This window comes from Legionella maioricensis (genome assembly GCF_023618015.1).
GTDB lineage: Bacteria > Pseudomonadota > Gammaproteobacteria > Legionellales > Legionellaceae > Legionella > Legionella maioricensis.
In genome coordinates this window covers 114,258-160,362 of the sequence record NZ_JAJKBJ010000008.1, presented here as the reverse complement: position 1 = coordinate 160,362, position 46,105 = coordinate 114,258, and the positions used below count along the sequence as shown (strand labels likewise).

The window sequence follows — 46,105 nt, the reverse complement described above, 5'->3', positions numbered from 1 at the left end:
TTGATGCTTAAGTGGCACTGAAGTTTTAAAAAAATCAATAACGTAACCACTTGATTAATATATAAATAATCTGATTATCCTGATAATCAGACCTAAGGATATTTCCGTCCAACGTGTACAACGTCGAAATTATGTCTTATTTTTAGATAACGTTGGAACATATATATGAAAGTACAAAAAATTAAACTGAATTCTTATGATGTCACATGGATCGTTGATAATAATCATTTACCAATCAAAACAATTATGTGAGTTCTTGCTAATGTTAGACGTAATTACCGTATAATTAATATGGTGTCAGTTAAGGGGTAAAAATGAATGAAGAACAGCGAAACTGTGTATTAATGGATGAGCATTGGCTTATGTTTGATGCGTTACATAGTTATGAAGGCTACAAAGAACTGCGAATTGAAGCGGATAAATTAGGTGTTTCAATAAAAACAGCCATTATAGACAGGCTGGGAACAGAGAAAAACCAGACTGTATTACTTGTTGAGTAATAAATAATCTGCCCGATCCATAGCAATGATAATGAATCCGCTATATCTTAATGGGCTTGTGCTCCTGTCGGCTGTGGTTCCTTTTGAAAAGTCCAAATCAAGCCTAGTAGAATAATCCCCATCCAAGTTATTGATTTGATCCATGAGGCATAATAATAAAGCTGTATGAATTGTTGAGGCTGATTTAGATGGGGAATTACATTAGGGGCTGAAAATAAACTGATATTGTTACTTATAATAACTGGTGCTGTAAAAAGGAAAAACCCTTTTAAAATAAACTCATAATTCTTCATTTTAACAGAAGTAAAAATAATCAAAACAAGAGCAGGCGCTAGAAGCAAAGCAAACCTTGGCCAGTAAAAAATATGGGTTATTGGGGTAAATAAATCGCTATAAGAGGAAAATACCCCTGATTTTAAAGCGGTTTCAAAAGAAAGCGACAAATAAGACAAAACCAACAGTAAAAACGATAAGTAGTATATTGGTGTTTTTAGATTTATGCGCATTATAACAGTTCCCTTTTTTGATCATGGTGTGAGTGCTTTAGCTCATCGTTTATTCTTTAGGGTATAGTGTTCTTCCAGAAATGGTCGCTATTGCTTCTATAGGAATCGCATGTTCCTCATCATTAGAACAATTTAAGCTGATAATTTTAGCCATAGCAGTTGCTGTATCGTAATCAGGTCTAATATGTGTATCTGACGATGCGATACATGTTGTGTTTCCAATAAATAATTTAAAACGTCTTTGGCTTTGTTTTTCTGAAGCGTAAAACGGTTTTAGAGTAACTCCTGATAACACTGTCCCAGATAAAACTGTTTTTTCCTTATGAGCCGTATCAGATGGAAGCTTAAATTGTTTTGTTACTATAATATGCGCCGTTTTACCTGCTTCAACATAAATTCTATTGGGTTTTACTGATGAAATAGAATGGGTATTTTTTTCTTTGTTTTTTATTAAAAGGAGTTCAGGAGGCATTGGGCCGATAATTTTTAGTTCTGGTGAAGCCCAATAGATGGCTTTATTATTGTCCAAAAGTTTGTAAGGCAAAAACACCACATCATGTTCCCCCATATTCCAAAAAACACCACAAAATAGATGCTTATCACCTACTGTAGAGCGGTTTAATAAATTACCTTTGCTGTCTGTAAAGCGATCGCAATAATGGTTATTTTGGTTCTTTGGCACTTTTAATGGTGAATACGCTAATTGAATTTCACCATTGGCACCCATAAGAAACAATTGACGCGAAGCAGTCGCATAAAAATCATAACTTAATTTAGCGATGAATGGAGATAGGAACAATACCAAGATCCCTAGCTTTATACCCAAACGCTGCGATGATTTTTCATTGAAAATAGAAAATAGAATGCACCACGTAAGCACAAGGCCTAGCAAAATGATAAAGACGTTTGTAAATGTTAAGAACACTATCAATACCTCTCTTGTAAAAATTATCTATGCAAATGGTTACTATTTTATCATATTGATTTTTTATAGCATTTAATCTTATTAATTAACTCATTTTTATTGAGCGTATCTATTTTATGCATGATGCTCTCAGGACTATGCTCTTGATCGAGCAATTGTTTAGCCCATAGCATAAACACATCATCCTCGGTGAGAATCTTAAAAAGCATATCGTTTTTTTCATCGAGCAATACTTCAACAGCACAAGCTACTAGCCATTTTGATGGCGTTGTTTCTCCACCAGCCATGCCTTTAATAGCCATAGGAGAATAGCTTTTATCCTTATCAAATAAAGTCTTCGCTTTGTGGTGCAATTTTTCAGAACGATTAACAACGGCTTGTAATTCTGAAAAAATAGATTTTATTTGATTGCTAAAATCCTGCTTTTTATATTCGGCAAGATTTACCCGATTCAGTAACGTTAACGCTTGTTCTTTGCTGGAACCTGAAAGCTTCCCTACTACAACTTTAATTTGCTGTATCATACTACTAACCATGGGTTCAAAGATGTTTAACTCCACTTTTTGTTCGTCACAAATAATTTCAATCTGCTCCAAAACATCGATAAATTCATAAGGCAATCGAAAGCGCAAATCGAGCAACGTGCTTGTTGGTGAAGGATGCAAGTGCTGATGAATGGCCTTAAGATTCTGCATGAACTGTTTTAACTCAATCGTTTGATTAATTGAAAGATTATCCCAACCATCAAATAAATCCGGCTCATTCATATGAAAAGAACCATAAATGTTCTTCCCATCCGTTGATTTGACGTAAACCCTTGAGGGTCTACGCAAATTTTGTTTCACTTCGAATCGCAATAATTTTTTCATTAATAAGCCTCTAATAAAATAAGTGATGAACTGTTGCAGTATTGAAATGCACAATCTTTTGCATCATTTAGTCGCGTGTACGTTTTGTTTGTTGCCAAATCGATGTAATATTTTTTACCAGCTTGTTTGTAATCGTATTTAGAACGAAACGCAAACACGGATGTATTGATGAATCCTCCCAACAAATAAGTTCTCATTGTTGGGGTTATTGCTGTTGTATCCTGTTTTGTCGCATCAAAATAGTGACTTAATAAATGGTGTTCATTTAATTCATGAAGGTTTTTTAGTTTTTGTAATCGGTGGCCATGATAATGCATGAAATAAGGAACACCGGAAATATTTATTTTTCTGGCACGTGTAGTGTACTGGTTATAGTAATTTGTTCTTCGCAAATAATAATAAGGTTTAAAAGCACGCAATACAGGCACTGTTGTATTTTGTCCGTACAGGTAAACGAGCTTATTGAATTGAGCATCAAGAGTGGCTTTTTGAGTTCGTGCACCCAATAATTTATTTTTTATTGTCTCTAAAGAATAGATCATCGACTCAATACCCTGCTGATTCATCTCAGGAATATCCCCCAGAGAAAGTTCTACCTGATAATCTAAACGCTCCAACCGCCTTAGTGCATTGCACAGCTGGGGGTAATGAACAAGAGTATTTAATTCCAAATAAGTGCCGATGGCTTCTTTAATGGACAACCTATTCCAGTAAGAATAAGAAATATCCTGATTTCTGGTAGATGAAGATGTAAGCATTAACGCTCTCAATAAATCGTTTAAAGAAAAGGCCAGCTCAAGTGGTGCATTGGTTTGATTTAGATGAATCATAATTACCTCGTTTTCTTTTATTGTCCTAATGACACTACTTAGTTTATTTACAAGAACCAAATTTGTCAACAAATAAAATCCATAAAATAGATAAATTAAAAACATCTATTATATTGACTGTTTTGTTATGGTCTGCCATACTATAGATGTTCACTTAGGAACATAATAGATAAAATAAGGAATAAATCATGATTAAACACCCTCTTCAAATCGGTTCCATTCTCTATGCTTCTTGGGGTTACGAGCAAACTAACATTGACTTTTATCAGGTCATTGAGCTAATTGGAACTTCCACTGTGGTACTCAGAGAAATTGCTCAAGAAAAAGTCACTGACAGCAACGATGCTTTTTGCGGAAAAACAAAAGCCAAACCTAATTGTTTTATTGATGAACCATTTCGAAAAAGAGCAAACGCGCAAGGCATAGTACGCATGAACTCCTTCTCGCATGCAAGTCTTTGGGATGGCGCCCCTCTTTATTATTCTTCTTATCATTAGACTTCGAAAATGCTCCCTGCATAAGCAGGGAGTTACCACTAATTAACTGTTTAATAAAAAATTGGAGATTTTGATGAGCAATATATCAACAGCCGGAACAAATAGTTTAATACAAGAAATCAGCATCGTTTGGTCTATAGATGATGTGTTGGATGTGAGGCCACTACTCAGCAAAGAGCAAGCAAGTATCGTATTACAACACCTTAAAAAAAATCATGATGCCACAATAGGCATTAATTGGGATGTCATAGAAATCGTTTCAGACGATTTATTCTTAAAGCCGATTAGAGTGATTAAAACACTTCGTTATAAAGAACACGAAATAGAAATTAGTTATCAAGAATCCGATGAACGCTATATAGCGGATATTCGCATCGATGATTGTGATGGCCATACCGTCCAAGGATTTTGTGGTTTAAAAACTGAATCAGAGGCCGTTTCTGTAGCTCAAGCCTTTATTGATGGGTTGCACTATACCGAAGAAGAGGAATTCAATTAAGTAGGCTAGATTTTTTCTAGCCTACTCGCTATTAGGAGGGAACACAATGGATTATTTAAATTTATGGCACCAATTAGTGGATGTACCAATAAACGATGATGATGAAATTTAAGAAGATTTCCTTCATTTTGAAAAAGGAACGAATAAATTCGAACTCTGGAAATGGTTTGATAAAAAATTACCTAAAGGAATCGCACATGAGTTATTTAAGAAGTTATAACTATTTAATTGCTATAAATAGGCTTTTTGCCCTCACCCTATTCATGGGGGCTTCTTTATCCTTTCCTGCTCATTCAGGGCCTTCTAAATCATTTAGAGTAGCTCATACCCATGGGAAGACGAAACCGCAGCGAATATCGCCCACGGTAAAACATTCTAAATTTTTAACTGGGTTAGCTGCAGGCTCTATTTTATTTTCGCAGAAGGGACATCCGTTCTCTTACAATAAGCCGGATTTTGAGTCACCTGATGGCGAGCTGTATAGTGAATACGAGCGCAATAATCAATTATTGACTCAAGGTGGCTTGCCTCAGGATAAGCGATTAACACTAGAGCGCAGAAATCAACAGATAAAAAACAGATTAATTGCGTTAGCTGAAAAAAGATACATGAGCGCATTCACTCTTCAATTGGTTCCACTCAAAGAAAAGGTAATTGAATCAAAAATTGAAAAATCGTATAACCCTAACGAAAAACCGGATATTCAAGTAAAACGCAAACAGCTCCTTTATGAGCTCAGGTTTTCAGATGAAAGCCCAAAACCAATAAGTGATTTTGATGTGGTGAATATTAATGAAATGAAACCCAATAACACACATCCCTATCAATTTACCTATTCAGAAACGTGGGGAGATAACGCCATTAAAGTAAATTTGAGAGATAAAAAGGATAAAAAGCTCGTATTAGAATTATCCCACGCCTACTACGTTCCAAATGCAGCAAGAAAAGACATTTTTGAATCCATGCGAGAAAAATTTGTCAGTTATTTCTTATATGTATGGCCGTTTCTATTCCTGCCGTTACTGCTGAATTTTTTTTTTAAAACTAAATAATAAATTATAACTATAAGGAGTTATATAAATGATGATCGAACTATTAATTGGTATCGCTGTTATCTTGTTAATTTTTATTTTGACAGGTCTGTTTATTGTCAAACAGCAAGAAGTTGCACTTATTGAACGCTTAGGGAAATATCACTCTATTGCACATGCGGGGCTTAATTTTAAAATACCCTTTATTGACTGGATTGCCGGTAAGTTATCGTTACGAATTCAACAATTAGATGTCAAAGTCGAAACCAAGACAAAAGATAACGTGATTGTCCAAATTCAAGTTTCCGTGCAATATCGCATCAAAGATGGCGGAGTTTATGATGCTTACTATAAATTGGAAGATCCTACGCAACAAATTACAGCCTATGTCCTTGATCTAGTTCGTTCTGAAACGCCAACAATGATCTTGGATGATATTTTTGAAAAAAAAGACAGCATTGCTAATGCCGTTAAAAGCCACTTAACCGACACAATGCAAGACTTTGGATTTGAAATTATCAAAGCATTAGTAACGAACATAGAGTTAGAAGCCAAAGTAAAAAATGCAATGAATGAAATTAACGAACAACAACGATTGCAAGTTGCCGCTCAAGCCAAGGGAGAAGCAGAAAAAATATTGATGGTCAAAAAGGCAGAGGCAGAAGCAGAAAGCAAGCGATTACAAGGTGAAGGAACAGCCAATCAACGAAAAGCAATTATCAATGGGCTAAGCCATTCTGTAGAAGATTTCCAAAAGTCCGTACCGGGGGTATCGTCTGCAGAGATAATGAACTTGGTATTGATTACTCAATATTTTGATACATTAAAAGAAATAGGGTCACATAACAAATCCAGTACGATCTTATTGCCGCAGTTACCGAATGATATCGCATCGCAATTGCAGCAAAGTATTATAACTGGCAATGTAGCTAGCGCAGACATAAAAAATTAATAACGGAGTTATTGGGGTTGTGCTCTATAACCCCAATAACAAAAGGTATTAGGTGTTCCCATCAAGTGTTATCGAATTGGTTTATTGAGATTATCTATTCCAACAACCATAAACCATCTTGTTCCCAATACTCAGAAAATCCCATTTTTGAAAAGGGTATAGAAGGATGATTTTGCATAAGATGAAACAATTGTTTGCGCCAATGATTGCCTGGCGAGCTGTTTTTTAATAATGCATGAATAATATAAGCTTGAAGATAGAAAGGGCTTTCGTTATGTTCAAAAGATATTGTTATTTCTGAAACCTTGGGTTTATTGACGAAAAACCGATTCCATAAGCGAGAATGGTGAGCACATAAATTTCTGGTATAAGTCAGTGAGCGCATCCATGATTTGATGATCTCACTATATTGTCCAAGAGTATCACCAATTTCTTTTCTTACAGTACGATCTTTAATATTGGCATAGAGCTTGGACACTGTACCAAAAGAAATGCATTCCATGACCATCCAGTTTGGTGGGTGTTCTGGATGATTATATTTAGCATAATACGTTTTAATAAAGTCTTCGTGTGAACGTTTCAGATGTGATTTAACCTCCTCCAAAAACATTTGATGTTGCTCAGCCGAAGAAAATAAATCCATGCTTAGATACCAATGTGCGCCATATTTCAAACTCATGGCATTTGATATAGCGGTACGAAAAGAAACCTCTATTCGCTCTAGGGCATCGATAACTAATAAGCGCAGCTCCCTATCAAATGCATACAAATTTAAAAGATCCGAAAATCGCGTGTTGGGTTTAAATTGGTGAGAGCTTGTCGCAGAGCTAATGAGAAAAGGTTTAAAATAAATCATCAAACGATAGTAACCAATGGTCGTCAAATACTGACTAGCTTCTTGTTCATTATCCAGCAACAGCCCTTTTTGCCGTAAGTGATGTATTTGTTCTGGTATGGAAAGAGGTGGTTTATTAAAAACCATTTTTGAATGCATAAAATAAATAACCCGCCCTGGTCCGCATTGTTAAGAGGCGTGGCGGGTATGGTTAATTATATTATAACCCGATTGCACTCAAAATCAAATAAGATTGATTGTCATTAATGTAATTTTAACAGAATGTGCAACGTAACTGAATCACCGTACACGCCAATTACCCATAAGAATGTTATAATTAACCGATCGTTAAAAGTCCTCATTTAAAGATTTTTGATTTAGGAATTATGGAGTAAGCAATGGATGTGAGTGTAAAAGAGTTTTTGATAACGCTATATATAGTAGGTGGATTAATTACCCTAAGTTATTCTATCCACAGCTTTCTCAATTTTCAACGCTTAAAATTATATTACAATAATAATTTGCTGCTAAAAAGGCCTGATATTAAACGCTATTTGATTCTTAAACCCCTCCTTTGACCATATTTTTTTGTTATCGAAAAAAGCCCCTTAGAGCGATTTTCCGAACTATTTTTTAAACATTATGGTGACGAGAGGCATACTTATTTTAGAAGCCAGGGGCTTAAAAATTTTTTAAATGACCTATTCAAAGGAAAAAATCATTATAAAAACGATCAAATACACACACCTTGCTGGCCAATTGACAAAAACTCTCAAGATTGGATTGAGCATGAGCGATTTTTTAAAGGCAATAATTTTCTATGCGCATATTATCTATATAAAAATACAGGATGAATACCTTGTGCGAGTCACTTGGGAACAAGAAAGCCCCCTCACCCTGTTGCATCTATAAGCAGGTTTGAGCTAGATCAAGGTCAAAGGCTTAGCGCGTCTGAATTTATAACAAGAACGCAACAAATCAATTCCGATGAAGCTAATAAATTACATCGTGGAATGAAATAGCATCGTCATATAATAACAAAAAGCGTCAATTTAAAAGATGTATTTTGTTGACAAAATTACTGGTTTTTGCCATAATGTATTTGTTCACTTAGGAACATAATAGAAAACATTAAGGATCAAAAATGACAACAATCATTACTTCAAAACTAGTTAGCGATCAGCAACGCCTTTCTTTTTTGCCTAAACATTTTGGCACCATGATGATAAGGGCAGAACAAGCAATCTACAACACATTAAAAGTGATATGCTCTTCTTACGAAGGCGGCTATTGGCATTTTTACGAATTGAGCAATCGTGGTTTTTATTTAGCTCCCGACATGGACGAGCCACTTCCCATATATGTGGAAGGCAACGGCTATGATGGTGAAGTGAGTGCAGATGCTGCTGGAATTATTACAACCCTATGTGTTCTTAATCAACTGTGTTGGAAAACTAAATCGGATAAAACAATCCATCAATATTATTTGTTGCGGGATTACATCGAATACCACAAAGAAGCTACTGACATTTATGCCGCGATTGATTAAGCAGATAAAACAGGCCGTAAACTTAAATTACGGCCTTTACATAAGGGGCGGTTCTATGAATATTATAGAAAAAATTACTCAGGCCATTTTTGAAGATGACGAAGATCCGAACAAACAATCTGAATACTTAATTGAAACCTATTTAAACAGCACCAATCAAATAGAAATTGATGCTATTTTTGTATGTTTATGCTAAAAACCCTAATCGGTAATTGTTCAGCATAATTTGCAGTATTCGCGTTAAGCTTCACCACAAAAACTAAGCTTGGGCTGTTTGTACTTACATTACGTGATATTTAAAGTCCGTACACATTGATTGACACTCTCACCAGCTTGATTGGATTCAAGAGCATGCCTTTTCTGATCTAATAGCTCCAAGCTGGCTTTTCATGTTAACTATCTATTCCAATAATCAAATGAATTAAATTGGTTACTCGTATGTATATTGCTAAAGCTGGTATGATGATTAATATGATGATGCATGGAGTGATTGTAATTAAAACCAAATGGATTCCCTCCCGCATCATAGGAACCAATCATAGGCAGGCCAGTGACAGGATTTACTCTAAAAGTATCTTGTGAATGGTTATTAAATAATTGCTGCTGATTAATGGAAGAATGGTCGCCCTGATTTACACTATGACCTTTAATCATGTAAGGTAAAATATGCCGTTTAAAATATTCATTTTCCATGTAATTAAAATGTTCATTTTTTGATGCAATGGCTTTTTGATATTCAAGATAACCTGGTGGTGGTTCTAATACAAAATCTTTAATTCGGATGAGTAATTGTATTAATTTTTTTATACGATCAATTATCGCATCCTTTTGAAAAAATAGTTTCATTTTTTTATCCTATTTAGATAACTAATTTATTCCTTCACAAACGCGCAAAGGCTCGCGCTCTTTATTTATTCCATAATCCATCATTCTAACTATACTAATAGTAGTACTTCACAAGGATTGTGCCTAGTTGTATTTTCTGATTCTACACACACCACGCAATGTGATTGCTTAAAAAACGTGCACATAACCATATGATTTATATTGAAATAATTCAATACCATTAAAAAACGAGTAATTTAAAGTAAAACACTCATGTATACAATTGTATACATGAAACCCTTGTAAATCAATGGATATCAACTTAAAAATACAGTTGTATACATAAATGATACTATTGTATACTTGTTTTGATTCAATAAATGAGCCTCTCTATGAAAGAAAATGATGTCATTACCTTACGTATTTCAGAATATGAGCGCGAGTACTTAAATAAAATTGCACATCAATTTGAGTTACAAAAACGAGGCTCATCAGACGCATCACCTGCAAAAGCATTAAAATTTCTTTTAGAATTTTGTTTACATAATGAGATTTCACCGCAGAGAAAAAATGAAAATCCATTACAAGATATAAGAAAAATGATTGAACAAATTCATGCATCCATACCCCATTTGATGTATCACAATCATTATCAAAGTTTAGTTATTTCATCCAATATTAATGACGACTCTTTGAAAGAAATAAAACAAAAAACCATCGAATATTTAAACGATAATTTCTCAGGATTTCAGAATAATACTTATAAAGAAGTTCGGTTTAAAATGAACGGAATTGGACTTAAAACAGTCCCTATAGAAGAAGGTGAATCGTTATGGAAATAACTATTGATATTGGCGCAGATACCCTTCATTCGTTGAATAAAATAGCAAAAATGAATAACAACGAATTAAATGTGACTGCAGCAGAAATGCTGTCATTTGGCGCACGTATTTATCTACAATCTTTAGAAAAAAAGACAGATGAATCAACCCAATTATTACTCGAAAATAGTGTTCGCTCCATACAAATTATTACTGAAATTTTATACAGTGTATATAACAAAGATTTGTCTAAAATCGGTGCTTATGATGCAGAAACTGCATTAGCCATGATTGAACGGATGATTCCAAATTTGTTAAAAGGTATTTCTTAAATCTCTCGCTCCATTTCTCGATTAGACTGTGATTTATTAAAAGTACGAGTATTTTCTACAAACTCTTTGTTGTACACACGGTCTTTAATTCCATTAATTAATCCTTGATTGAGTGTTATAAACTCATTATCACTTTGTGCATTAAGTTTGCGTTCTTGCTTTATCAAAGACTGAATTTGTGTATCCCGATTTATTTTTTTTAGCTCCGATTCCTTGTTTTCTAAAGCGCATTGTTTTTTAAATTCCTCGAAACTCAGACATCGGTTTAATTGTTTTTTTAGCTCATCCTTTCCTTCCTTAACAAGAACATCATTTAAATCGGTATTTTCTTTCTTAGGAATCATAATGGATACATGGATACCAGAATCATGTAATCTCTGAGCTGCTTTTATAATCGTATTGGTTTGTTCATTTTTTGCGTATTTATAAGTGTCTTTTCCATCATTATCCAAGCAAATAACCACCTGTTTGGGTGTATTTTTTGGATCAATATTTGAAAAATTTGCTTTACCCAATACAGCATATACACGCGCATGTTCATTGGCTTGAAGTATACTTAATCCTGTCTCAACCCCTTCAGTAAAATAGGCCATATCGCCTTTACCATGGTGATTTAAGTTGACAAAATAATTACTGATTGAACCAAACGTTTGTTTCACAGGCTCACACGACTTATCTTTATGTGCAGAATGAAGATCTAATTTTGTTATCTGAGCATGATGTATATTACCCTGTTCATCTTTACTAAAAGCCAATAACGCGGGAACATGCTTTTGCCCATCATGGGTCTTGGTGTATACCGAATTACAAAACCTTAGATCAGCATGCTCATAATGAGCCAATCCGCGATGGATGATTAAATATTTTTCAGCGATTGTGCCTTTAATAGGTTGTGATTGTTGAAATAGCTTTTGGGCTAATTGACGTTTCCCTTCTTTTACTGACATCTCTTTTTTCTCATTCAATTTTTGTGGTGCTTTACGCTCATATTCAGGGATGTAATGGATGTATTGCGCCGCATGCTCCAAAGTTTCTTTAAAGCCGGATAAACCCTTTTCACGTTCAATGAGATGAAATAAGTTACCGGACTCCCCTGTCTCAAAATGGTGCCAAAGACCTGAATCAAGATCAATTTTCAAACTGCCTTTGGCTCCATATCGATATTCAGACTGCGTTGATAATCGATGATTAGGCTCGCCAAAAAGGCTTTTAACTAAAGAATCAGATACGTTCAATAATCCTTTATACAGTTCATCCGCATTAATAGACGGCTTTTGAGCAGACTCATATTTTTTTGCGGGTCGAGAATCGTTTCTCTGCTCCTTAGCTTCGTCCAGAATGTGTTCTTGAGCACGATCCATTAACTGAGTACTGATTCTTTGCTGTTTCTGTTGCTTCAATCGATAATCCTCTTCGGTCAATACAGCAGAGGTTTTATCCGCATCGCGTTGTTTCAGGGGATCTTCAAGTCTTTTAACCAATCCATCAAAATTATCGGTATAAAAAGTTGCTTGATGGCTGGCACGAGTTGCATCAATTTCATGAGATCGATGGGTGGTTACAACAAGACGGTCCTCCAATTCCAAGGCAATCATGAACTTGGATGTAGCACCCTGACTTGAATAAGCCGTATTCGTATAGGAATAATCCCAATGAAGATCTGATTGTTTTTTTAAATTAAGCGTGACCTGATTTTTACTGTTGCTTAAGCCTACTGTTTCACCAAAAACCTGTGTGACCGTATATTCTTCATTGGCAATAATGCCGCGAACGTCATCATTTCGTTTTAACCGAATCCGATCCCCTGAGGCTAAAGGCCGTTCGTGCAATTTATAAAAGGAAGGCATTGTTTTGGGTAAAATAGAAGCACTGATTGTAAACGCAACCTGCGACTCATCAACACAGAACAATTTATTTGCTTCACTATCAATGGCTTTGACGGTGAAATACTCGTCCTTTTTAGCCACTGAATAGTTTTTACCAAACCGAATGACATCGCCTGGTTCAAAAGAATGTGCTTGTATCTGGTCGGCCTGATCCAGGCTGATTGGAAATAAGCGCTTACACAATATATCTTGACTGTGTAGTTGATGTTGCTTGCGCAAACCATCGCGTAGTAACACTTCAATGGGTGTTCTATCCTCATGCGCATGAGCAACTATTAGCGTATTTTTTTGACACTCATGGGTTCGGCTGAGAAAATCATCAGCGATAGCACGATAAATGGATTTATAGTCCTTCTTTCCTTCCTCATCAGTACAATTAATTTCAACCAGTGATGAATGATTCAATCCCTGTATCGATGTTTTTCGCTGCACATACTCTTCAGGATCGATGTTTTTTATGAGTTCAAAAGCCTTGCTAATTTCTCTACGTGATGCAAACTCCGCTGCTTTTTTTAATTCAGGGTTCGGATTTTGACGCACAATCTCCGTCATAAACGCTGTTTTTTGCGATTGGCTTTTGATAGTGAGCTCGTGAGGAATTCCTGAAGCTAGAGATTGCAACTGCGTAATATCCCCTGTAAACACCATTCGAGATTGAGCGTCAATGCACTTTTGCTGTAAGGCATGGTACTTCTCATTATCAATCATGGAACTCTCATCCACAATGACTAAGTGACTGGCACCCAACCCACCGTCATTGCGTAAAAAACTATCCACGGTTTGTGCCTGGATACCATTTGCATTGAGCTCTTCTACGGCTTTATGCGTCGGTGCAAGTCCAAGGACTTGAAATTGATTGTTTTCAGCAATGTCCTTCACATGCCGCATCATTGTGGTCTTACCAACACCTGCAAGCCCTTGAATGGATACAAACCGGTCGGAAGTGCTCACCACCAACGTGATGGCATCTTTTTGCCCTTGTGTTAAGGTTTCAGGTAAAGACAAAAGCCTTTGCGATGACAACTCAATGGGCTGTACCGTATTCTGCTCTTGGTAATTAGCGCGAAGAATCGCCTCTTCAATATGTAACGCCTCTTTGGTCGTCCAATAGGTATCCATATACACCAGCGACTCGGCCATTCGCGATTTAAGTAATGGGGCAATGTCTTCAAAATCGGCCTCTCCTAATGCATGCATCAACGCATGAGTCATTAAATCACTGTGTTTAAAGGCTGCATTGCGTTCTGTGCATTTCGCAAGCGCATACGTGAGCGCTGTAGCCGCAATGCCCTCTTTGTCTTCCGATTTAAGCTCAAGATGATGAATTAACGAGTTGATTTCTCGCGCCAAAGCCTTATTGGCATAGGCTATATCACGGTAGACTAAATCGGGCTTTTTTTGTTGCACATCATAAGCAGTCCATTTCAATTGCACACTCTCTAAAAAGCGCTGTGCTTTTTGTTCATCATCCGTAAATAAAAGCACCTGTTGTGCGTTTTCACCAATTTCTCCGATGAGATTACGATTGAGCTGGTACGGTCTTGCCGCTATAAACACTTGTGTGGTGTCTGGTTTTATCTCATGCGGTTTTTTACAATAATCATAATCAAAATGATGTTCGGACAACGCTTTATTAGTCAAAAATAAGGTGTTGGACTCATGGCGAACATAAATTCCCTCTTCAGTAATTTTTGACACAACAAACGAACTCTTAGGCGCATATTTAACGCGCTGATGAACTAGGGATTGTTCATTAATTAACCGCTCACCAACAGCGACTTCCAGTATTTTTTCTCGTGATACACGAAAGTCTTCTTTGGTGTTATAAGAAAACAGACTTGTCTTGCCTTGGGCATTTTCTAAATGCAGCCCATTGGTATCAACTTCACACACCTTATAGTGCTTCGGTATTCGCCCTTCATTATAAAACGTAATTTTATCACCCACTTTATAAGAGTGAGCGTATCCTTTTTCCGTTTGTGTCAAGGAAACTGTCGTCAAAACAGAGACCTTTTTCATAAATCTTGATAACTGACCCTGTTGCACCAGCCCTTCTCGTATCTGGCACGTTATGGCCTCTTTTTGTTTGTTATTCAAGGCAACCAGCGCACTTTTTTGCTGTTGTTCTGGAGTCAATTGAAGCCAAGCGGTACTCATGGATTCATTAACTTGTTTTCCAATCGAGAGCTTGAGCTCCCCTTTGATAGGCGCTGTTAACGATTTATACGAATGAATGCCCTGCTCTTTTAAAATCTTAATAGGATTTCCTGCACTAAAGCCTAAGGTTCCTGCCGAGTTATTCAATAAAATGAGTTTGCTTCTGTGTGCTTGAGTAATATCGCTTAACGCAGATAAATCATCAAAAGAAAGTTTTTGTGCATCATGGACAATCACCAAATCTTGCTTTTTTCTCAAAAACGGTGACGATTTGATGTGTTTCCCATAATGATATTGAAACCCAGACACCGTATGTACAATATCGTCTTTAAACAAATTTTTAATCCTGGAAATAAATCCTGTATCCAAATGCTTGATATCTGCTCGAAGTTGCTGCGTTTTTAGGCTACCAGGGTGAAGTACATAAGAATTGAGAAAATGCGCTTCTGCAAGATGCACCATGTCTTGAATCAGCTCTTTCTCGCACCGAAAACCGGCTACATCAATGATTTGAATGCGTTCGTTATTTTTAAATACTGAAGATGTGAGCCCGTGATTTGGTACGGACAACGAAAAACTTACTTTTAACTCGTTGGTAGTTTTTGCAATAAACTCCTTCTCGCGGGCAAGAAGAGGCGCCGTTGTATAATATTCCAAGGGTTTCCCCTGGAGTGTCCTTGCCGCCAAAAGCGATTCAATTTCCCGCTCAATGTCCTCATGCCCCACAAGACCTGCTGAAAAAGTCATGGCCTGGCGTACCAAAGCCCCATGCTGGATTTGCGTAGAATATTCGGACAAATGAGCTAGCGCATCATTCACGGCTTTTTGCGCATCAGGGCTTAAAGGTGTAGTGTGAGTGCTTTTAACCGCTCCTCGTCCGTTATTTAATTTGGAATCCTGGATTATCGCCCTCAAATCAATACCAAGCTCTTTAATTTCGTCTACCCACTGCTGATGCAGCGTTTGACTGTTTATTTCAGTTTTGGGGTTGCGCGTTGATAAATTAGATTTTTCAGCAGCCTTCGCACTACTTGTGCCACGTTCCTTCATATCATCAAGAATCTGTACGCGCCTTTTGGACGTAGCAGTAATAGCCTCATCACTAATACCTACAACCTCAAAATTACCGTACCTGTCTTTAATGCGAATATCGTAGCCCAGCTCCTTAACTTTTTTCGCTAAAGAGGACATGTATACCAATCCCAAATAATGTTGATTAGAATAAATTAATTCACGAAAACCATGATCCAGATGTTCTTTATCATTTTTTGCTCGTGACGATAAAGAACGCCATAATCCATCCGAACGTTCGGTCATGTTGAGTATGGGTACATGCGTGTGCAAATCGGGATCTAATTCACGAGAGGTTGTATGGACAAACATGGCTGCTACTAAATTACGGGTTTTTTCAAAGGTGGTTTCGCCATTAAATGTAATGCGTGCTTCTGCTGCCAGCTGCTCAATCCGACCAAAGGTAATGTTCACGGCTTCTTGATGGGCTTGAAGCAAGCGCGCGTCCTGCCCCACCAGGGCTAAAATGGATACAGACTTAGGCGCTGATAAAGTCACATCGGTTCCAGGACGATGCAGACGTTCTCCTTTATCAATAATACCCAGCAATTGCCCACTGGGTAATTGTCCGTCTAGTAACTGCAAAAATTGCGAAGGCTCAATTTGACCGGACAGCTGTAACTTTTGTGCACCATTCCCTATCCATCGTGACAGACTATTAAGCGAATCTCGATCGCTTAAATAATAATTATCTTGATTGGTGTAATAATGCACCGCGTCTTTAGCTGCACTTATTTTATTTAAGGTCAACATAATACCTCCCTGGATGACTTAAAAAATTTCTTTTATAACAATGGACGCCTCACGCAACTCAATAGCATCGGTGTCGTTTTTGTTAGCTGCAGCTTGGTCTTTGGGTTCCGCATAAAGTGATTCAGGAGGTACTAAATCCTTATCCGATACCTCATGCGCCAATGTTTCAAATTGATGGATTTTTTTAACGTCGTCATTTCTTTGAGGGTTATTCTGCACCATTAACGCGCGGTGATTTACTTTTTCCAATGCATCAAAATTGATGGTTCGCTCAATAAGCGGTACGCAAATTTCTTTACGCTCAATGTATTTGTTTTTCAAGCGGGTAATGGGATGGTTTCCTACCAAACGAACATAGCATTCCATGTCATCAAGAGTCATAATATCGCCCTCTTCGACCGTATTTCGCTTGGTGCGTTGCGAACCCACCGTATTACCATCACGAACAGAATCAGGACCATAAGACTGACTTTCTTTCATTTCATTAATCACTTGTGGACCTAAGTCCTCGGAAACCCACTTAGCCACTTTCGATTTTGGACTCCTAAAATAAATGGATGTATTGAGTAGATCCGCAATGGCTCCGGCCTCATGGGTTCCATAGATAAAATCTAATTGCGCAATGGATTGAATGCCAATGGCAACACACCCTCCAAATTTACGAATGTCTGCCAGAGTGTCTGAAATGGTTTCTAAACGATGCAGGCTTGCTAATTCATCCATGACAAGCCATATACGCCCTTTATTATTAGCCACCAAGGATTGCACCCCTTGCATAGCTAGTCCTAACCACAGAGAAATTAAAGGCTTTATCTCTTTATGGTATTTGGAGCGTGAGGTAATAAATAACCACCCTTTATTGTATTTTTTAGAATCGGTTGTATTTTCAATCCATTCTTTAATCGAAAAGTCTTCTTTACCCGACTTCTCAAGTCCCTCAAGAAAGCGAAGCGCCTTGGTATAGGTTGCCAACACGGATTTAATGGAAATGGCCGTTTTTTCAATTTCCTTACTCACCAGATTTTCAGATTCAGTCCCTTTGAGAATGTTCCTGATTTCCTCCAATGAGGTGGTGAGTAATAACTGCAGAAGAAACACCGGATCTTTTTCTACATAATCCCTGATTTTCCACGCCATCGAGGTAAAAATGGTTCTTGCTGAGTCAACCCAAAACGGATCGCTACCTTGAACTGATTTAGGAATTAAATACGTGGCAAAGGAACCAAACTCCAACGGATTGGCGCATTCTCGCCACATTTTCCAATTGGCACATAATTCTGAAATGGGATTGAGTTCAACATCAATGCGCTCATCAAAGAAATAAGGTTTGATGGTACATTCTTTATCATAAATGATTGCCGGCTCGCCCAGCGCCCTAATTTGCTCCAACAGCATCATCATGGCTTGCGTTTTTCCAGCCCCCGTTGTGCCATGAAACAACATCCCTTGTTTTTCAGAATACTTAGGCATAGGTAGGCGATTCAAAAGTTTAATTTCTGAAGCACCACGTTGTGATTCATTGACCGATTTGATGGTTTCTTTAGGCGAAGACGCTAAGCGCGTACCAGAAACAAATTGATCTTTGGTGTATTTTTCACCTAACTTAATAAAGAAACGGGAAAACAACTGCGTAATCAACAAATACACCGCTCCACCAAAAAATAAAGAAACTTGCGCTTTTCTCCAAAGAGCGTCCTGTGCCTGCTGCACGGATGCTTGAATAAGGGGACTTTTTTGATAAAAAAGCGCTGTAATTTTACTCCCATTCAGATTGGTCCATAACACATACTCCCCATAATGGAATTTAACCAAGAACCTTGAAATGTGGTTAAGCACCACCAGCTTCAATTCAGACGATGCATAAAACGCCATAATCAGCGAAAAAAGCACGACAAAACCTAAGACAGCCCAGTGAAAAATACGTTGACTTACCTGAATCATCATTTTTGTTTTATAGTCAAAAATCTGACCGCCACTCATAAATTGCCACATATTTTGCAAGGAGCTTTGTTTCATGATTTTAAATCCATCGGTTTGACCACTCTTCTTGAAGAAGCCAATGCACTGGGCGCACACGTAAGCGCGAGTTTTTGCTTATTCATAACGCCCTTCCTTAAACCCGCGATCATTGTCTACATAATCTTTTTTTTGTTTTGCTTGGCGATTCGCTAAATCCGCTTCAGATGCCTTAATCTCCTGTTGGGTACTGCTCTCTTGGTGTTGATAGGCCTTCGATAAATCCTCTCGATTATCCATACGCAGATCGTGCGCTTGCTGGATGGTGTTGTCTTGCACCTGGCTTAAATGTCTCTCTTGCGATTTATTTAAAACGCCTCCAGCACCATCCTGATGAGCTTGGTTGATGAGTGCTTTTTGATGAGCAGTCATCGAAGCACGTTGCGCTTCAAATTGACTTCTCACTTGATCAGATGATGAGTGGATCATACGGCTTACTTGCGCTGTTACTGCCGATTGCCCTTGGGAAGATCTCATAAACTGATCAGCCAACTGTTGTTGCGTGTCTAAGCTCGAAGCGTCTGTCCCCATCAATGCTTTTTCAGCTTGCACCCCATGATGCTGCACCGCCCAATCGTGAAACGCTTGATCCAATACTCTATCCATCCCGTCGGAGTGCTCTTTCACACGATTAGCCATGTGCTGATAATGTTCTCCCTTACTGTATTCTGCTGAGGCCATATCGGATAAAGCATGTCCTTGAGATAGGTTGGCTGCGATTTGTTCCGATTTCGACAAGTTAAACGAATCATTGGCATCCATGTGGTGCGTCTTAGCTGTAGACTCCATGTGGTTCAATGCGCTAGAGAATGATTGACCTTCACTGGAGTTAAAAAAGGCTTGAACCGAGTTAGAAGCAGACAAACCTGTTTTCAAACTCGTGCTCGCCTCCCCAGAAATACCCGTTACTGCGTGGGCGAACGATCCAAATACCCCTTTGCGTGTATCAATCCTGGCCGAAACCGCCGCATCCCACGACACTTGTCCTGATTTGTCATGATGCTGATTGTATTGGTTAACCGCGTCTTGCATTTGACGAACATCTTGATTCAACGCATTACTGAGCGTTCTATTAATACCCGTTCCTTCCCGTACCTCACTGGCATCGCTTTCATTAAATTGAGAGAGTCCACTCAAGGCTTGTTGATAATGAGAGTCTGCACTGGTTCGATGCGATTGGGCATTCTGGAACGATTGGCTTGCACTGTCTTGCAATGAGGCACTGATTCGGTCGGATGCGTGTAATCGCGTTGCCATCTGACTCATTGCAGACTGTGCATTAATCACGCGCGACCCATCCAATCCTTGCGAAAGCAAGGCACCATTATCCGTTTGAACAGTAGCCCGCCCTTCCATATGCTGATAATTGGTATCCCATTTATTCGCATGCGTGTTGTTGTAGTTCATGTTCCAACCACTGTAAGACGCCATGGAGATATTTCCTTGCGTGGCCGATTGAGCCTCTCCTGTAGATAACGATTGCGCCATTCCTCCTAGATGTTGAGACGCAGCACTTAATAAATTAGGTAAGCCTTTGGCAATAAAAAGGGAAATCACTGGAACACTAATAGCCAAGCCCCCTGCCGTATACGCAAAGCTACTTTGAATACTGGCGATGGAATCAATGGTTGAAAAAGTAACCCCACCATTTTTAGAACCAAATAAAGTCAGTGTGGTAGAGGAAGCTAAGGACACAAAAAAATGAATAATGATAAACATCGGAGGCCAAGACCATAAAAACACTTGGGTTTGCATGTAGATCATGTATACCCCATGCATGGCGGGAACCAGCGCTAACAACATCACTAAAGGAAAAATACACAGAGTCAACATCCAAAAGACGGTCATATAATAAGGAAGCCGATACCCTGCAAGCCAAAAACTGTTCGCTTCAGCCACATGCATTTTTTGCAAACTGGAACTGTTGGTGTAATTCATCAGCTCCGCATCCGCACCAGCAAAAGCAAAGGCATCAAGGGCTGATTCTCGGGTGGCATTGATTAAAATATTTTGTGTGAGTACTTGGGCTGCATCTTTGGACACGTTCATAAAATAGGAATGAGCTGCCGCCAAACCATCACTAAACTTCTCCTTGTCGCCCTTGGTCATAATATTGGATAAATGAACGAGTTGTTTTTCTATTCCCTCATTAAGTTCTGGTTTTAAACGTGCTGCAGCCTCAATACAGCTCAAATTAGACCCATCATGAAATAAGACACGATAAATGGGAGATGGATGCTCAAAATATAGCCGAATTAAATCAGAACTGTTCTTCATCTCATTGGGTGCAATTTGCTGACTCCCCAAAAGTTTGGCTGAAAAAATGCATTGCCTAATGTAGGTGGATAAATCACGAGAGAGCTCAGGCGACAAAGACAAATTAGAACTGGTGGACGCTAAGAAGGTACGTGAACCAAACAACATGCCAGTTCGGGTGTAATCTAAATCCTGCGGCATATGAAACACGTCACTAAATACTTGAGTAATCCCATACCCAATGCCACTAATAAGTGCCGCAGGAAGACCAACGCCTAAAGGAACATGATCTACGGTTAGTGCAGGTCCCGCTGAATCCGCTGTTTGCATGTCAATGATAGCTACCGGCGTTTTGATTCCTAAAATACAGAACAAAAAGACAAACGTGCACAAAACATAACGACTAATGGCTTGAATCCTTTTACCACTCACGTATTGAAACCCGACAATGCCTACCGCAAGAATACTCACTATGTCCTGAGCCGATTTGTAGGTTGACGTGCCAAGCAGCGTGACCATGGCATCCAGTACTGTTTTTAGATACTCTCCATTTTGAGGCGTATAAATGGTTAAAAGACTCATTGCGCGTCTCCATAATAGGCTGTTCTTAAAGTGGGTGTTAATGCACTTAATGCTTGTTTGACGTTGTTGCGAATTAATTCATTCGTCTGTAACGCTGCATTAAACCGCTCACGGCTCTCCGTACTAAAACGTGCTACAAACTGTTGTGCTAGTTGCAGGTTTTTGTATAACCGCTCTTCATTGTGAGCACCCAGTTCTTTTCCTGAGAGAGAGGCACGAATAATATCGAGGGAATTGGAAAGGTATTGTGCTAAAAGGTCCGTTGCCACACTTTGAGCCAACTCATAACTGCCTTGAATACCCGTGTTTTGTTGCGCATTGGCAGAAATAAGATTAAAAACGGCAGGTTGTGTTAATTCAATCAGTCCCTTTTGCTTATCGGATAACTCTTTGCCCATTTTAATGTTGTCATAAATTCCCTGCAGTAATTCCTGGACTTGAGCCACCAAAGCTTTTTTGGCACTGATTTCTTGTGTGCTTGTGGCATCAATGGATAAGCAATGCGACTGTGGCCCTGTATCAGTACAGTGGTAACTAGGTAACTTTCCTCCATACAACAAGGCCTTAATAAAATCTTGATTGGTTGCAAGTGAGGGGTAAGTCATTAACGCCCCTTTCGCGTTAAAGACAATGGTTCCTGAAATGGACATGTACACTTCGGCTAATTTAGGATCTTGTGCAATAAACTGATTAATTTGTAAGGAGTCCCAAACAATATTGGTGTTAATTAACACACGGTCTTTGTATTCAGGATTATTTTTAGCCTCAGCTAATATGGAATCGGCTTCACCACCTGTGGAACATTTCTGACGTGCCATGGCCCAATCCGTAAAGGTTCCTTTGTGGCGACCTAAATCTTCGCAAAGACGCTGTTGTGCCGCCCTATTTCGCGGCCACACCGCAGCACTTAAATTTTCACCCATTTCACAGGAATTAAAATTGGTGCCATTAATTTCATTCGCCAGTTTTTGCATAAACTGCATCGCATGTGCAATTTCAGGCAATTCTGTTTCTAAGGCCAGGTTTAATGCGTAGCCTGCTCCTCCTGATAAAATATTTTGCATGAACTTCACAATCTGATCCGACTTGATGAAGGAAAAACCGCCTGCGAAGAGATCGATACCGCCACAACCAGAACGCATCCCAGGCACATCCACATGCGCAAGGCGGATGGTACGTACTTGATTACGGGCATATACAGAACCAAGAGCCGCGAAACCCGCCGCTTGTGTTTGATAGGCATGCGATCCCGTCACATTGGCATCAAACCCCAAATTATTAAAAAAATGGGATAAATCAGATTCTGCATTCGCAAAGAGCTGACTGGTCCCTAACAACAAAAAAGCGGCAACGGTTTTTTTAAACATAGTCATCTCGCGAAGTTGTGAATCTACTCATCATGAAATTTTTCCTCCAAATGCGTCATCAGTTCATCCACGCGGTTTGCAAGTTGTGCAGGCTCTGCCTCACCAAACAACACGGCATACGCTTGATTGGTAGGACGATTCACGAGATACAGGGCTGGCACTACGGGCTTGTATTCACCAGACACATATAGGGTTTGAAACAGTTCGGGTGTTAAATTGGCTGAATCAAATCCATCCAAAGACTCTCCATCCAAACTGTAAGCCTCTACAGGGATATGAAAACTGGATGCAAAATCACGAAGTATGGGCGCAAATTGATGACAATGAGGGCATGTGGAGCGGTATATAAAAATAAAGTAATGTTGTTCCGAAAGCGCATTGATTCTTTTGTTCTTGGTACGCGCCATTTCCTGTTGCTCTTGTTTTTTATTTAAGAGCTGGGTTAATTCATTCAGTGCTACATTCGCAAACGCCTCTGTGCTGAGAAGGAATAGCACGATTAAAAAGAACCTTTTTTTCATTCATTCACTCCTTCATAACTAAACCGTTTAAACTGCGTCATCACATCAAAAATGCGCTCTCTCAACTCTTCTAAAGATAAAAACCCATAAGACACTGGCGACATCTTGTTACTCTTTAAATCCACAAAATAAAGAGCGGGCATGTACTTCGCCTCAAGTGCTACTTGTTTTTGAACCATTTCCAGAGGAATTGATTTAGGATTAGGAAGTCCATCAATGAGTTGGCCATCCGTACTGACTGAAATCATGGAAAAACCATATTCTTTAATAAAGGGAAGCAAATGCATGACCATTTTTTGTGAAATGGAGCTCGTGCCACGATAAAATAAGATAAAGCCGAAACGCGCACTGCTTTCATGAATGACTTTGTTGATTAATACTTTTTGTGCATCATTGCGTACTGCAATCGCTGAGTTATCGGTTGGAAAATTAAGCGTGCTATCCAATTCAGGATGGACTAATAAGACTTGTTGCCAATAGCGTACAAATTGCTGGTTATTTTTTGAATAATCCATCTGCGCCTTCATGTATTCATGTGTTGAATCAAATGAAGGAGAGAGCAACGCCTCGGCCAACTTATTCAGTGTGGCCTGACGTTTATCCATTAAGCGCTCATAAGGGGATTTCGCAACGGTTGCAGGTCGTGGCTGCACTATTTTTTTAATCGGTTTGGGCGCCTCTTCAACGCTATACCAATGAAATCCTTTTGCATGCTCCTGCACAATGTCTGCATGAAGCGATGCCACGAACAGTCCCCATACTATCAGCATCAACAGGCGGCTCATAATTCACCTGCCTTTTTTTGCATTCGCAGAGCTACTTCATCAATGGATTTTTTAGGATCTTGAGATTTGATCTTTAGATCGCCTGCAATCCCTGCCGCTTTATTGGGTGTCCCATGACCAAAAGGATAGATGGGCTCAACAAAATCAACCCGACCCAAATCCATCTTCTGCAGTTCCGCAACACTCATTCCTGAACAGGTTGGATGCTCTGCATCACCCAAACCATGACCATTAATTTGTATAAGGCGAGCCTCCTGGATAATTCGCGCCATTTTGCTTGGAAAGACGCAGTAAGAGCGTTTGTGTTCTAAACAAACCCCAGCCACTTTTTCACTACAAAACTCACCTAGATAATGCGCAACATAATTTAACTTAGCTTTTCCTAGCGCTTTGTCTTCCTCACGACAATGAACTAAGTCAATGTCTTTTCCCCATCCTTTATCATGACAGCAATCAATAATATCTAAGGGCCATATTTTGCATTGCACTGCCTGTCCGCCAAAAAGAGATGCATTGGACTGTTGACTTAATTCATGCCCCGCTTCCCCCACAACCGCTAAAGAAGAAACGCTTTGCCCAAAATCACTGTTTTGGGTTTGGGAATGCTCTGTACAGTCACCATCGGCACAAAATAAGTCTTTAATGCATTCGATAGGTGCTTCACACACATTTTCCTGACAGCTGTACGTTTGCTTATACAGGGCACAAGCCTGCTTATCAAAACGAGCACACTCAGAGCCTGTTTGAAAACACCCTTTGTTTTTCTGTACGATGCATTCATCAGCGGCGCTACTGGAACAGGAGTACGTCAGTTCGTTTGCCCAACAAGCGCGTGATACAGGAAGGCCATCAATTACTTTAGGTGATTGAGTATCCGTGCATTGTTCTTTTTTTACTCGACACAGCGAGCCCTTATTTTCAAAGCTCGTGCAATTACTGTCCCAATACTCTTGGCTAATATAGGGTTTGGAGTGTGCTGTGACCGTCAAAGCAACTTGAATGGGATAGATTCGGCCCCATCCTTTATTAATATAAAAGGTCAACAACCCATTATTAGCGCACGTTGGGGTGCCAATCACCTGAACCCAATAAGCATTCGCACCATTATTTCGTATCGAATGAATAGTGGCACTCATTCCATCACAAGGATGCTTCATCCGAATGGGATAAGGAACCGAGCCCGCCACGGCATTAGTGATTGCTCCAGTCACCAAATTCACACTAATCACTCCGGTCCATTTTTTAGCGACCGAAAACGAAAAATCAGCGCGTTGCACCACTTTTTCAGAATCCACCAGCACCTTAAGGTGCTTGGTGCACGTTTGATCGGGTAATAAACGAGAGCTAAAGCATTGTTCTTCATGCGTCTTCATCGTGCAGACAGGCTTTTGATTTGAGCATTGAACGCGATCATTGGAAAGACCGTGCGTAATCGCATAACTTTCATCCTGAATCAATTGGGATTGAGCCAATACGGAATTGGCAAGATTGAGTTCAAATTGGTTTGTTCCAAAATGATCAATGACTGTTTGGGCACCAGGATCATTTTTAATCGCCGCTTGAGCTTGACTGGATAAATCCGTTTGTTCCTTTTGAACCCCTTGATAATACCCTTCTTGTTCAGGGTGCTCTGTGTACTGTTCAAAAAGAGCATGGGGATCAAACCCGTGCATGGCATCTTTAGGTTGGGCGTTTAACGATTTGGCGTAATTATTAAAGGTTTTAAAATCCGTTCCTGTTTGATTCGCAAAACATCCCATAGAGAGTAATGTCATAAACACAACCCACTTAGACATGAGCGTTCTCCAAAAGCGCCTGCGCCACCTCGTTTGCACTGTCACCTTTCTGTGCAATGAGTTGTAAACTGTTTTTTATAGATGCATTGCCATACACCACATCATAAGTCTGTTCGGGACAAAGTAATTGCTGTCCACAGGAGCTCGGCCTTTTGCTCACAACAAGTGCAGGCACCGCAGTGATATGAAACTGTTCAAACCATAGAGGATCAATCGATACCCCATTAAACGCCCATTTGGACTCCTTGGCCTTAGCATGAAGCTTGGAAAACGCTGTTATGGTTTTTTTAAAATCCCCCTCAATCAGACCATTAATCACAACTGGAATTTTATAAGAAGCCGCCTCATTGCTCAGTGAAAACAACAAGGGCTCTGGCATGGAAAAAGAAACAAATAATACGGCTCCATCAACCGTTTGGCCTTTTTGAGCAACGGGCACTTCTTGACGTGAACGTTCAATAATCTGATCAATCAAGGTCTTATTTTGGGCACTTGATTGATTGGATGTCGCATTCCAATGAGCCAACGTGACCTGGCTTACTGAATCCTGCGCAGCCTTCCCCATTGTCGATGCCGCATTAATAAAATCATTCACATTGGCATGGCTTGCCGTGACTAAAAACAGGCTACTTAAAAAAATTCCAAATGCATTCATGATTCATCCCCATCATTTAAAGAAAACAACAGTTTCTTTTCTTCCAAATCAAAAACCCAAAATTGTCTCCATCACCTGGATAGGTGTGCCCTGCTTCCCACCCAATCACCGATTGCCCAAACGGATGGCATTGACGCGCTTCAGGCAAAGTATTCACCAACTGATAACGATAACGGTCTTTGGGCATAATGCTCGATGCATAGGTATGACATACAGCAGGCCAATCTTGGCCTATTGAATCGCGAATCGCAGGTGTCGGTGGTCGATGCAATTTAAAGTCAACGCGTTCTGCAAGTAAGGCTGCGGTACTTATAGGACTTGCTTGATGCGCAACAAACCCCGTTAATGGATACGTAGAGCCTTGGGCACCTTGACACCAAAAAAGACTGTTCACGGCAGTGCCTGCAAGTGCTTTGGTCGCATCAAAGGCACAAGAAGCTCTTGCAGGCGGGGAGGTAAATAAAACGGCTTCAGGATTTAGAACAAAGGCCAGTTCTGAATCATTCCAAGTGGGGTCTAACTCCGACGGATATAAGATGTCAAAATCTTCAGTTTCCATACACCCTAAGGACGTTAACACTTGCAACCAATAGACCAGAGGGTATTTGTACCAATGAACGTAATAAAACGCACCGCGTCCATCCGTCTCCGGCATTTGTGAGCCCCCGAACCCTTTTTTAGTGACATTCAGTTGCACTCCTAAATTGACCATGCACCATGGTTTAGGAGTTACATCAACCAAGGCCGCTGGTTCCCAATAACCAATAGTGACGCCTAAGCGTTCTCCAATGGGTGTAGGGCATAAACACAAAGGATTACCTGGATTTTTTGTATCAGGATAACTGCTTTTAACCACCTCACTACTGCCAATGGTGAGTGGAAACAAACAATTCCAGCAGACATCGGTAATTGGATTGACGAAGTGCCCTTTACACTGCGAGGCATAGATGCCGCTAAGCGGGCTCAGTAAAAAAAGCAGTGCTATTAGGGAAATGAATCGACGCATCATAGTAATCCACCAATAATTTGCAGACGATTGCGTCTTCTCATTGCAAAGCTTAAGAAAAAAACAACACCCAAAATAATTAATGAATGATTCAATGCTCTTAGCGATTCGGCATGCTGGATTAAGAGTGCTGGGAGCAAAATCCAGGTCATATGGACTAAAATTTCTATATAAAAAGTAACCTTATTCCAATCAAAGATTCGGTATTGATGGTTTGCTGTTCCCTCACAAAATGAAAGGCAGGAAGACAGGGATAAATAAATTCCAATCACAACACCCGCTACAGCTAAGTAAGCAGGCCATGAGTTTACGTTTAATTCATGAAGTAACTCATGAGGATGTTGAGAAAAAATGAAGGTGAGAATTAATCCAATAAACAGATGATAAATCCCATACACGCTAAGCGAACCAATGCCTTTGGTTATTTTAATCACTGTTTTTTTATTCATAGTACCTACTCCTATTTGTGTAGCTCGTGTTGCCCAATTTCTTGAATACGCCAAACCAATCCCTTCTGGCTGACTATTGAAGGCACATGCTTTAAGTGAAAATAACGACTCAAGCGCCCTTCCAAATCAAAATAAATCGAACCCAAAGCTTCAGAGGCTTCCTTAACATCCCCTCCGGTTAAAATAAATTTCACCTGATCAAAATGCTTATAATGCGCTTTGGCCCAGGCAAGTTGCTTCGGATCATCAGCATCGAAGAAAAACAGCGTTTTAGAAAAGGACACGCGTTCAAAAGGATTAAGGTGTGCCCCTTTCTTCGCAATCATCGCCCCATCATGGGTATAAAGCGTATGATTCACGACGATACTTGGATCTAATTCATGCGTTTTAGGAGTGTTCGTCGTAGGTAAATGAAGAGGTTTTGGTCTTCTCACGTGCTCCTCTACTCGCGCCACCATGTGTTGCTGATGCTGTTTCAGGGCGCCTGTTTGCTCTAAGCGATGCAGCTTCGCCATGATGACCTGGCGGATGTCCTGCTCAATAACAGGAAAAAGCTGGCCGTAATTGCCTAAGTTTTTGGCATATGCCGGAGCTCCGTTCATTAAGAGTGCTGCAATCAAACCCGCTACTTTCTTCATAATGCACCCAACTGTTCCAAGGTTGCTGCAATCACCTCATCCGTCACATCGAAGGGTCCACTGGAGATCACTGTTGCGGTGATTAAGGTCACATGATGAGAAGCCCCATACTGAGACAAGGTCTGAGGCAACAACGACGAATACTGCTTTAACACCCTCTTTTGTTCTTGTTCTGATAAGTTACTTTGGCTCAATAAAACTGCCGGCTGATTCAGTAAGCGCTGCATATCCACTACAGCAATCGGTGTGGTCTTGTGCATGCTCCATAACACCATGCCAGACAAAACCAAACCCGCTAGAATTAAGAGTTGGGCTTTATAATTACGCAGCATCGGCAAGACCTCCCTCTACCAACACACTTTTGGATAAACCATAATGTTTGTTGGCTACCAACATGGCTGCATGAATATACGAGCGCCCTTGTGCGATATAATCCATTACTGCCTGATAATCGCGACCATCGGAAGACAATAGGACCCGTGTAAACGGATCAACAAAAAGTCGATTAAACGAAGAAATACCGTCTGCACGAATCAGAACTTGTGAAAATCCAGCCTCCTTCGCTTTAGGAAATGAAGAAAGTAATTTAAATTCAAAATCAGAAAACGTGTTATGTTCTTGTTGGTGTTTGGCCAGCGAATCTGCATCTTGAAGAAAAATGAGTTTGATTGCAGAATTTTCCCAAGCAGCACGTGCTTCAGGAAAGGCGTAATAATCATCGATACCTTGCGTAATCGTCACAAAAGAAGCATTATGCCGCCGTCCTGTACGAAAACCTCGGTTAATGAAATTAACTGCAATTTGATCACCAGAGAATAAGGACCAGGCTTCATCAATGATGCACATTTTTTGACGGCTGCGATCAGAATTAAACATACGGCCTTGAAACTGAGACAAAATAGACAGTAATACAGGCGCACGAATGTGTTCATCGTCCTCAATTTCTTTTAAATCCACGACAATAATGCGTGCATCAGGCGCTAATTTAGATGGCGCATTAAAGACCGTCCCATGCTCTGAATGAGTACAATAAGGATCAAGATTTTTCGCCAGAATTTTTCCTGTAGGGTATTTTTCTCGGTCGTTCTGATGCAATTCCAGAAGCTTAGACTGCACATGATCAATTAAAGTGGTTTGTTGATGCTCAAAAAACGCCTGCAGTATTGCCTCTCGTAACGTTCCTCGGGAATCATCACTGGCCCCATCCTTAGAGCACGCTAATAATTGAAATAAAGAAAGAATATGCTGTATTTCTTTGCCAATGTTGGTGACATGGGTAAAGGGGTTCATTGCCAAATTGGAGTATTCCAGATAAACACCACCTAAGGCATGGCATAACTTCTTATAACTTCCCCCTACATCGACAATAAAGAGATCCCCTCCGTTAAACAGCACGTTGAGCATTAGCATTTGAATGAAAAAACTTTTACCTCCACCGGACGTGCCGGTCACAGAAATGTTGTAATTCGTGCCCAACTTACCCGAGAACGGATCGATACAGGAAAATTGGTTGCGTAGTGTCGGCAATAAAATGCCCCGCCCAGTCCCCGCCCAATCCGAAAGAATGGGCATGTATTGAGTCGCATTCCATGAGGAAATAGGCCACATCATCGTGGGTAGCTGAAATCCCTTTTGGAGATGATTCGTAAATAAAAAAGGGAGGGTTGCCAAAAAATAGGGGGATTGCATCCTACGGCTTAAAGCAAGCTTAATACCATTGTAGGCAAAGCATGTACGCGCCGCTTCTATATCGCGGGCATATTCGGAGCGTCTGGAAAATAGCACGACGTTATACAGCATCTTACAAGAGCGGGTCTTTCCGGAAGCCAAATCATCACGAAAATGACGCCATTCACGCGCTTTTTTTTCGGTACCTGCAACATGCAGCGCATAATCGCCCTTCGCTTTTTTATCCAAATCACTGGTCTTGCGATTCGCACGCCCCTGCGCTTTGTTTTGCTCGTCAACCAGGTAGGTAACAGAAATAATGTGATTACAGGGAATGCTTTGCTCTGGGTGAAAAATATTGGCGCTGTTATTAATATTGTCCCAAAGATGGTATTCACCTGGCAAGCCATCAATGGTCATCACGGAAGCCACGGTTTCAAAAGCCACTCCTTGATTATTAACCCCACTAAAAAGCAGGCCTTCTTTGGCTACCTCTATATCAAAATCACGGCCAACCACCTGATGTTTAATTAATTGTGTCGGATCATAAGAAGAGGATTTTGGGTAAATATTATCGGGTTCATGAGCCAGATAAAAATGAAGTAAGCGTAATAACTCTTCAGCATTACAGGTTCTAAAACCAATTTTGGCTGATATGAGCGAGGCTTCAAAAGCAATACGAAATTGAGCAAAGTGGGCTTTAACGTCTTCCTCGTTTTTTCCATTGATTTTATCAACTACGACATAACATTCGGTTTGTGTAATCCTAGGATTGACATTGGTATTGGTTTTAAATCCATGAACTGCGGCCTCACCATAAAACGAACGAAGGCTTTTACCCATCACACTTAACTGCTCAAAATCGTGAGTCATGAACTGATTTGAAAAAGCATCCAGCTCAGGTCCCACTTGATTGTGTTTGACTAAGATGAGCTGTAAGCTAAATTCATCAGAAACCTTCGTTCTTAAAATCGAATCCAACTGCTCTGCAATTTTTTCATTCGCGCCGGTTAACGGTGTGATGCGATACAATAAGCCTGAGTTCCAGCGATTAATAAATAAGTGCGATTCCTCATCATAATAATGATAAGGAAGTTCCTTACAAAAAAGAGGGTATTGGTGATCGCCAACATTTAAGGCATTTTGGGAAGACGACTCCTCCTCCCCTTCAACCAAATAGTCATCGATTGAATCCCTAAAACCCTGGACGTATTTTTTTAGTGTTGCGAACATAGGTAATCCTAAAAAAGTTCCGTTTCATTTATTTTGAGTAGGTGCTGCAGCCTACACATTGCTCTTGTTGCACGTATTGCCCATCCGGTGTAAATCGCCGTGCATCCACCATACGATTCACCTGCTCCATGCTTTGGCACCCACCACGCTCGACAAAAGGACAGCGAACATCTTGATGATCAAAAATGGATCGTGAACACCCCGTAAGCGTCACTGCCGAACAACAACAGAGCAAAACAAGCCATGCTTTAACCATGTACGTCTCCTGTAGGATTAACGGTTGAAAAGAGGGGTTGATTGGGCATCCCATTCTGATTTAAAAATTGCTGTGCCGTTTGCGTATCGGATTGAAACGGGGATTGCGGCGTTGAAGGCTCTCCACTCCTACTCTCCCCTGCTTCACCACCTGCTCGGCTAATGGTTGTTGTAATCGCAGCTTCATTTTGAGCCGATTGATTATCAATGGATTTACCCGATTCAAAGGATTGGTGCGCCCTATCAATCCAAAAACCTTTAGTAAACATGATGGACACACGTCTTCCTGCACGCGCCACCACCAGAGGGTGATAAATATCGGCGATTTTCATAATGTAATCGGAGATTTTATTGGCCGGATTACTTACCGCTCCTCCTGCTGCTGATTGCATGAGGGTGGAGGCCTGACCATAAGTCGTAATGGTGCCCGCACCTGGATTAATGGTCTGAGCCGTATTGAGGTTTTTAAGCCCATCCCCAAAGCCTGCTAAAATCCCTGCAGCCGCACTGTATTCTAAAAGAGGTTTGGTTTTTAAAATGGACGTACCGCGTAAGTCTTGCATCGCATCCAAGTCATACACTGCCCCATACACCTTTTGCTCAAAACTTAAATTAGGTTTCGCACACGAGAGGGTTTCAAGGTGCATCACTACCGCATCATCAGACAAATCACCATACGTAGAGACAATAGCCAGACAGCCATTAAGGCGTGAATGACGGTTGTTGGGCATAATTCCATTAGAATCCAAGCGAATCAGTGCCGTTCCCATATTTTTAGCACCATTAATCCCAGCATCCCCTTTTGCCCCGCTGAGTAAAAATCCTTCAGCATGGGTTCCTGCCCATACGTAATTATCTGGTGTACGCTCTTCTTTTTGCTGACGGCGGTAATTAAAATGAACCGTTTCAAGGCCTGCTTTGCCATAATAAGCTTTTTCATCCAAAATCCGTTGTTTATGACGGGCCTCTATTTCTTCACGCGTAGGCGGTCTTGCGACCACCGCCGCTAAACTGGTTTGTGAATTTTTAAGAAGCGCCACCTGTAGTTTTCCGTTGATTTCTTTATTTTCAAGCGCAAGCTGCTCTAATTGTTTTTGCATGGCGCTTAATAAAGCTTGGTTTTCGGAAACCAGATCGTCTGATTTATTAGGTGTGCTCTTTTTATTTTTTTCTACCAAGGCTTTGAGTGCATCAATTTGGCGTTGTTGTTTTTCAAGTACGGCCTCATCACTTAATTTACTAAAGGCGCTGTCTAATACCCCATCAAACACAGGCTTTTTATTTGCAGGAAGCCTAGATTGTGGCTTTGACGAATAAAAATAGAATCCATAACACAGTCCACCAAGCAGTAGAAAAACCAAGCCATTACGAAGCTGCTCCATTTTGGCACTTTGATTAAGATTGGCTTTTTTACTTTTATTCATTAACTTTTTAAACGGTTTCATCATGACACGCTTCCTTATTACCCGATGTTGGATTGTTCACGGTAAATGCCATAAAAATAGGCGGTTTGACTGGGTTGCAACATTTTTTCGGACAACTCCATCGTTATCAGTTTGGAGTGTTCGAATAATGTTGGCGTTAATTCCATGGGTTTACTGGATTGATTTTCGATGCGATATACATAGCCCGAAGACTCTTTGCCTCGGTATTGTTTCACCAGGGTTACTTTTAACTGTTTATTTAGACGGAAAGTTGCGGGTTTAATCCCCACTTCTTGAAAACCAGAAGGTGTGGTTCCCTCCATAAGCGCTGTCATTAAATCACTTTGTTGGTATTGGCTCTGCTCTTGCACCTTAGCATAATCAAACCCTTTTAATTTTTTAGATACCAATTTAATGGTCTTACCTAAATCCTCAGTGGGAGATACAGTGGCTGAGAAATGATGATTCAGATTTGTTGTGAAATAGACGGTTAACGGAATATGCGCTAAGGGCTTTAAAACCACAGCACCATCTAAATCATTCTCAGATTCTTTGCTTTGCTCTACAATAAAGGAGTGCTCAGGGAAGCTGACTTTAACTATTCGTTCACCTTCTACATCAATGCGATTAAAGTTAAGCGAAGACAAAGACAGCGTAAATCGCTCTCCTTCTTCAAATTTAAGCGTGGCTGCCGTATTGCCTGCATGCAGTGAGGTAGCAAACACGCTACTTAACACGAGGATTTGAAGTGCGTTCATTGACGGATCTCCTTAATAGTCTTAGGCCACATCATCCCGTTAAAGTGCGCAAACTGGACTAAATACACTTTCTTTTGTGGTTTCACTTCAAGACCATGACTGGTTCGATTTAACGTTCCATCTACCTTGGCTTGCAGAGTGGATTCATCAATGTGAATGTTCTTTTCATAAAACACGGAACTAATATTTTTTTCTTTCACCACTAAAGACTCTGAGTCCAGAATGGTTTTGAATGCCTCTTGATGAGACGCAGGAATTAAATGGACTAATGAAGCAAATCGAGCTGCTACCGTGTCTGGATTGTAGGTTAATCGTAATTGAAGGACCTTTTTAGTCATGTCTTTAATATAAGAAGGTGAAAAGGAGGAGTTACTCAAGAAGTAACCATCCTCAGTACAGATGGGCAACCAATGAGTTTCTTTGTTATTAACAACATGAACACAAAGCCCACCCAAAATGAACACCGCAATGGTGGATGTGACTGCCCAAGCCAATGTCAGATGAAGCAATACTTTATTTTTTGAAAGCACATTGTCACGAAATACACGATTCATAAACTCACCCCACGTAGATTCGATGCGCGGAATTAGGGAATGACCTAAAAATAAGCGTCGTCATGGCATGCGGTAAGGACCAATAAATAATGCCTAATAAAACCCGTAAAGGCAGCCCACCAAACTGAACATGCATGATTAAACTTAAAACGGCCCCAATCACAAAAAGCTGCGGTGCATAACCAATTAGTAATCCAATACCCGTGAGCAAATACACGGGTAATCCAGTGGTCAAAGGAATCCCTGCTATGCGTGGTTCCTCTGACAACATAAATGTGGAATAGTTATGCGACATAACTTAAACCCCAATGCGTGAAGATCATGAGTAAAGGCAATCCCACAAACACCCAAGGACTTTTGGTTTTCATCCAGGTAACGCCCGCCACCAGCGTTTCTCCTGCATACAAATACCCAGGCAAATCCGAATTCTTACCGAAGGTTGCACTGACGTCGCTTTTGACCCCACTCAAATAATTTTGACCTTCTGCATGACCTATATTGGTAAGGCATAAAACAATAAGCCAACTTAATACCAGCAAGGGCAGAGACCACCTCATAAATTCATAGAGCTTGATACTGCTCTTTCTGATTACTGCACTTACATTCATAATGCTCTCCTTTAGTTTGATGAACGCTGATTGAGTGAATCTAATTCGTGAATTAAATGATTGATTTTTTGTGTAAAAGGTCGTGTCATTGATGAGAAATAAGGACAATCGTTATAATTAGATGCAACGCGTGCTAATGTTCTATTCGCAAAATCGAGATTATCCCGTGCAAGTTCCATGCGTTCGCCTCGAATTAAGGAGGCAGACTGCTCCACCATGCTTCCTGAATAACCTACATCGATTGTGCAATACTCTTTGAGGTTGGCTTTTGCCAATTGGCTCAAACTAGCTCCCAAAAATTGGCACTCTGAAGCCAACTCCTCTTTATCCAGAGAGGCCGAAAACACGGCTCCCGATAAAAGCAAGGTGCTTAGGAATACTGATGATTTTTTAAGCTTCATTTGTTTCATTTTTAATAAATCTCCTTTTTTTGGGTAAAGAAATCCCCTGAGACTAAATTAATGCTCATTTTTTATTCTTTCCTACTTAATGAATAATATTTTTTTGTAGCTTTAAAAGGATTGCTTATCCATCCATAGCAACTCCTTTATTGGGCGTATTCTTGCGTAATAATTGATTGTTTTTTTGCATTTCCATTAGAAGGCGTGACAGAATTTGGTTTGTAGAATTAATCTCATTGAATAGCATTACAAACTCCGCTGTTTTTGCTATATCAGGAAGCTCTGTGTTCATTGAAAGCAAAAGAGCATAAAGACCGCCACCTTTAAGAATCTTGTTAAAAGTGTCGACTCCTCTCTGAGCAGTCATTTTATTATAAGTTAAGGAGAAGAGATGAGTCTTCCGATTGTTTTCCAGCGTTGATTCAGTCTCAGCAAAAGCAGCCCCATTCATGACTATTAGCACTGTGGATAGCATGAGTGTTTTTATTATATTCATTAGTGATCCCTTTTATATCCTGGTTATAAACCAAACCAACAACTTTAATTCGATGCTTTTTCGATTCTGTGTATAAGTATTAGCATGCTGTGTTCCTTTTATTAGTTAATGAATTGAATGCTCTTTTTTTTGTGAATCAATCTCGAATCGAAGCGCTTCACATGCCAATCGTGCCTCCATCGCAATGTGCCATAAATCGCATTCATGAATTTCCTGGTAGGCCAGAGCCAAAGACTCAGAGCAGGCGTTTAAAAGACAGTACAGCTCTTCCTTTGTAAACAGTTTTAAACATGGAATTTGTTTCATCATGCAACCCCCAATAACTGGCGTATTTTTGCAAGATGTGTTGTTGCAATGTCTTTTGATTGGGGCTTTGCGAGCAACACCTGCTCTTTAATTTCCGGGATCTGGTGACCTTGTCTCATTAAATGACATACCTGTTCATATGCCTCCTTAAATACCGAAAAAGAATGACCTTCATTATCAATTTCCAAAAATTTAACCCCTAATCGTTTAGCAGTAAATTTAACAATTGCGTGACTCCAGTTTGGGTTCGCTGAATAGGCGCTGTTTAAAACCTCTCTATGCGCCTGAGCAGCAGAAGGCAGGCGCAAATCACTGTAGAAACCAAGGCACAAAGCACGAAACTGAAGGCAGTTGGGTGGAAATTCACAAAACTTATCACTTTTACTCATGGTCATTAATCGCTCCACACCACTGTCTAATGCTTTTGGAGTTAAATCTTTAAGTGCAGCGAACCAAACACCCGTATCCTTTTCCCCATGCTTACTAATAAAAAGCTGTCCGTAGATTGCAGTCAGTCTCATCCAGAGCCTGGACAAGTGTTCCTTCGATAAATGCACCGGAGTTGAGTTCATCGCCGGAGTTGCCCCAGAGTGATTCGATTGAAATGCCATGCTGCTCGCTGACTCTCTGGAGTGGTGTTTGGTGAAGAGTGCTTTGATTGGTACCACGCTCATTGTAATGACTCCTTAATTGTCCTTGTGCCTTTTGTTGTTTGTTTTGAGTATATTGGGCATCCCTTTCCAGCCAGTTAATGAATACTGGATTAAAATCCGCCCATTGAGTGTTTTGCTTCTTGTTGTGTTTGATGAAAGCCTGAATTTCGTGAAAATCGGTGACTTTAGTTAGCCCCATGGAAAATGCTATTTCGATGGTTTTTGCGTTTGGGTAAAAGTTGTCATCAATTTGTTTTTTTCTGCGACAAAAATCATTATTCGCAATGTCAGTTTGTTTGTTTGAGTTAGTTATATTAAATATATTAATATTCTTTGCAGAGTTCTTTAGTGTGTTAGCTTCTCTGTTAACTTCTACGTTAGATTTTGCCTCTAAATCTCCTTCTCTATCAGAATCTATAAGGGATTTAGGTGAATTAAGATCTGTGTTAAATTCTTTCCTTCTAATCAATTGATCATAGATCTTAGGAACCTCTGGGAATATAAATTTTAAATTTTGCCCTTCAGTTATAACTTGAAAGTATTCACCACACTCATGTTCTATAGACTTTATGAAATTTCTGATGGTTTGCTTAGATGGAACACCACTGTTGATTCGACCTGGAGCGGTTTTAATCTCTAAGGATCTTGATAGATCACGATAACTAATGTCAGATACAATTCCTGTAAAAGGATTTGCAAGATTTAATAGCTCATAAATAATTAATCTAGGACCATAGGGCAATAATTGAAACTTTTTTTCTATTTGTTTCCTAGCATTAATGTATAACTCAACATCAAACTTCATCAACAAATCCTTTTATTTATCTAATTTATTTAGATAAGACTATCACTCAATGGTAAAAATTACAATAATTTTTTTACCAATAAGGTAAATTTATAATGATTTGTTACACCTTATATGCTATGACGCATTGTATTTTGATGTTTTTTATACTATTTTTTTGGTAAATTCTTACGAAGATTTATTAACCATTTTGGTATATCATAGAATAAACATGCACCTGACTGAATTATTTAAATATGAGCAATCCTGTAATAGACAATGTTTCATCCCCCGAGTCTCGGGGCAAGAGAATAAGATTCATACGCGAGCATCTCCTGTCTTTTACACGAGAAGATTTTTGTCGCGATTCTAATTTTACTGCTCAATCATTAAAGGGATGGGAATTGGCCTGGGGAGGAGGTTTATCCCAGCAGGGAGCTGTAAAAATCGTTAAACGAGCTAAAGAGTTAAATATTTATTGCACAGAATCATGGTTAATGCATGGCATTGGTAAAAATGCCACAATAATCACAAAAGATCTAGATATCCAAGAGGCTGACGAAAGCCACATAGCTAAAGAATTACTCCTATTCAGAGAACTACAACACTCTATTGACACCGTTATAAAAGATGATGGCATGATCCCTTTCTTATACCCTGGGAATTATGTTGGCGGTATAATAGTCAACAATATTGAGAGTGCCATTGGCAAAGATTGTATTATTATTGCGGACAATGATGAAGTATTTGTCAGGATCTTAAGACATGGACAAGAACCAGCTCGCTATGACTTAGTTTGTTTAAATGAAAAAACTACATTAGTGAAAAAAGAAATAAAAAATACCGCCATTAAATTTGCTGCCCCAATTGTATGGATCCGCAGAATATTTCGAGAAAATAATTACTAATGAAAGCTTACAAAAAAGATATTTTGCCACATCAAGAATTTTATATAGTCAGATTTACTAAAAGCTCCAATCTACCTTATGCTCTTTTCATTCATGGTGGCCCAGGTCTCAATTGTGGAACCATAGAGTATCTTATTGATCATCATAATTTATTTAATTCTCTGCAGTGCAATATTATTCTATATGATCAACGAAATTGCGGTAAATCTAATAAAATTAAAAAGCTAGTATTACAGCAAGATAATATAAATGATTTGCAAAAAATAATTCTATACCTTGATGACCATTTTAATCTTAACATCAATGCTTTGATTGGACATAGCTATGGTGCAAAACTTCTTTTTGATTACTACAAAAGTTATGAGTCTACCATCCCTGGTGTTTTTGTTTCTACCGCTCAATCAATACTAACACCTCGTTTGAATAATTTAATGCTAGACCTATCCTATCTGAAAAAAAGTAATTTAGAGCTATATAACAAAATATTAAATGAAATTAATAATCTTGACCTTAATAAAATCTGGGAACTATCAGAACAATTAACTCCAGTTTTCCAAGAAAATATAGAGAGACCTTATTTATATTGGGCCAATTTAGAATATTATGATTTGGTCCAAAATGTCCAAAAAAACATCAACTTACCATTAGATATGAACACATTTATCAGTGTAAGAAAAGATCTTTATTCAAAAGAAGCGAATTTTTCTGTTAATATTAATGAGCTTAAAATCCGTAAATTATGGATAAATGGTTTTCACGATTTTGTCATGAACGGACACCAAATAGCATTGGCGAACAATCATGAAATTATAACTTTCAATAAATCTTCTCACTACCCACATCTAGAAGAGAATGATCGTTTTAGTGAGCTTTTAAATGAATTTATTAAATAGCTCTAAGGCAATCATCTTATTGTTTTCTATATTAATATCCACTGTTGTTCACGCACAATCTAAAATTAAAATATGTTTAACCGGTAGGATTGTTGAAAATTTAAAATCATATGGTCAGTCTTTTTTAAATGCAGCATATCTTGCCAAAGAAGAAAATGATCCCTCTAACAAAGTTGTGATTAAGAGCTATTTTTATAATAACAGACCATTAGAGCCAATGCATATTTATAATCAAATGGTAAATGACTCTTGCTCTGCAATTATTGGGTTTGAATATCTATCAGACTTGTTATTAGCTGTAAAAGAACAGAAAAATGACACCATACCTATTTTTACTTCCTACGCTAGCACCACCAACTCTGATCAACTACCTAAGAATATTTTCATCTTTATGCCAAGCTATAATTACCAAGCTGACAAAATGATGAGCTACTTACATGAGCGCTATAAAAATATAAACAACGTGTTGCTTATAACGGAAATTAACCGTGATGAGATGCTAAAGTATAAGGAAGTGTATTCCAGCATTCTAAAAAATGAACACGTACAATATTCTACATTCGATTTTCTAGAAAATGACAGCGATATAGAGGGAAAATTGAGATTTTTTTTGAATGAACGAAAATATCAATATGTTTTTTTATTGTCAGGTGCAATAGCATCAGCAAAAATTGCCAATATTATGAATAACCATAGCACTGTTTTTATTGGCACAGAAAACTTTGGTTCTTCAGTTAGTCAAACATTTTTTATGCGACTAAATGATAAAGTAATTCACTCTCATTTTATCCGCAATTTGGATTTTATACAGCCCTATGATGCTTTAACTAAATTTGAAAATATTTATATTCAAAAATTCCATGAAAAACCCACTGTATTGGCAGCATACACTTATGATTCGATGAAGATTATTTTGAAAGCATTGAATAGAACCGGTATCGTCAATACAAACAGCATATTAAGTACTGATTATATTGGCATTACCGGGGCTTATTTACATAATGGTCAATTTCATCGATCGACCAATTACGTTATTTTATCAGTTAATAGCAATGGATATGCTTATGAAAAATAAAAGCTCTTCAATCAAAGCAATTTTTATCAAGAAAATGGCCTATTCTGCTCTAATCCAATTTATTATTTTTGGATTTATACTCATGCTTGCAAAAGATTATTTTCATAATCAGATGAGTGTTTTTTCCAGAAATTTAATTATTAATGACTCATTTACCACTGATGAAATTGGTAGGTATCTGCTGCTTAATAATAAGGATGCTCTCGATTTAGTACTATACAATTTAGGTAATGAACGCAAACTAGACTCAATAACATTTGTTCCTTTAAAAAATAAAATAGAAGATGTAGGTACTTGCGAAGAAAACAGCAAAAGCAATTACCTTCTATGCAAAAAAGATAATGGGCAAATTTCTGGTATAACATTAATTAAAAATGATGAAAAGATATTGGGCTCGGTGGTTGCAAGTAAGCAATATAATTCTATCTATACTTTGCCAGTGTCCTATGGTCTTTTGTTAATTTTATTGATCGTACTTGGAATATTTCTTTTTAATTTCTTATTTCTATTCCTTTCTATGAGAAAAAAAATAGCAAACAATACCGAATACTTGCTTGATTTTATTTCATCACATCAAACTAATAATGCTGTTGATTTTGCAAAAGTTGAAATTAATGAATATAGACAAATTGCTAATAAATTTATTGATGAACATCGAGAAATAATCAATTTACAGAAAGAAAAAGCCTATTACGAGGTAAGAAAAAATATTGCTGAGCTTGTTGCTCACGATATCCGATCACCATTAGCGGCAATAAACACCGCAGTATCTGATGTAACATCGATTCCTGAAAATAAACGCATTATGATCAGAAATGCAGCTAAAAGAATCAATGATATTGCTAATAACCTACTCTTACAATCAAAAAATAATTTGCTTGACTGTAAAAGTAGCGAAATATATATGAATAATTCTCCAGAATTAATATTTGTAGTTTTAGATAATATCGTTGCAGAAAAAAGATATGAATATTACGCAACCAAAATCCAAATCAACTTACTTGGGTCTGACCACTCATATAATTGTTTTTCTAAGATACACCCTGATTCTTTTAAGCGCGTTCTATCCAATCTCATTAATAATGGTATTGAGGCAGTTAATTCTAATGGCTCTATTATTATCTCTCTAACATGCAATACTACGCATGTCGAAATTATTATTGAAGATAATGGCTGCGGCATTCCTCCCGATATCTTGCCAAAGGTTACAGAGCAAGGATTTAGCTTTAATAAGAAAACTGGTGCTGGTTTTGGTTTATCTTATGCTAAACAATATTTAGAGCAGATCAATGGTTCAATGTATATTCACTCTGAAGAAAAAGTTGGGACAAAAATTCATATCACTCTAATTCGGTCTAACCCCCCTAGTTGGTTCTGTGACTCAATGAATATTAGGTATGGTACTAATATTGTCGTATTAGATGACGATATATCCATCCATGACGCATGGAATGAACGGTTTTCAAATATTTCACACGTTAAAATGTTTCATTTTTATAACGCGATCGACTTAGGTCAGTATAAAGTTGATCCAGAAACTCCAATATTATATTTAGTGGATTATGAGTTGCTCGCTGATGTTAAAAATGGTTTAGATGTGATTGAAGAGCTTAATTTAAATGGTAAAGCTATTTTAGTTACAAGTTGCTTTGAAGATATTGCTATACGAAATCGATGTGAAAATATTGGCGTTAAAATCATACCAAAATCTTATGTACCTTATATTAAAATTATTGAGACTCCAGAGAAAGAACTTATAAATACGGTGGTTTTTATTGATGATGATGAAATGATGCGAATGACTTGGATCTTTGCGGCTGAAGAGGCTGGACAAAGTATTTCAACCTATTCGTCATTTGATGAGTTCGTAAATGAAATAAATAATTATTGTAAGAATACTCTTATTTATATTGATTCAGATCTAGGAAACAATGTTAGAGGCGAGGATTGCGCAAAACTCCTTTTTGATAAGGGGTTTATTGACGTTCATCTTGCCACTGGCCATTCGCGAGATCGATTTCGCCAAGTGCCATGGATTAAAACAATTGTTGGTAAAGAACCACCTTTTCAATTTGCACACGGGAATTTAACATGAACTCTACGGATAAAGATAAATTAAAACACGATTTTTTAAACTCAATTGTTATCATCAACAACATGACAAAATCTGCTTCGAGTTTCATGAATACAATTTCACAGTCAATGGATACCGTTGATATTAACCAAAAGCAGATGGAAAAATTTTTATATTCCATGAGCGCTATACGTGAGCAGACTTCAAAGATTGAAAATTATTTTCTATCTCTTTTTAATGAATAATTGTGACAAATTATCTCTCTGCTAGATATGAGGAATATGAAACCACCCTTCCCCAATCTATAGAATCAGTTAAATGATCTTTGGTAATACTATAGTAGTAATTGTTATCTAGCTTTTGCGCATCAAATAAATAGTTAATCCACTCAGCTATTGGTTTTTTATATTCTTTTTCTGATAACAAGAACAATATTTTCTCTTTTTTTACAACAGCAGCCACAGTTTGTTCAGGTAGCTCATATCCCTGCATTAAATCTAATTGCTCAGATAGCTCTTTTGCATGTCTAATGATAAGCCATGTAGGTTTGGCGTCTTTATCAAGAAATAAAAAACTACCTGAGTTATCAACTAGATAATACTCAACAGCCTGTGCTTGTATTAGAACACTAGCAAATAATTGTTGATATAATTCATTATCAAATAAATCATTAATGGAGTTTTCATACGCATTAACTATATTTTTTGTTAACTCTCTGAAATAGCGCTTAGTTAGGTCATCCACAGCTAATGTAATTTCTGGATATAGATTTTCACTTGTCTTGAGTATAAATTTATCAATTAAACCGTTATTGAAAGCTTTTATCGCAGTATCTTTATCTGCTTCAGCCGTTAGCATAATTTTAAATATTTTTTTCTCTTTAATTTTTTTGCAAAATTCAATTCCGTTAATAGCGGGCATTTGATAGTCCACAACTAACAATGGTGCATGCTCAAACCTTGCTTTACTATAAATCAGATTTAACATTTTACTAACATCAAAGCCAATAAATCGATCATTAGTAGTATCTAAATTAACATCATTCATTAATTTGAAAATTGATTGGGTGACATCTTGACTATCGTTATCAATAAGATGAAAAGCCATATCTGAGCTTGTAAGTGTTAGTATATTAAGCTTTTCGCCAAATTCTAAATCTAACGCATCCAAAAATGCTCGGTTATCATCTAAAAAAATGACTTTTATCGGATGATAAAAACAGGTAGGTCTTGCATCAATAATAGTCATATAATAATTCCTCTACATTACAGCCACAATTGCATCACCCATGATAAGTCGCCAATATTCCAGACCTTTAATTATAATGTATTGGCTGTTACGAAAAAATACTTAACATGGATGTCGCTTTGTATAATAAATGATTCTTCAAATTTTTTCCTCCCCAATTTCGTATTTAATCACTTAAGTTATAGTGGTTTATCTTTTTGCGATTAAGTTAGAATCCTTCCTTGTTAATTTTCTTCCTCATAAATCTACACCATCCATAACCGTGATTTACAGAATATATTATATTTTTATTATTAATAATCAATGAGTTAGCTAAATTATCCCCCGGGGACAATTTATTAAATCGATAATCCATGGCAGTGGTCCCGTGAAATTTAAAGTGCCATTTAAAAACAGATCTGGATTAAATTTAATAAAATTTAAACGACCTAAAACAAAAAAACATCACCCTAAAGATAATTAACCCCATCATAAAATCAGGATGGAACCCTATTAATTAACTTTTCAAATAATTGATTCTCTATCCACCTAGTACAGTTATTGTTTTAACATTTAAAAAGCTTGTTTAAATTAGGAATAAATTTATTAGAGACATGAATCTATTCCATCAAAATAATGAGTTAATAAAATACCGTAAAAGAAATAGGGCTATTGTTAAATAGGTTACTGAAAAATATTAAACGATACAGCCATTTATCTTGATAATAAAACGCATAGTTATAAAAAAAGGGATTTGTGCACTAAGTAGAAGAACCAATCTCAGCCCCGCCACTACCGATCAATACCCGCCAAACAATATATTCTTCACTATGGGTAAAGACAGATACAACAGATTACCTCTATACGTAGGCCAATATTACTAACAAATATTGCTTAATAACCAATACTCTTAACATGAATTAATCATATACACTGACGTAAGTGCGCAAACAGTATAATTCTTTAATTGTAAATAAAGTTATTCATTTTAAAATTAAAAATGATATCTAAAGCATAAAAAAATAACATTATCTTATATCCATTCCTGAATTTAGCATATTATCAAAATCCATCAATAAATTATTCGTCAAAATTCAAAAAGTATAGTTTCATGTAACTTTGACAATATTGCTCAGCTATCAAGATAATCACATCCTATTTCAGAGTAGGGCAGTGAATACAAATAACAAATAAACCCAAAGAAACTTCAGAATATTTTTTGACAAAATTCGCAATACGAGTTGCCAATCAAAATTTTAAAGCTCCTAGGGTAAAAATCTAGCCGCCAAAAATCCAGTATCCCCCAGCAGTTTCCGGTATTGGTATTAGGAAGTATGGATAAAAGTTAAAAGCGCATCCCATAAAGCTACACCATAACCATATAACTACACCATAACACCCCATAAAACTACACATAAAATTTTAAGACCAATTAATCCCCATATTACTACACAGAAAAACTCATAAACCTACACAATCATTCCCAAATAAATACACAATAATCATTTCTTAAATACTTTAAAATCAATAAGTTATTGTGATTTCATTTAATGAACCTATGAATAGAAGAAAAAAGATATATATTTTCTTTTTTAAAAATTTAAATAATAGTACAAATTACCGCTTGCAAATTCATTTCAATAAAGTTAGTCTAAAACAAATAGTACAGAGCACCTTATTGTAAAAGGGGGATGGATGAAAGTAATTACAACAGCCGGGAACAAAGGAGGGATTGGCAAATCAACTATTGCTCTCACTCTTGCACAATATCTAGCTAAATGTAAAAACATGAAAGGGGCATTTATTGATTTAGACCCGCAAGGCAACTCTTCATCTAGCTTAATTCCAACTACAAGAGATCCAGCTCACCCAACTGGCT

46 protein-coding genes (1 of these 46 running past the window's edge) are annotated in these 46,105 nt (G+C 38.3%); 15 read left to right on the top strand and 31 right to left on the bottom strand.

Features of this window, described 5'->3' with window-relative positions; all coding sequences use genetic code 11:
• Positions 1-314 precede the first annotated feature (314 nt).
• Positions 315-500: a hypothetical protein gene (locus LOX96_RS08845; protein WP_058478567.1), complete on the top strand. Its 186-nt coding sequence runs from the start codon at positions 315-317 to the stop codon at positions 498-500.
• Between the two features lie 47 nt (positions 501-547).
• On the opposite strand, the gene LOX96_RS08840 is transcribed toward LOX96_RS08845, so the two are convergent.
• From LOX96_RS08840 to LOX96_RS08825, 4 genes are read right to left on the bottom strand one after another with little or no spacing between them, the layout of a single operon-like run.
• Complete coding sequence (locus LOX96_RS08840) at positions 548-1,006, bottom strand: hypothetical protein (protein ID WP_058478566.1); 459 nt, start codon at positions 1,004-1,006, stop codon at positions 548-550.
• Between the two features lie 49 nt (positions 1,007-1,055).
• Positions 1,056-1,931: a hypothetical protein gene (locus LOX96_RS08835; RefSeq protein WP_058478565.1), complete on the bottom strand. Its 876-nt coding sequence runs from the start codon at positions 1,929-1,931 to the stop codon at positions 1,056-1,058.
• Between the two features lie 50 nt (positions 1,932-1,981).
• A complete protein-coding gene (locus LOX96_RS08830) occupies positions 1,982-2,800 on the bottom strand; it encodes a hypothetical protein (RefSeq protein WP_058478564.1) in 819 nt (272 codons plus the stop codon).
• The gene (locus tag LOX96_RS08825; RefSeq protein WP_058478563.1) at positions 2,800-3,630 is read right to left on the bottom strand and encodes a hypothetical protein; all 831 of its coding nucleotides are present in this window, start codon (positions 3,628-3,630) and stop codon (positions 2,800-2,802) included. Before LOX96_RS08825 ends, LOX96_RS08830 begins: the two co-directional genes overlap by 1 nt.
• A gap of 188 nt (positions 3,631-3,818) precedes the next feature.
• On the opposite strand from LOX96_RS08825, the gene LOX96_RS08820 reads away from it, so the two are divergent.
• The 4 genes from LOX96_RS08820 (at position 3,819) to LOX96_RS08805 (ending at position 6,609) form a co-directional block, all read left to right on the top strand.
• On the top strand, positions 3,819-4,127 hold the full coding sequence (locus LOX96_RS08820) for a hypothetical protein (protein WP_058478562.1): 309 nt from the start codon (positions 3,819-3,821) through the stop codon (positions 4,125-4,127).
• A gap of 73 nt (positions 4,128-4,200) precedes the next feature.
• A complete protein-coding gene (locus LOX96_RS08815; RefSeq protein WP_058478561.1) occupies positions 4,201-4,626 on the top strand; it encodes a hypothetical protein in 426 nt (141 codons plus the stop codon).
• Positions 4,627-4,823: 197 nt separating this feature from the next.
• A complete protein-coding gene (locus LOX96_RS08810; RefSeq protein ID WP_230849093.1) occupies positions 4,824-5,678 on the top strand; it encodes a hypothetical protein in 855 nt (284 codons plus the stop codon).
• Between the two features lie 28 nt (positions 5,679-5,706).
• Positions 5,707-6,609, top strand: a complete 903-nt coding sequence (locus LOX96_RS08805) for an SPFH domain-containing protein (RefSeq protein WP_172462864.1) — start codon at positions 5,707-5,709, stop codon at positions 6,607-6,609.
• Positions 6,610-6,703: 94 nt separating this feature from the next.
• Here the strand turns inward: LOX96_RS08805 and LOX96_RS08800 are convergent, their stop codons facing one another.
• On the bottom strand, positions 6,704-7,603 hold the full coding sequence (locus LOX96_RS08800; RefSeq protein ID WP_058478560.1) for an Abi family protein: 900 nt from the start codon (positions 7,601-7,603) through the stop codon (positions 6,704-6,706).
• A 985-nt stretch (positions 7,604-8,588) separates the two neighbouring features.
• Between LOX96_RS08800 and LOX96_RS08795 the strand changes: the two genes are divergently transcribed.
• Together LOX96_RS08795 and LOX96_RS08790 are read left to right on the top strand one after the other, a co-directional pair.
• Positions 8,589-8,993, top strand: coding sequence for an antirestriction protein (locus tag LOX96_RS08795; RefSeq protein ID WP_058478557.1), 405 nt, complete (start codon positions 8,589-8,591; stop codon positions 8,991-8,993).
• Between the two features lie 55 nt (positions 8,994-9,048).
• Complete coding sequence (locus LOX96_RS08790) at positions 9,049-9,189, top strand: hypothetical protein (RefSeq protein ID WP_156413874.1); 141 nt, start codon at positions 9,049-9,051, stop codon at positions 9,187-9,189.
• 200 nt (positions 9,190-9,389) lie between these two features.
• Here LOX96_RS08790 and LOX96_RS08785 read toward each other — a convergent pair whose 3' ends face one another.
• Positions 9,390-9,839 (bottom strand): hypothetical protein, encoded by a 450-nt coding sequence (locus LOX96_RS08785; protein ID WP_058478556.1) that lies wholly within the window; start codon positions 9,837-9,839, stop codon positions 9,390-9,392.
• Between the two features lie 371 nt (positions 9,840-10,210).
• Here LOX96_RS08785 and LOX96_RS08780 point away from each other — a divergent pair, with 371 nt between their 5' ends.
• The gene (locus tag LOX96_RS08780; RefSeq protein ID WP_058478555.1) at positions 10,211-10,660 is read left to right on the top strand and encodes a hypothetical protein; all 450 of its coding nucleotides are present in this window, start codon (positions 10,211-10,213) and stop codon (positions 10,658-10,660) included.
• A complete protein-coding gene (locus tag LOX96_RS08775) occupies positions 10,651-10,971 on the top strand; it encodes a hypothetical protein (protein WP_058478554.1) in 321 nt (106 codons plus the stop codon). Before LOX96_RS08780 ends, LOX96_RS08775 begins: the two co-directional genes overlap by 10 nt.
• On the opposite strand, the gene traI is transcribed toward LOX96_RS08775, so the two are convergent.
• From traI to LOX96_RS08655, 24 genes are all read right to left on the bottom strand, one after another.
• Positions 10,968-16,838 (bottom strand): conjugative transfer relaxase/helicase TraI, encoded by a 5,871-nt coding sequence (gene traI / locus LOX96_RS08770; protein ID WP_058478553.1) that lies wholly within the window; start codon positions 16,836-16,838, stop codon positions 10,968-10,970. The genes LOX96_RS08775 and traI overlap by 4 nt on opposite strands.
• Before the next feature lie 18 nt (positions 16,839-16,856).
• The gene (traD, locus tag LOX96_RS08765; protein WP_058478552.1) at positions 16,857-18,854 is read right to left on the bottom strand and encodes a type IV conjugative transfer system coupling protein TraD; all 1,998 of its coding nucleotides are present in this window, start codon (positions 18,852-18,854) and stop codon (positions 16,857-16,859) included.
• Positions 18,855-18,932: 78 nt separating this feature from the next.
• Positions 18,933-21,692, bottom strand: coding sequence for a conjugal transfer protein TraG N-terminal domain-containing protein (locus LOX96_RS08760; protein ID WP_058478551.1), 2,760 nt, complete (start codon positions 21,690-21,692; stop codon positions 18,933-18,935).
• Positions 21,689-23,059 (bottom strand): conjugal transfer protein TraH, encoded by a 1,371-nt coding sequence (locus LOX96_RS08755; RefSeq protein ID WP_238585458.1) that lies wholly within the window; start codon positions 23,057-23,059, stop codon positions 21,689-21,691. Before LOX96_RS08755 ends, LOX96_RS08760 begins: the two co-directional genes overlap by 4 nt.
• A gap of 23 nt (positions 23,060-23,082) precedes the next feature.
• Positions 23,083-23,580 (bottom strand): type-F conjugative transfer system pilin assembly thiol-disulfide isomerase TrbB, encoded by a 498-nt coding sequence (trbB, locus tag LOX96_RS08750; RefSeq protein WP_058478549.1) that lies wholly within the window; start codon positions 23,578-23,580, stop codon positions 23,083-23,085.
• On the bottom strand, positions 23,577-24,365 hold the full coding sequence (gene traF, locus LOX96_RS08745; RefSeq protein WP_058478548.1) for a type-F conjugative transfer system pilin assembly protein TraF: 789 nt from the start codon (positions 24,363-24,365) through the stop codon (positions 23,577-23,579). The genes trbB and traF overlap by 4 nt, the downstream gene beginning before the upstream one ends.
• Complete coding sequence (traN, locus tag LOX96_RS08740) at positions 24,362-26,161, bottom strand: type-F conjugative transfer system mating-pair stabilization protein TraN (RefSeq protein ID WP_058478547.1); 1,800 nt, start codon at positions 26,159-26,161, stop codon at positions 24,362-24,364. The genes traF and traN overlap by 4 nt, the downstream gene beginning before the upstream one ends.
• Entirely contained in the window at positions 26,154-26,816 is a 663-nt protein-coding gene (gene trbC / locus LOX96_RS08735; RefSeq protein ID WP_058478546.1) for a type-F conjugative transfer system pilin assembly protein TrbC, read from the bottom strand. Before trbC ends, traN begins: the two co-directional genes overlap by 8 nt.
• A 16-nt stretch (positions 26,817-26,832) precedes the next feature.
• Positions 26,833-27,822: a conjugal transfer pilus assembly protein TraU gene (traU, locus tag LOX96_RS08730; protein ID WP_058478646.1), complete on the bottom strand. Its 990-nt coding sequence runs from the start codon at positions 27,820-27,822 to the stop codon at positions 26,833-26,835.
• On the bottom strand, positions 27,822-28,271 hold the full coding sequence (locus tag LOX96_RS08725; RefSeq protein ID WP_058478545.1) for a hypothetical protein: 450 nt from the start codon (positions 28,269-28,271) through the stop codon (positions 27,822-27,824). Before LOX96_RS08725 ends, traU begins: the two co-directional genes overlap by 1 nt.
• A gap of 11 nt (positions 28,272-28,282) precedes the next feature.
• Positions 28,283-28,909 (bottom strand): type-F conjugative transfer system protein TraW, encoded by a 627-nt coding sequence (gene traW / locus LOX96_RS08720; RefSeq protein ID WP_058478544.1) that lies wholly within the window; start codon positions 28,907-28,909, stop codon positions 28,283-28,285.
• Complete coding sequence (trbI, locus tag LOX96_RS08715) at positions 28,906-29,241, bottom strand: type-F conjugative transfer system protein TrbI (RefSeq protein WP_058478543.1); 336 nt, start codon at positions 29,239-29,241, stop codon at positions 28,906-28,908. Before trbI ends, traW begins: the two co-directional genes overlap by 4 nt.
• Positions 29,231-31,810: a type IV secretion system protein TraC gene (gene traC, locus LOX96_RS08710; RefSeq protein ID WP_058478542.1), complete on the bottom strand. Its 2,580-nt coding sequence runs from the start codon at positions 31,808-31,810 to the stop codon at positions 29,231-29,233. Before traC ends, trbI begins: the two co-directional genes overlap by 11 nt.
• A gap of 28 nt (positions 31,811-31,838) precedes the next feature.
• Positions 31,839-32,066, bottom strand: a complete 228-nt coding sequence (locus LOX96_RS08705) for a hypothetical protein (protein WP_058478541.1) — start codon at positions 32,064-32,066, stop codon at positions 31,839-31,841.
• Positions 32,059-33,513, bottom strand: a complete 1,455-nt coding sequence (locus LOX96_RS08700) for a TraB/TrbI/VirB10 family type IV secretion system protein (protein WP_058478540.1) — start codon at positions 33,511-33,513, stop codon at positions 32,059-32,061. Before LOX96_RS08700 ends, LOX96_RS08705 begins: the two co-directional genes overlap by 8 nt.
• 14 nt (positions 33,514-33,527) lie before the next feature.
• Positions 33,528-34,247, bottom strand: a complete 720-nt coding sequence (traK, locus tag LOX96_RS08695) for a type-F conjugative transfer system secretin TraK (protein WP_058478539.1) — start codon at positions 34,245-34,247, stop codon at positions 33,528-33,530.
• On the bottom strand, positions 34,244-34,801 hold the full coding sequence (locus tag LOX96_RS08690) for a TraE/TraK family type IV conjugative transfer system protein (protein ID WP_058478538.1): 558 nt from the start codon (positions 34,799-34,801) through the stop codon (positions 34,244-34,246). The genes traK and LOX96_RS08690 overlap by 4 nt, the downstream gene beginning before the upstream one ends.
• Before the next feature lie 4 nt (positions 34,802-34,805).
• Positions 34,806-35,096, bottom strand: coding sequence for a type IV conjugative transfer system protein TraL (traL, locus tag LOX96_RS08685; protein WP_058460907.1), 291 nt, complete (start codon positions 35,094-35,096; stop codon positions 34,806-34,808).
• Positions 35,086-35,409: a type IV conjugative transfer system pilin TraA gene (locus LOX96_RS08680; RefSeq protein ID WP_010655325.1), complete on the bottom strand. Its 324-nt coding sequence runs from the start codon at positions 35,407-35,409 to the stop codon at positions 35,086-35,088. The genes traL and LOX96_RS08680 overlap by 11 nt, the downstream gene beginning before the upstream one ends.
• An 11-nt stretch (positions 35,410-35,420) precedes the next feature.
• Positions 35,421-35,819 carry a hypothetical protein gene (locus tag LOX96_RS08675; RefSeq protein ID WP_058478537.1) on the bottom strand — a complete coding sequence of 133 codons (399 nt, stop codon included), beginning with the start codon at positions 35,817-35,819 and terminating at the stop codon, positions 35,421-35,423.
• 115 nt (positions 35,820-35,934) lie between these two features.
• On the bottom strand, positions 35,935-36,306 hold the full coding sequence (locus LOX96_RS08670; protein WP_058478536.1) for a hypothetical protein: 372 nt from the start codon (positions 36,304-36,306) through the stop codon (positions 35,935-35,937).
• Between the two features lie 105 nt (positions 36,307-36,411).
• Positions 36,412-36,615 carry a hypothetical protein gene (locus LOX96_RS08665; RefSeq protein WP_231296978.1) on the bottom strand — a complete coding sequence of 68 codons (204 nt, stop codon included), beginning with the start codon at positions 36,613-36,615 and terminating at the stop codon, positions 36,412-36,414.
• Positions 36,612-37,133: a hypothetical protein gene (locus LOX96_RS08660; protein WP_058478535.1), complete on the bottom strand. Its 522-nt coding sequence runs from the start codon at positions 37,131-37,133 to the stop codon at positions 36,612-36,614. Before LOX96_RS08660 ends, LOX96_RS08665 begins: the two co-directional genes overlap by 4 nt.
• Positions 37,096-38,070 carry a hypothetical protein gene (locus tag LOX96_RS08655; protein WP_058478534.1) on the bottom strand — a complete coding sequence of 325 codons (975 nt, stop codon included), beginning with the start codon at positions 38,068-38,070 and terminating at the stop codon, positions 37,096-37,098. The genes LOX96_RS08660 and LOX96_RS08655 overlap by 38 nt, the downstream gene beginning before the upstream one ends.
• A 383-nt stretch (positions 38,071-38,453) precedes the next feature.
• Between LOX96_RS08655 and LOX96_RS08650 the strand changes: the two genes are divergently transcribed.
• Genes LOX96_RS08650 through LOX96_RS08630 form a run of 5 tightly spaced genes read left to right on the top strand, consistent with a single transcriptional unit; the run spans position 38,454 to position 43,244 of the window.
• Positions 38,454-38,957, top strand: coding sequence for a hypothetical protein (locus tag LOX96_RS08650; protein WP_230305524.1), 504 nt, complete (start codon positions 38,454-38,456; stop codon positions 38,955-38,957).
• Positions 38,957-39,850: an alpha/beta fold hydrolase gene (locus tag LOX96_RS08645; RefSeq protein ID WP_058478533.1), complete on the top strand. Its 894-nt coding sequence runs from the start codon at positions 38,957-38,959 to the stop codon at positions 39,848-39,850. The genes LOX96_RS08650 and LOX96_RS08645 overlap by 1 nt, the downstream gene beginning before the upstream one ends.
• Complete coding sequence (locus LOX96_RS08640) at positions 39,834-40,925, top strand: ABC transporter substrate-binding protein (protein WP_058478532.1); 1,092 nt, start codon at positions 39,834-39,836, stop codon at positions 40,923-40,925. The genes LOX96_RS08645 and LOX96_RS08640 overlap by 17 nt, the downstream gene beginning before the upstream one ends.
• Positions 40,915-43,020 (top strand): sensor histidine kinase, encoded by a 2,106-nt coding sequence (locus LOX96_RS08635; RefSeq protein ID WP_058478531.1) that lies wholly within the window; start codon positions 40,915-40,917, stop codon positions 43,018-43,020. The genes LOX96_RS08640 and LOX96_RS08635 overlap by 11 nt, the downstream gene beginning before the upstream one ends.
• Positions 43,017-43,244 (top strand): hypothetical protein, encoded by a 228-nt coding sequence (locus LOX96_RS08630; protein WP_010655315.1) that lies wholly within the window; start codon positions 43,017-43,019, stop codon positions 43,242-43,244. The genes LOX96_RS08635 and LOX96_RS08630 overlap by 4 nt, the downstream gene beginning before the upstream one ends.
• Before the next feature lie 10 nt (positions 43,245-43,254).
• On the opposite strand, the gene LOX96_RS08625 is transcribed toward LOX96_RS08630, so the two are convergent.
• A complete protein-coding gene (locus LOX96_RS08625) occupies positions 43,255-44,247 on the bottom strand; it encodes a response regulator (protein ID WP_058478530.1) in 993 nt (330 codons plus the stop codon).
• 1,674 nt (positions 44,248-45,921) lie between these two features.
• Here LOX96_RS08625 and LOX96_RS08620 point away from each other — a divergent pair.
• Positions 45,922-46,105, top strand: partial view of a ParA family protein gene (locus LOX96_RS08620; RefSeq protein WP_010655313.1) — the 5' end (the start) only. The gene runs 731 nt beyond the window's last position; only the first 184 of its 915 coding nucleotides appear in the window; its start codon is at positions 45,922-45,924; the stop codon falls past the right edge of the window.

Bases quoted from the DNA above. Each gene is read 5' to 3' on its own strand.
- LOX96_RS08845 (WP_058478567.1), top strand. From the start codon at position 315: ATGAATGAAGAACAGCGAAACTGTGTATTAATGGATGAGCATTGGCTT.
- LOX96_RS08840 (WP_058478566.1), bottom strand. From the start codon at position 1,006: ATGCGCATAAATCTAAAAACACCAATATACTACTTATCGTTTTTACTG.
- LOX96_RS08830 (WP_058478564.1), bottom strand. From the start codon at position 2,800: ATGAAAAAATTATTGCGATTCGAAGTGAAACAAAATTTGCGTAGACCC.
- LOX96_RS08825 (WP_058478563.1), bottom strand. From the start codon at position 3,630: ATGATTCATCTAAATCAAACCAATGCACCACTTGAGCTGGCCTTTTCT.
- LOX96_RS08820 (WP_058478562.1), top strand. From the start codon at position 3,819: ATGATTAAACACCCTCTTCAAATCGGTTCCATTCTCTATGCTTCTTGG.
- LOX96_RS08815 (WP_058478561.1), top strand. From the start codon at position 4,201: ATGAGCAATATATCAACAGCCGGAACAAATAGTTTAATACAAGAAATC.
- LOX96_RS08810 (WP_230849093.1), top strand. From the start codon at position 4,824: ATGAGTTATTTAAGAAGTTATAACTATTTAATTGCTATAAATAGGCTT.
- LOX96_RS08805 (WP_172462864.1), top strand. From the start codon at position 5,707: ATGATGATCGAACTATTAATTGGTATCGCTGTTATCTTGTTAATTTTT.
- LOX96_RS08800 (WP_058478560.1), bottom strand. From the start codon at position 7,603: ATGCATTCAAAAATGGTTTTTAATAAACCACCTCTTTCCATACCAGAA.
- LOX96_RS08795 (WP_058478557.1), top strand. From the start codon at position 8,589: ATGACAACAATCATTACTTCAAAACTAGTTAGCGATCAGCAACGCCTT.
- LOX96_RS08790 (WP_156413874.1), top strand. From the start codon at position 9,049: ATGAATATTATAGAAAAAATTACTCAGGCCATTTTTGAAGATGACGAA.
- LOX96_RS08785 (WP_058478556.1), bottom strand. From the start codon at position 9,839: ATGAAACTATTTTTTCAAAAGGATGCGATAATTGATCGTATAAAAAAA.
- LOX96_RS08780 (WP_058478555.1), top strand. From the start codon at position 10,211: ATGAAAGAAAATGATGTCATTACCTTACGTATTTCAGAATATGAGCGC.
- LOX96_RS08775 (WP_058478554.1), top strand. From the start codon at position 10,651: ATGGAAATAACTATTGATATTGGCGCAGATACCCTTCATTCGTTGAAT.
- traI (WP_058478553.1), bottom strand. From the start codon at position 16,838: ATGTTGACCTTAAATAAAATAAGTGCAGCTAAAGACGCGGTGCATTAT.
- traD (WP_058478552.1), bottom strand. From the start codon at position 18,854: ATGAAACAAAGCTCCTTGCAAAATATGTGGCAATTTATGAGTGGCGGT.
- LOX96_RS08760 (WP_058478551.1), bottom strand. From the start codon at position 21,692: ATGAGTCTTTTAACCATTTATACGCCTCAAAATGGAGAGTATCTAAAA.
- LOX96_RS08755 (WP_238585458.1), bottom strand. From the start codon at position 23,059: ATGTTTAAAAAAACCGTTGCCGCTTTTTTGTTGTTAGGGACCAGTCAG.
- trbB (WP_058478549.1), bottom strand. From the start codon at position 23,580: ATGAAAAAAAGGTTCTTTTTAATCGTGCTATTCCTTCTCAGCACAGAG.
- traF (WP_058478548.1), bottom strand. From the start codon at position 24,365: ATGAGCCGCCTGTTGATGCTGATAGTATGGGGACTGTTCGTGGCATCG.
- traN (WP_058478547.1), bottom strand. From the start codon at position 26,161: ATGTCTAAGTGGGTTGTGTTTATGACATTACTCTCTATGGGATGTTTT.
- trbC (WP_058478546.1), bottom strand. From the start codon at position 26,816: ATGAATGCATTTGGAATTTTTTTAAGTAGCCTGTTTTTAGTCACGGCA.
- traU (WP_058478646.1), bottom strand. From the start codon at position 27,822: ATGCGTCGATTCATTTCCCTAATAGCACTGCTTTTTTTACTGAGCCCG.
- LOX96_RS08725 (WP_058478545.1), bottom strand. From the start codon at position 28,271: ATGAATAAAAAAACAGTGATTAAAATAACCAAAGGCATTGGTTCGCTT.
- traW (WP_058478544.1), bottom strand. From the start codon at position 28,909: ATGAAGAAAGTAGCGGGTTTGATTGCAGCACTCTTAATGAACGGAGCT.
- trbI (WP_058478543.1), bottom strand. From the start codon at position 29,241: ATGCTGCGTAATTATAAAGCCCAACTCTTAATTCTAGCGGGTTTGGTT.
- traC (WP_058478542.1), bottom strand. From the start codon at position 31,810: ATGTTCGCAACACTAAAAAAATACGTCCAGGGTTTTAGGGATTCAATC.
- LOX96_RS08705 (WP_058478541.1), bottom strand. From the start codon at position 32,066: ATGGTTAAAGCATGGCTTGTTTTGCTCTGTTGTTGTTCGGCAGTGACG.
- LOX96_RS08700 (WP_058478540.1), bottom strand. From the start codon at position 33,513: ATGATGAAACCGTTTAAAAAGTTAATGAATAAAAGTAAAAAAGCCAAT.
- traK (WP_058478539.1), bottom strand. From the start codon at position 34,247: ATGAACGCACTTCAAATCCTCGTGTTAAGTAGCGTGTTTGCTACCTCA.
- LOX96_RS08690 (WP_058478538.1), bottom strand. From the start codon at position 34,801: ATGAATCGTGTATTTCGTGACAATGTGCTTTCAAAAAATAAAGTATTG.
- traL (WP_058460907.1), bottom strand. From the start codon at position 35,096: ATGTCGCATAACTATTCCACATTTATGTTGTCAGAGGAACCACGCATA.
- LOX96_RS08680 (WP_010655325.1), bottom strand. From the start codon at position 35,409: ATGAATGTAAGTGCAGTAATCAGAAAGAGCAGTATCAAGCTCTATGAA.
- LOX96_RS08675 (WP_058478537.1), bottom strand. From the start codon at position 35,819: ATGAAACAAATGAAGCTTAAAAAATCATCAGTATTCCTAAGCACCTTG.
- LOX96_RS08670 (WP_058478536.1), bottom strand. From the start codon at position 36,306: ATGAATATAATAAAAACACTCATGCTATCCACAGTGCTAATAGTCATG.
- LOX96_RS08665 (WP_231296978.1), bottom strand. From the start codon at position 36,615: ATGATGAAACAAATTCCATGTTTAAAACTGTTTACAAAGGAAGAGCTG.
- LOX96_RS08660 (WP_058478535.1), bottom strand. From the start codon at position 37,133: ATGAGACTGACTGCAATCTACGGACAGCTTTTTATTAGTAAGCATGGG.
- LOX96_RS08655 (WP_058478534.1), bottom strand. From the start codon at position 38,070: ATGAAGTTTGATGTTGAGTTATACATTAATGCTAGGAAACAAATAGAA.
- LOX96_RS08645 (WP_058478533.1), top strand. From the start codon at position 38,957: ATGAAAGCTTACAAAAAAGATATTTTGCCACATCAAGAATTTTATATA.
- LOX96_RS08640 (WP_058478532.1), top strand. From the start codon at position 39,834: ATGAATTTATTAAATAGCTCTAAGGCAATCATCTTATTGTTTTCTATA.
- LOX96_RS08635 (WP_058478531.1), top strand. From the start codon at position 40,915: ATGAAAAATAAAAGCTCTTCAATCAAAGCAATTTTTATCAAGAAAATG.
- LOX96_RS08630 (WP_010655315.1), top strand. From the start codon at position 43,017: ATGAACTCTACGGATAAAGATAAATTAAAACACGATTTTTTAAACTCA.
- LOX96_RS08625 (WP_058478530.1), bottom strand. From the start codon at position 44,247: ATGACTATTATTGATGCAAGACCTACCTGTTTTTATCATCCGATAAAA.